59 protein-coding genes are annotated in these 55,190 nt (G+C 73.8%); 23 read left to right on the forward strand and 36 right to left on the reverse strand.

Annotated features, from left to right (window positions below; translation table 11 throughout):
• Window positions 1–332 precede the first annotated feature (332 nt).
• Together AB0N84_RS10095 and AB0N84_RS10100 are read right to left on the reverse strand one after the other, a co-directional pair.
• Window positions 333–1,109: an endonuclease/exonuclease/phosphatase family protein gene (locus tag AB0N84_RS10095; protein WP_083264011.1), complete on the reverse strand. Its 777-nt coding sequence runs from the start codon at window positions 1,107–1,109 to the stop codon at window positions 333–335.
• A 151-nt stretch (window positions 1,110–1,260) separates the two neighbouring features.
• Window positions 1,261–2,673: an MFS transporter gene (locus AB0N84_RS10100; protein ID WP_363545774.1), complete on the reverse strand. Its 1,413-nt coding sequence runs from the start codon at window positions 2,671–2,673 to the stop codon at window positions 1,261–1,263.
• 151 nt (window positions 2,674–2,824) lie between these two features.
• On the opposite strand from AB0N84_RS10100, the gene AB0N84_RS10105 reads away from it, so the two are divergent.
• The 5 genes from AB0N84_RS10105 to AB0N84_RS10125 all read left to right on the forward strand — a co-directional run bounded on the left by AB0N84_RS10105 (window position 2,825) and on the right by AB0N84_RS10125 (window position 8,285).
• A complete protein-coding gene (locus AB0N84_RS10105) occupies window positions 2,825–4,069 on the forward strand; it encodes an alanine racemase (RefSeq protein WP_363545776.1) in 1,245 nt (414 codons plus the stop codon).
• Window positions 4,069–4,929: an IclR family transcriptional regulator gene (locus AB0N84_RS10110; protein ID WP_363545779.1), complete on the forward strand. Its 861-nt coding sequence runs from the start codon at window positions 4,069–4,071 to the stop codon at window positions 4,927–4,929. The genes AB0N84_RS10105 and AB0N84_RS10110 overlap by 1 nt, the downstream gene beginning before the upstream one ends.
• Window positions 4,926–5,951, forward strand: a complete 1,026-nt coding sequence (locus AB0N84_RS10115; protein WP_363545782.1) for a sugar kinase — start codon at window positions 4,926–4,928, stop codon at window positions 5,949–5,951. Before AB0N84_RS10110 ends, AB0N84_RS10115 begins: the two co-directional genes overlap by 4 nt.
• A 70-nt stretch (window positions 5,952–6,021) precedes the next feature.
• Window positions 6,022–6,690, forward strand: coding sequence for a bifunctional 4-hydroxy-2-oxoglutarate aldolase/2-dehydro-3-deoxy-phosphogluconate aldolase (locus AB0N84_RS10120; RefSeq protein ID WP_363545785.1), 669 nt, complete (start codon window positions 6,022–6,024; stop codon window positions 6,688–6,690).
• Complete coding sequence (locus AB0N84_RS10125; protein ID WP_363545788.1) at window positions 6,687–8,285, forward strand: amidohydrolase family protein; 1,599 nt, start codon at window positions 6,687–6,689, stop codon at window positions 8,283–8,285. Before AB0N84_RS10120 ends, AB0N84_RS10125 begins: the two co-directional genes overlap by 4 nt.
• A gap of 25 nt (window positions 8,286–8,310) precedes the next feature.
• Here AB0N84_RS10125 and AB0N84_RS10130 read toward each other — a convergent pair whose 3' ends face one another.
• Window positions 8,311–8,697, reverse strand: coding sequence for a RidA family protein (locus AB0N84_RS10130; protein ID WP_069713357.1), 387 nt, complete (start codon window positions 8,695–8,697; stop codon window positions 8,311–8,313).
• A gap of 208 nt (window positions 8,698–8,905) precedes the next feature.
• On the opposite strand from AB0N84_RS10130, the gene AB0N84_RS10135 reads away from it, so the two are divergent.
• On the forward strand, window positions 8,906–10,159 hold the full coding sequence (locus tag AB0N84_RS10135; protein WP_363545792.1) for a hypothetical protein: 1,254 nt from the start codon (window positions 8,906–8,908) through the stop codon (window positions 10,157–10,159).
• A gap of 114 nt (window positions 10,160–10,273) precedes the next feature.
• On the opposite strand, the gene AB0N84_RS10140 is transcribed toward AB0N84_RS10135, so the two are convergent.
• The 3 genes from AB0N84_RS10140 to AB0N84_RS10150 form a co-directional block, all read right to left on the reverse strand.
• Window positions 10,274–10,765: a pyridoxamine 5'-phosphate oxidase family protein gene (locus tag AB0N84_RS10140; RefSeq protein WP_363545794.1), complete on the reverse strand. Its 492-nt coding sequence runs from the start codon at window positions 10,763–10,765 to the stop codon at window positions 10,274–10,276.
• 241 nt (window positions 10,766–11,006) lie between these two features.
• Window positions 11,007–11,633, reverse strand: coding sequence for a hypothetical protein (locus tag AB0N84_RS10145; RefSeq protein WP_069713360.1), 627 nt, complete (start codon window positions 11,631–11,633; stop codon window positions 11,007–11,009).
• A 170-nt stretch (window positions 11,634–11,803) separates the two neighbouring features.
• Window positions 11,804–12,913 (reverse strand): LLM class flavin-dependent oxidoreductase, encoded by a 1,110-nt coding sequence (locus AB0N84_RS10150; protein ID WP_363545798.1) that lies wholly within the window; start codon window positions 12,911–12,913, stop codon window positions 11,804–11,806.
• A 137-nt stretch (window positions 12,914–13,050) separates the two neighbouring features.
• Here AB0N84_RS10150 and AB0N84_RS10155 point away from each other — a divergent pair, with 137 nt between their 5' ends.
• Entirely contained in the window at window positions 13,051–13,977 is a 927-nt protein-coding gene (locus tag AB0N84_RS10155; protein WP_363545801.1) for an SDR family oxidoreductase, read from the forward strand.
• A 48-nt stretch (window positions 13,978–14,025) separates the two neighbouring features.
• On the opposite strand, the gene AB0N84_RS10160 is transcribed toward AB0N84_RS10155, so the two are convergent.
• Together AB0N84_RS10160 and AB0N84_RS10165 are read right to left on the reverse strand one after the other, a co-directional pair.
• Window positions 14,026–14,790 (reverse strand): SGNH/GDSL hydrolase family protein, encoded by a 765-nt coding sequence (locus AB0N84_RS10160; RefSeq protein ID WP_363545803.1) that lies wholly within the window; start codon window positions 14,788–14,790, stop codon window positions 14,026–14,028.
• 110 nt (window positions 14,791–14,900) lie between these two features.
• Entirely contained in the window at window positions 14,901–15,689 is a 789-nt protein-coding gene (locus tag AB0N84_RS10165) for an NRDE family protein (protein ID WP_363545806.1), read from the reverse strand.
• 67 nt (window positions 15,690–15,756) lie between these two features.
• On the opposite strand from AB0N84_RS10165, the gene AB0N84_RS10170 reads away from it, so the two are divergent.
• The 7 genes from AB0N84_RS10170 (at window position 15,757) to AB0N84_RS10200 (ending at window position 21,337) form a co-directional block, all read left to right on the forward strand.
• Window positions 15,757–17,061: a bifunctional phosphopantothenoylcysteine decarboxylase/phosphopantothenate synthase gene (locus AB0N84_RS10170; RefSeq protein ID WP_363546063.1), complete on the forward strand. Its 1,305-nt coding sequence runs from the start codon at window positions 15,757–15,759 to the stop codon at window positions 17,059–17,061.
• 59 nt (window positions 17,062–17,120) lie between these two features.
• Window positions 17,121–17,519, forward strand: a complete 399-nt coding sequence (locus AB0N84_RS10175; protein WP_182045676.1) for a hypothetical protein — start codon at window positions 17,121–17,123, stop codon at window positions 17,517–17,519.
• Window positions 17,516–18,301, forward strand: a complete 786-nt coding sequence (locus tag AB0N84_RS10180; protein ID WP_289457260.1) for a DUF2071 domain-containing protein — start codon at window positions 17,516–17,518, stop codon at window positions 18,299–18,301. The genes AB0N84_RS10175 and AB0N84_RS10180 overlap by 4 nt, the downstream gene beginning before the upstream one ends.
• Window positions 18,298–18,732 carry a DUF1810 domain-containing protein gene (locus AB0N84_RS10185; protein WP_182045674.1) on the forward strand — a complete coding sequence of 145 codons (435 nt, stop codon included), beginning with the start codon at window positions 18,298–18,300 and terminating at the stop codon, window positions 18,730–18,732. The genes AB0N84_RS10180 and AB0N84_RS10185 overlap by 4 nt, the downstream gene beginning before the upstream one ends.
• A gap of 134 nt (window positions 18,733–18,866) precedes the next feature.
• On the forward strand, window positions 18,867–19,517 hold the full coding sequence (locus AB0N84_RS10190) for a GntR family transcriptional regulator (RefSeq protein WP_069713367.1): 651 nt from the start codon (window positions 18,867–18,869) through the stop codon (window positions 19,515–19,517).
• Between the two features lie 166 nt (window positions 19,518–19,683).
• Window positions 19,684–20,145, forward strand: a complete 462-nt coding sequence (locus AB0N84_RS10195) for a MarR family transcriptional regulator (protein ID WP_182045673.1) — start codon at window positions 19,684–19,686, stop codon at window positions 20,143–20,145.
• A gap of 274 nt (window positions 20,146–20,419) precedes the next feature.
• Window positions 20,420–21,337, forward strand: a complete 918-nt coding sequence (locus AB0N84_RS10200) for a phospholipase (protein ID WP_363545812.1) — start codon at window positions 20,420–20,422, stop codon at window positions 21,335–21,337.
• An 89-nt stretch (window positions 21,338–21,426) separates the two neighbouring features.
• Here the strand turns inward: AB0N84_RS10200 and AB0N84_RS10205 are convergent, their stop codons facing one another.
• Genes AB0N84_RS10205 through AB0N84_RS10215 form a run of 3 tightly spaced genes read right to left on the reverse strand, consistent with a single transcriptional unit; the run spans window position 21,427 to window position 22,918 of the window.
• Entirely contained in the window at window positions 21,427–21,735 is a 309-nt protein-coding gene (locus AB0N84_RS10205) for a hypothetical protein (RefSeq protein WP_182045671.1), read from the reverse strand.
• Entirely contained in the window at window positions 21,732–22,367 is a 636-nt protein-coding gene (locus tag AB0N84_RS10210; protein WP_363545815.1) for a hypothetical protein, read from the reverse strand. The genes AB0N84_RS10205 and AB0N84_RS10210 overlap by 4 nt, the downstream gene beginning before the upstream one ends.
• Window positions 22,364–22,918, reverse strand: coding sequence for a sigma-70 family RNA polymerase sigma factor (locus AB0N84_RS10215; protein ID WP_363545817.1), 555 nt, complete (start codon window positions 22,916–22,918; stop codon window positions 22,364–22,366). Before AB0N84_RS10215 ends, AB0N84_RS10210 begins: the two co-directional genes overlap by 4 nt.
• A 121-nt stretch (window positions 22,919–23,039) precedes the next feature.
• On the opposite strand from AB0N84_RS10215, the gene AB0N84_RS10220 reads away from it, so the two are divergent.
• Entirely contained in the window at window positions 23,040–23,714 is a 675-nt protein-coding gene (locus AB0N84_RS10220; RefSeq protein WP_363545820.1) for an MOSC domain-containing protein, read from the forward strand.
• 74 nt (window positions 23,715–23,788) lie between these two features.
• On the opposite strand, the gene AB0N84_RS10225 is transcribed toward AB0N84_RS10220, so the two are convergent.
• On the reverse strand, window positions 23,789–24,169 hold the full coding sequence (locus AB0N84_RS10225) for an MmcQ/YjbR family DNA-binding protein (RefSeq protein WP_363545822.1): 381 nt from the start codon (window positions 24,167–24,169) through the stop codon (window positions 23,789–23,791).
• 129 nt (window positions 24,170–24,298) lie between these two features.
• Here AB0N84_RS10225 and AB0N84_RS10230 point away from each other — a divergent pair, with 129 nt between their 5' ends.
• Window positions 24,299–24,601, forward strand: coding sequence for an excalibur calcium-binding domain-containing protein (locus AB0N84_RS10230; RefSeq protein WP_220456181.1), 303 nt, complete (start codon window positions 24,299–24,301; stop codon window positions 24,599–24,601).
• A 9-nt stretch (window positions 24,602–24,610) separates the two neighbouring features.
• Here AB0N84_RS10230 and epsC read toward each other — a convergent pair whose 3' ends face one another.
• From epsC to AB0N84_RS10245, 3 genes are all read right to left on the reverse strand, one after another.
• Window positions 24,611–25,195, reverse strand: coding sequence for a serine O-acetyltransferase EpsC (gene epsC / locus AB0N84_RS10235; RefSeq protein WP_259346049.1), 585 nt, complete (start codon window positions 25,193–25,195; stop codon window positions 24,611–24,613).
• Complete coding sequence (gene cysK / locus AB0N84_RS10240; protein WP_182045665.1) at window positions 25,192–26,130, reverse strand: cysteine synthase A; 939 nt, start codon at window positions 26,128–26,130, stop codon at window positions 25,192–25,194. Before cysK ends, epsC begins: the two co-directional genes overlap by 4 nt.
• Window positions 26,131–26,270: 140 nt before the next feature.
• Entirely contained in the window at window positions 26,271–27,305 is a 1,035-nt protein-coding gene (locus AB0N84_RS10245; protein WP_289457237.1) for a dipeptidase, read from the reverse strand.
• A 44-nt stretch (window positions 27,306–27,349) separates the two neighbouring features.
• On the opposite strand from AB0N84_RS10245, the gene AB0N84_RS10250 reads away from it, so the two are divergent.
• Window positions 27,350–27,925 (forward strand): GNAT family protein, encoded by a 576-nt coding sequence (locus tag AB0N84_RS10250; protein ID WP_363545827.1) that lies wholly within the window; start codon window positions 27,350–27,352, stop codon window positions 27,923–27,925.
• Window positions 27,922–28,416, forward strand: coding sequence for an SRPBCC family protein (locus tag AB0N84_RS10255; protein ID WP_289457232.1), 495 nt, complete (start codon window positions 27,922–27,924; stop codon window positions 28,414–28,416). The genes AB0N84_RS10250 and AB0N84_RS10255 overlap by 4 nt, the downstream gene beginning before the upstream one ends.
• On the opposite strand, the gene AB0N84_RS10260 is transcribed toward AB0N84_RS10255, so the two are convergent.
• The 6 genes from AB0N84_RS10260 to AB0N84_RS10285 all read right to left on the reverse strand — a co-directional run bounded on the left by AB0N84_RS10260 (window position 28,383) and on the right by AB0N84_RS10285 (window position 35,620).
• Window positions 28,383–29,213: an SIS domain-containing protein gene (locus AB0N84_RS10260; protein ID WP_069713379.1), complete on the reverse strand. Its 831-nt coding sequence runs from the start codon at window positions 29,211–29,213 to the stop codon at window positions 28,383–28,385. The genes AB0N84_RS10255 and AB0N84_RS10260 overlap by 34 nt on opposite strands.
• A complete protein-coding gene (locus AB0N84_RS10265) occupies window positions 29,210–30,508 on the reverse strand; it encodes an allantoate amidohydrolase (RefSeq protein ID WP_363545830.1) in 1,299 nt (432 codons plus the stop codon). The genes AB0N84_RS10260 and AB0N84_RS10265 overlap by 4 nt, the downstream gene beginning before the upstream one ends.
• Window positions 30,505–31,746: an alanine--glyoxylate aminotransferase family protein gene (locus tag AB0N84_RS10270; RefSeq protein ID WP_363545833.1), complete on the reverse strand. Its 1,242-nt coding sequence runs from the start codon at window positions 31,744–31,746 to the stop codon at window positions 30,505–30,507. Before AB0N84_RS10270 ends, AB0N84_RS10265 begins: the two co-directional genes overlap by 4 nt.
• Entirely contained in the window at window positions 31,743–33,146 is a 1,404-nt protein-coding gene (gene allB, locus AB0N84_RS10275) for an allantoinase AllB (RefSeq protein ID WP_363545836.1), read from the reverse strand. The genes AB0N84_RS10270 and allB overlap by 4 nt, the downstream gene beginning before the upstream one ends.
• Window positions 33,143–33,907 (reverse strand): aspartate/glutamate racemase family protein, encoded by a 765-nt coding sequence (locus AB0N84_RS10280; protein WP_363545839.1) that lies wholly within the window; start codon window positions 33,905–33,907, stop codon window positions 33,143–33,145. Before AB0N84_RS10280 ends, allB begins: the two co-directional genes overlap by 4 nt.
• Window positions 33,908–34,057: 150 nt before the next feature.
• Window positions 34,058–35,620: an NCS1 family nucleobase:cation symporter-1 gene (locus tag AB0N84_RS10285; RefSeq protein ID WP_363545842.1), complete on the reverse strand. Its 1,563-nt coding sequence runs from the start codon at window positions 35,618–35,620 to the stop codon at window positions 34,058–34,060.
• A 245-nt stretch (window positions 35,621–35,865) separates the two neighbouring features.
• Between AB0N84_RS10285 and AB0N84_RS10290 the strand changes: the two genes are divergently transcribed.
• Window positions 35,866–36,420: a VOC family protein gene (locus tag AB0N84_RS10290; protein ID WP_069713383.1), complete on the forward strand. Its 555-nt coding sequence runs from the start codon at window positions 35,866–35,868 to the stop codon at window positions 36,418–36,420.
• 101 nt (window positions 36,421–36,521) lie between these two features.
• On the opposite strand, the gene AB0N84_RS10295 is transcribed toward AB0N84_RS10290, so the two are convergent.
• Window positions 36,522–37,787, reverse strand: a complete 1,266-nt coding sequence (locus AB0N84_RS10295) for an MFS transporter (protein WP_363545846.1) — start codon at window positions 37,785–37,787, stop codon at window positions 36,522–36,524.
• 41 nt (window positions 37,788–37,828) lie between these two features.
• On the opposite strand from AB0N84_RS10295, the gene AB0N84_RS10300 reads away from it, so the two are divergent.
• From AB0N84_RS10300 to AB0N84_RS10310, 3 genes are all read left to right on the forward strand, one after another.
• A complete protein-coding gene (locus AB0N84_RS10300; RefSeq protein ID WP_363545849.1) occupies window positions 37,829–38,410 on the forward strand; it encodes a sugar O-acetyltransferase in 582 nt (193 codons plus the stop codon).
• Window positions 38,410–38,961: a TetR family transcriptional regulator gene (locus AB0N84_RS10305; RefSeq protein WP_363545852.1), complete on the forward strand. Its 552-nt coding sequence runs from the start codon at window positions 38,410–38,412 to the stop codon at window positions 38,959–38,961. The genes AB0N84_RS10300 and AB0N84_RS10305 overlap by 1 nt, the downstream gene beginning before the upstream one ends.
• 94 nt (window positions 38,962–39,055) lie before the next feature.
• On the forward strand, window positions 39,056–39,355 hold the full coding sequence (locus AB0N84_RS10310) for a hypothetical protein (protein ID WP_363545855.1): 300 nt from the start codon (window positions 39,056–39,058) through the stop codon (window positions 39,353–39,355).
• A gap of 62 nt (window positions 39,356–39,417) precedes the next feature.
• Here the strand turns inward: AB0N84_RS10310 and AB0N84_RS10315 are convergent, their stop codons facing one another.
• The 11 genes from AB0N84_RS10315 to AB0N84_RS10365 form a co-directional block, all read right to left on the reverse strand.
• Window positions 39,418–40,575: an FAD-dependent monooxygenase gene (locus AB0N84_RS10315; RefSeq protein WP_363545858.1), complete on the reverse strand. Its 1,158-nt coding sequence runs from the start codon at window positions 40,573–40,575 to the stop codon at window positions 39,418–39,420.
• A gap of 177 nt (window positions 40,576–40,752) precedes the next feature.
• Window positions 40,753–41,475 carry a VIT1/CCC1 transporter family protein gene (locus tag AB0N84_RS10320; RefSeq protein ID WP_069713386.1) on the reverse strand — a complete coding sequence of 241 codons (723 nt, stop codon included), beginning with the start codon at window positions 41,473–41,475 and terminating at the stop codon, window positions 40,753–40,755.
• A gap of 87 nt (window positions 41,476–41,562) precedes the next feature.
• The gene (locus AB0N84_RS10325; protein WP_363545861.1) at window positions 41,563–42,054 is read right to left on the reverse strand and encodes an N-acetyltransferase; all 492 of its coding nucleotides are present in this window, start codon (window positions 42,052–42,054) and stop codon (window positions 41,563–41,565) included.
• Window positions 42,055–42,089: 35 nt separating this feature from the next.
• On the reverse strand, window positions 42,090–43,442 hold the full coding sequence (locus tag AB0N84_RS10330; protein WP_182045685.1) for an LLM class flavin-dependent oxidoreductase: 1,353 nt from the start codon (window positions 43,440–43,442) through the stop codon (window positions 42,090–42,092).
• A 205-nt stretch (window positions 43,443–43,647) separates the two neighbouring features.
• Window positions 43,648–44,058, reverse strand: a complete 411-nt coding sequence (locus tag AB0N84_RS10335) for a hypothetical protein (RefSeq protein ID WP_363545864.1) — start codon at window positions 44,056–44,058, stop codon at window positions 43,648–43,650.
• Window positions 44,055–44,501 carry a Fe-S cluster assembly sulfur transfer protein SufU gene (sufU, locus tag AB0N84_RS10340; protein ID WP_289457208.1) on the reverse strand — a complete coding sequence of 149 codons (447 nt, stop codon included), beginning with the start codon at window positions 44,499–44,501 and terminating at the stop codon, window positions 44,055–44,057. The genes AB0N84_RS10335 and sufU overlap by 4 nt, the downstream gene beginning before the upstream one ends.
• Window positions 44,498–45,799 (reverse strand): SufS family cysteine desulfurase, encoded by a 1,302-nt coding sequence (locus AB0N84_RS10345; protein ID WP_363545868.1) that lies wholly within the window; start codon window positions 45,797–45,799, stop codon window positions 44,498–44,500. Before AB0N84_RS10345 ends, sufU begins: the two co-directional genes overlap by 4 nt.
• Window positions 45,800–45,859: 60 nt before the next feature.
• Window positions 45,860–46,072, reverse strand: a complete 213-nt coding sequence (locus AB0N84_RS10350) for an antitoxin (RefSeq protein WP_182045652.1) — start codon at window positions 46,070–46,072, stop codon at window positions 45,860–45,862.
• A 110-nt stretch (window positions 46,073–46,182) separates the two neighbouring features.
• The gene (locus AB0N84_RS10355; protein ID WP_363545872.1) at window positions 46,183–47,478 is read right to left on the reverse strand and encodes a chloride channel protein; all 1,296 of its coding nucleotides are present in this window, start codon (window positions 47,476–47,478) and stop codon (window positions 46,183–46,185) included.
• A 120-nt stretch (window positions 47,479–47,598) separates the two neighbouring features.
• Window positions 47,599–49,728: an alpha-galactosidase gene (locus tag AB0N84_RS10360; RefSeq protein WP_363545875.1), complete on the reverse strand. Its 2,130-nt coding sequence runs from the start codon at window positions 49,726–49,728 to the stop codon at window positions 47,599–47,601.
• Between the two features lie 95 nt (window positions 49,729–49,823).
• Window positions 49,824–50,807, reverse strand: coding sequence for a magnesium and cobalt transport protein CorA (locus AB0N84_RS10365; protein ID WP_069713396.1), 984 nt, complete (start codon window positions 50,805–50,807; stop codon window positions 49,824–49,826).
• A gap of 126 nt (window positions 50,808–50,933) precedes the next feature.
• Here AB0N84_RS10365 and AB0N84_RS10370 point away from each other — a divergent pair, with 126 nt between their 5' ends.
• The gene (locus tag AB0N84_RS10370) at window positions 50,934–51,737 is read left to right on the forward strand and encodes a tryptophan-rich sensory protein (RefSeq protein ID WP_182045649.1); all 804 of its coding nucleotides are present in this window, start codon (window positions 50,934–50,936) and stop codon (window positions 51,735–51,737) included.
• A 19-nt stretch (window positions 51,738–51,756) separates the two neighbouring features.
• Here AB0N84_RS10370 and ald read toward each other — a convergent pair whose 3' ends face one another.
• The 3 genes from ald to AB0N84_RS10385 form a co-directional block, all read right to left on the reverse strand.
• Window positions 51,757–52,857: an alanine dehydrogenase gene (ald, locus tag AB0N84_RS10375; RefSeq protein WP_363545879.1), complete on the reverse strand. Its 1,101-nt coding sequence runs from the start codon at window positions 52,855–52,857 to the stop codon at window positions 51,757–51,759.
• A 154-nt stretch (window positions 52,858–53,011) separates the two neighbouring features.
• Entirely contained in the window at window positions 53,012–54,040 is a 1,029-nt protein-coding gene (locus AB0N84_RS10380; protein ID WP_363545882.1) for a helix-turn-helix transcriptional regulator, read from the reverse strand.
• A 48-nt stretch (window positions 54,041–54,088) separates the two neighbouring features.
• A complete protein-coding gene (locus tag AB0N84_RS10385; protein WP_069713399.1) occupies window positions 54,089–55,051 on the reverse strand; it encodes a sugar-binding domain-containing protein in 963 nt (320 codons plus the stop codon).
• Window positions 55,052–55,190: the final 139 nt, after the last annotated feature.

The following is a 55,190-nucleotide window of genomic DNA, read 5'->3' on the forward strand; positions in this document are numbered from 1 at the left end:
GAGGTCAGCCACGTCGAGCCGCAGGCCCGCCTCGCGCGACGCGATCGGGCGACGGACGGGAGGCGCGGTGCCGGCTGGCACCGCGCCTCCCGTCCGTCGTCGGTGCGGGTGCCGGCGTGCAGGCCGGTCGCCGGTTGCCGGTTGCCGGTTGCCGTCGGTCCGCGACTCGCCGGCCGTCGGTCGTCGAGGTTCCGCGACTCGCCGCTCGTCCATCGCTGAGGTCCCGTGAACGTCGACGAGGTGTCAGGAGATTCCAGAATTGCGGAACCTTGCAGGGACAGTCGAGCGTGTCGACGCCGGTCTGCCCGGCACCCGGCACCCGGCACCGGGACTCAGGCGGCCGGGGCCTCCGGGACGGCGACGGCGCCCGTCGCGCCCTCGTGCTCGTAGTGGGCCCGCACCAGGATCGGGCGGTGGTCGGAGATGCCCGCCGGGAGCGTCTCCACGCCGGCGATGTGCAGCCCGACGCTCGTCGCGAAGTCGAAGTGGCCCGTGAACTTGCGGTAGCGCAGGTACGTCGGCTGGTCGGAGAGCGACAGTGCGAAGCCGTGCTCCTCGATCTTGCGACGCAGGTTCGTCTGGAACCACGGGTAGTTGAAGTCGCCGACCATGATCGCCGGGGCCTCGGCCGACAGCTCGCGGACGAACTGGTGCGCCGCCTCGATCTGCTTGCGTCGGAGCGAGTTCGTCGCGGTCAGCGGTGAGGCGTGGAACGACGCGACGATGACCTCGGTGTCCGCCTGGGTGTCCCGGAGGCGCATCGCGATGAGCCGCTCGTGCGCGGGCGCGAGGACCCGGTCGTGCAGCGACTTCTGCAGCGAGTGGATGCTGAAGTCCTCGACCTCGAACCGGTCGTCGCGCTTGTAGATCGCGAGACCGAGGCGGTTCGCCTTGGTCGAGGCGGCGAGCGAGAGACCGGCGACGCTCGGCGCGAGGTCGTTGCTGTCGCACTCCTGCACGCAGATGACGTCGGCCTGGGAGGCCTCTGCCAGGGCGGCGAGCTCGCTGTTCGCGGTGTGCTCGCGGAGGTTGTAGCTGACGACGCGCAGCTCGGTGGGTTCCACGGCGGTGTCGTCCGCGATCGATCCCTGCTGCTGTGGCCCGGCCATGCTGCCTTCCGTCCTGGGTGTCTCGGTCACCCTGCCGCGGCAACCGTACTCGGCGGTCGCGGGCAGTTCCTGTGACGGTAGCGCACGGCGGGTTTCGTGCGTGTGACCACGGCACGAACGGTCGTCGCGCGGCTCGGCCGCGGGCGACCGGTCAGCCGGCGACGCGCCGCTTCCGGGCCGCCGGACGCACGGTCTCCCCCGCCGTCCGGCTCATCAGGACCCCCTCGACGCAGGCCACCACGAGCAGCACCACGATCACCCAGAACGCCACGTCGTACGGTCCGGAGCCGCCGAGGCCCGAGGCCGCCCGGATGGCCACGGCTGCGACGGCGACCCCGAACCCCGCCGCGACCTGCTGCAGCGTCGACGACAGCGTGTTCGCCGGGGTCATGTCCGCCTGCTCGACGTCGGCGAACGCGATCGTGTTGTACGCCGTGAAACCGACGGACCGTGCGGCGCCGCTCACGACGAGCAGCACGGCGAGGAGCCAGAACGGCGTGTCCTCGGTCAGGAACACCATCGCGACGACGCTGAGCGCCGCGACCGCGCTCGACACGACGATGACCGGCCGGTACCCGAACCACCGGAGGAACGGGGTCGTCATGGGCTTGATGCCGAGGTTGCCGACGAACACCCAGAGCACGGCGGAACCGGCGAGCACGGCGCTCCACCCCCAGGCGTCCTGGAAGAGCAGGGGCAGCACGAAGGGCACCGCGGACACCGCGAGGCGGAACAGGCTGCCGCCGGCGTGCGAGACCCGGAACGTCTCGAGCCGCAGGGACTCGAGCCCCATGATCGGGTGCGGCGCCCGGCGGAAGTGCCGGACGGCGGCCCAGCAGCACACCGCGCCGACGACCCCGGAGACGACGACCGCGACGAGCGGGATCGTGTCGAGGGCGAGCAGCGAGGCCATCACGACCAGGGACCCGAGGCCGAGGCACGCCAGGAGCGACCCGCGCCAGTCGAACGGCACCCGCTCGGGCGCACGCTCCTGCGGCACGAGCACGAGCGCGGCGACGAACGCGACGACGCCGAGTGGGATGTTGACGAGGAAGATCCAGTGCCAGCTGAGGGTGTCGACGAGCACCCCGCCGACGAACGGCGCGATGATCGGCGCGGCGAGCGCGGGCCAGGTGAGGATCGCGATCGCGGTGACGAGCTGCTCGCGCCCGGCGCCGCGGAGGACGACGAGCCGGCCGACCGGCACCATGAGCGCGCCGCCGAGCCCCTGGAGGACGCGCCAGAGCGTCAGCTCGACGAGCCCCGTCGACGCCGCGCAGAGGGCAGACGCCACGGTGAAGAGCGCGATCGCCCCGGCGAACACGGTGCGCGACCCGATGCGGTCGGTCAGCCATCCGCTGACGGGGATGAACACGGCCAGCGTGACGAGGTACGCGGTGATGGCGACGCCGATCGCCGCGGAGTCGACCCCCAGGTCGCGGCCCATCGCCGGGGCCGCGGTCGCGAGGATGGTGCCGTCGAGCAGCTCCATGAAGAAGGTGCCCGCGACGAGCACGGCCACCGCCGTGCTGCCCGGTCGTCGTGTCGTCGTCATCGTCGTCATCAGGTCGAATGCTATGCCCGCTCGGTTTCCGCCCGCACACGTGCCCTGACCCAGCCGCCGTTCTGCAGCGCACAATGACCGGGAGGACGACGTTGCCCGACCGGCCCCGCCACCGGGAGCGTTGCCCCACCGCGACCACGCAGGAGGACCGATGACGACCACCCCCGCGGACGACCGCCCCACCACGGCGACCCGCGTGCCCGGCACCGTCACGACGAAGGGTGCGCCCGACCCCGCCGCCCCCGCCGTCGGCCGTCACGTGCTCGACCACGCGCACCTGCCGGCGATGACCCTGCGCGACTCCGCGCTGGAGCACAACACGACCGTCGTGCAGGCCTACGCCGATCGGCACGGCCTGCTGCTCGCGCCGCACATGAAGACGCACATGGCCCCCGCCCTCGCCGACCGGCAGGTGCGTGCCGGCGCGTGGGGCGTCACCGTCGCGTCGGTGCAGCAGGCGATGGTCGCGTGGGCACACGGCACACACCACGTCCTCGTCGCCAACGAGGTCCTCGACCCGGCCGGCCTCGCGTGGCTCGCCTCCCGCCGCACCGAGGACCCGACCGCCGACGTCCTCTGCAACGTCGACTCGGTCGCCGGCGTCGAGGCCGCCGCCCGCGCCCAGCGCGACGTCGACGGCAACGTGCACGTCCTCGTCGAGGTCGGCTTCCCGGGCGGACGCACCGGCGTCCGCACCGCGGAGCAGGCACGCGCCGTCGCCCGGGCGGCCGTGGACGCCGGGCTGACGCTCCGCGGGGTGACCGGGTACGAGGGCGGGCTGCCCGACGTCGACACCGCGCGGGACTGGGTGACGGAGGTGCTCGCGGTCGCGGTGGAGCTCCGTCCGCTCGTCGCGGCGGACCGGTCGCTGTTCAGCATGGGCGGGAGCGCCTGGTTCGACGGCGTGGTCGACGCCGTCGCGGACCGGCCGGACGACGTCGACGTGCTCCTCCGCTCCGGTGCGTACCTCACCCACGACGACGGGTTCTACGCCGAACGCACCCCGTTCCGCCGTCGACCGGAGGAGGGCTCGCTCCGCCCCGCGATCGAGGTCTGGGGCCGGGTGACGTCGTGCCCCGAACCGGATCGGGCCCTCGTCGCCGTCGGCAAGCGCGACGTCTCCTTCGACGAGGGCCTGCCGGTGGTGCGCGGGATCCGGCCGGGAGGCACGGCACACGACCCGCAGGTCGTCCCGCCTCCGGGGGCGGTCACCGTCACCCGCCTCGACGACCAGCACTGCTACCTCACGCTGGCGGACACCGCGCCCGGGCTGACGCCCGGCGACGTCGTCGTGCTGGGGGTCTCGCACCCCTGCACGGTGTTCGACAAGTGGCGGCAGGTGCAGCTGCTCGCGGACGACGACACCGTCACCGACACGATCGCGACGTGGTTCTGATGGCGACCGACCACCGTGCGGGCACGACCCCTCCCGAGGAACCGCCGGCCCGGAACGCGGCACTGTCGCTGCGTCGCGGTCTCCGGGTGCTCGACCACGTCGCGGAGCGCACCCGGACCGGTGCCGTCTCGGTGTCGCTCGGCGAGCTCGCCGCGACGCTCGGCACGGCGAAGTCGACCGTGCTGCGACTGACCGCGCCGATGGTCGAGACCGACCTGCTCCGCCGCACCCCGGACGCCGGCTTCACGCTCGGTCTCGGTGCGCTCCTGCTCGGGCAGAGCTACCTCGAGGGCATCGACCTCCGCACCGCGGCCGCGCCGTTCCTCCGCCGGACCGCGGAGGCGACCGGGCTGACCTGCCACCTCGTGGTGCCGGACGGCACGGACATCGTCTACGTCGACAAGGTCGAGACCCGCGGCACGGTCCGCATGGGCTCCCGCGTCGGGAACCGACTGCCGATGCGCAACACGGCGTCCGGCAAGGCCATCGTGGCGTTCGGCGACCCGGACCTGCTCGGTGCGGTGCTGGCGGTCCCCGTCGAGGCGACGACCGAGCAGACGATCACCGACGACGACCGCTGGGTGCGGGAGGTCGACGGGACCCGCGCCCGCGGCTACGGCATCGACGACCGCGAGAACGAGCCGGGCATCCGGTGCGTCGCCGCCCCGGTGCTCGACCACGCGAACCAGGTGGTCGGCGCGATGAGCATCTCCGGTCTGGCCTCGCGGTTCCCGGCAGCGGCCGTCCGCGAGGCCGGCGACCGCGTCGTCCGGACCGCGCTCGAGATCTCGGTGGCGCTCGGGTCGTCGTCGGCGCGGCTCGCCCTCACCCGCACGGCAACGGTCGGAGCCGCCCGGTGACCCGCGACACCGCGGCCGGCGTGCTGACGCTCGGCGAGACGATGCTGCTGCTGTCCGGCACCGGCGTCGGCGAGGTCGGCGACCTCGACCACCTGCGCATCGGCACCGGCGGGGCGGAGAGCAACGTCGCGATCGGCATGGCACGTGCCGGGGTCCGGGCCACCTGGGTCGGGCGCGTCGGCGCCGACCCGGCCGGCGACCGGGTCGTGCGCGACGTGCGGGGCGCCGGTGTCGACGTGGTCGCCGTCGTCGACCCCGACCGCTCGACCGGGCTGATGATGAAGGAGCGGCTCGCCGACGGGCGGACGCGCGTGACCTACCACCGGCGCCACTCGGCCGGGTCCGCACTCACTCCCGGCGACGTCCCCGCCGGCATGGTCGAGCGGGCGGCCCTCGTGCACCTCAGCGGCATCACCGTCGCGCTCTCCGACAGCGCGCGGGAGACGGTGCGCTCGGTCCTGGACCGCGCCGAAGCCGCCGGGGTCCCGGTGTCCTTCGACGTGAACCACCGCCCGAAGCTGCTCGACGCGGCCACCGCACGCGAGCACTACCTCGCCGTGGCGCGACGTGCCGCCGTGGTCTTCGCCGGCGACGACGAGGCACACCTCCTCCTCGGCGCCGACCCGCAGGCGACGGACCCCGACCCCGCCACGGACGAGGACCTCGCCCGGCGGCTCGCCGCGCTGGCAGGCGGCCGAGCGGTCGTGAAGCTCGGCTCGCGCGGGGCGGTCGCGGCCGTCGACGGCCGTGTCACCCGACGGGCGGCGACGCCGGTGCGGGTGGTCGACCCGGTCGGGGCCGGCGACGCCTTCGTCGCGGCCTGGCTCGCGGCGATGCTCACCGGCGCGACGCCGGACGACGCGCTCGACCGGGCGGCCGACGCCGGAGCCCTCGCCTGCACGGTCGACGGCGACTGGCGGCCCCCCGACCACCCACCCACGCGGGACGGGCGCGGCGACGACGGGCGCGTCCACGAGTGGCCCGGCGTCGACCCGGGCGTGCACGACCGCGTCGACCGCTAGCCCGACGACGACCACCACAGACGCGATCGACCCGCACCCGCACCCGCACGAATCCCGAGGAGCGCGCACCATGACCGACACCCGTCCCACCACGCCGGCCGGCACGCCCGGGCCGGACCACCGCGCGCGGCACGCCGCCGGGCCCGCCGTCGCGGTCCTCCGAGGCGGCACCGGCGAACACGTCGAGGCGGTCATCGCGACCCTGCTCGAGGCCGGGGTGCGCGCGATCGAGCTCACGACCAACACCCCGGGGTGGCGCGAGGGAACCGCCTGGGCCGCGCAGCAGCACGGCGCCGCGGTCTCCGTCGGCGTCGGCACCGTGCTCGAGCCGGGTCAGGTCGACGAGGCCGCCGACCTCGGTGCGACGTTCGCCGTGAGCCCGCACCTCGACCCGGCGATCGGCGCCCGTGCCCACGAGCGGGGGCTCGGCTGGTACCCGGGCGCGGCGACGCCGACCGAGATCGTGCACGCCTGGCGGCTGGGCGCACGGGCGGTCAAGGTGTTCCCCGCGGCGCAGCTCGGCGGCCCGGCCTTCCTCCGCCAGATCCTCGCGCCGCTCGACTTCGTCGACGTCGTGCCGACCGGCGGGATCGGGGTCGACGACGCCGCCGACTACCTCGACGCCGGCGCGGTCGCCTTCGGCCTCGGCTCCCCGCTCGTCGGCGACGCCCTGACCACGGGCGACCTCGTCGCCCTCCGGTCGCGGGCGGAACGGCTCGTCGCCGGGCTGGCGCGGTGAGCCGCCCCGTCGTCCTCCGCGGCGGATCCGTCGTCGGCGCGGACGGACCGGTGCGCTCCGACGTGCTCGTGGACGGCGGGCGGATCGTCGCCGTCGGCCCCCGGCTCGCGGTCCCCGAGGACGCCGACCGGCTCGACTGCGGCGAGCGCCTCGTCCTGCCCGGCGGGGTCGACGCGCACTCCCACGCCGGGTCGCGGGTGTTCGACGCGGACGTGCAGGAGGCGCTGCTGCGGCAGGGCGTGACGACGATCGTCACCGGCCAGGACGGGGTCGGACCGGCACCGGGCGACGGTACGTGGGCGGACCGGTACTTCGCGGCGATCGACGGCCCGCACCCGCGCTACGCCGGCGGCGGGATCGACGGCCTCCTCGCGACGTACGACGGCACGACCCCGGTGAACGTGGCGACGCTCGTGCCGGCCGGCACCGTGCGGCACGAGGTCGTGGGCGACGAGGACCGCCCGGCAACGGCCGCCGAGACCACGGCGATGCGCGGACTCGTCCGCAGGGGGCTGGACGAGGGTGCGGTCGGGCTCGCCAGCGGGCTCGACTACGTGCCCGGGCTGTACGCCGACACCGAGGAGCTCGCGGCGCTCTGTGCCGAGGTCGCCGCCGTCGACGGGCTGTACGTCACCCACATGCGCGGCGGGTACGAGGCGAACGTGCGGGTCGGCCTCGACGAGGTCGCGGCCATCGCCCGGACGAGCGGTGTCCGCGCGCACGTCTCGCACCTGCACGCACCAGTCGACACGGCCCTCGGCGCGCTCGCGGACCTGGCGGCGGACGGCATCGGCCTGTCCTTCGACGCCTACCCGTACTCGCGCGGCTGCACGATCCTGTCGATGCTGCTGCTCCCGGCGGCGCTCGCCCGCCCCGGCACCGACGACCTCGCCCGCGCGGTCGCCGACGACGCCGGACGCGACCGGGTCCGGACGGCCGCACTCGAGCGGGTGCTCGGACGCGCGGACCTCGGTGCCGGCTGGGCCGAGCAGGTGACGCTGTCGCACGTCCCGTCGCCGGCGCACCACGCCCTGCAGGGTCGGACCCTCGCCGAGGCGGCCGCCGCGACCGGCAGCACCCCGGTCGACCTGGCGATCGACGTGCTGGTCGCCTCCGCGCTCCAGGTGACCGCCGTGATGCGTGTGCCGCACCCGCGCACCCCCGAGGACCTCGCGCCGCTGTTCCGGCACCCGGGGCACACGGCGGGCTCCGACGGCATCCACGTCGGCACCCACCCGCACCCGCGGGCTGCCGGGACCTTCGCGCGGTACCTCGGCGACTTCGTCCGCGCCGGACTGCTGTCGTGGCCGGAGGGACAGCGGCACCTCGCCACGACCGCGGTCGAGCGGTACCGGCTCGGCGACCGCGGCGTGGTGCGACCGGGTGCCGTCGCCGACCTCGCCGTGGTCGACCCGCAGCGGGTGGCGGCACGGTCGACGTACGAGGAACCGACGCGGACGGCGGTCGGCGTCGACGACGTCCTGGTCGCCGGCGTGCCGGTGCTCACCGACGGTGCCATGACCGGCGCGACCCCCGGCACCGGACTGCGGCGCTCCGGGTCGGGAGCGTCCGGCAGCGGCACCGGGGGTCGGTGAGGTTCCGTTCAGGAGGCGCAGCTCGTCAGGAGGCGCTGGGCAGCACCGCGACGACGTCGATCTCCACGAGGATGCCGGCCAGGTGCGACTGGACCGTCGTGCGGACCGGGTACGGCTGCGAGAAGTGCTTGGCGTACTCCTCGTTGAAGGCCGGGAAGTCCCGGTCCGAGTGCTCGAGGTGGACGGTCGACTTGACGACGTCGTCGAGGGTCGCGCCGTGCTCGGCGAGCACGGCCGCGACGTTCGCCAGCACCTGGGCGGTCTGACCGGCGACGTCGTCCGCCATCGCCCCCGTCGCCGGGTCCTGCGGTCCGAAGCCCGCCGTGTACAGGAAGCCGTTCGCGACGATGCCCTGGCTGTACGGGCCGGCGGGCTGCGGGGCGTTCTCGGTGGTGACGGCGGTCTTCGGCACGGGGGCTCCTCGCGGGTCGGTGACCGGTGGTCGGTCGACGGGACCTCCAGGCTAGGGGCGGGTGCGCGGCGGTGCCCGGCCACCCGCCGGAGCCGTTCCGGACTGCACAACGTGGGCGCGCCTCCCGGCCGGTGCGCCGGATTCCCGGGCAGGCTGGATACCGTCGTGGGGTGCCCACCGTCTGCCCTGTGCCCGTCGGAGCGGGCCGGTGAGCCGCACCGACGGTGCCGTCACCGGGTCGCTCGCGAACGGTCGTCGTCGTTTCGTGGACGTGGCGACGAGCCTGCCGGCCTGGGCGGCCGTGCTGCTCGTGTGGGGCGGCGGACGCATCGTCTCGACGCTCTGGCTCGCGCTCGCGTACCCGCTGATGGGCCGGGCGATGCCGGACAACGCCATCTGGGGCAACGCGCACGGGTTCGGCGCCTTCCTGACCGCGTGGGACGGGCAGTACTACGAGCAGATCTCGGTGCACGGGTACCCGACCTCGCTGCCGCTCGACGCCGGTGGCCACGTCGCGCAGAACGCGTGGGCGTTCCTGCCCGCGTTCCCGTTCACGATCCGGGCGCTGACCGCGTCGACGGGCGTGCCGTTCGAGGTCGGCGCACCGCTCGTCGCACTGGCGGCGGGGCTCGTCGCGACGTTCCTGCTGCACCGGCTGGTCAGTGACCGCGCCGGGCACGCGGCGGGCATGTGGGCGGTCTTCTTCTTCACGTGCGGTCCGCTCTCGTTCCTGCTCCAGGTCGGGTACGCGGAGAGCACGTTCCTCGCGCTGACGTTCGGTGCGCTCCTGGCCCTCGAGCGTCGGCGGTACGGCCTGCTGACGCTGCTCGGGGTCCTGGCGGCGTTCACCCGGCCCGGTGCGGTCGCCGTCCCGCTGCTGCTCGGGGTCGTCGCGCTCGTGCGGTGGGTGCGCGCCCGACGTGCGGCCGCGGGCACCGGCGTGCGGTCGCTCGACGCGTTCCCCGTCGCCGAGCGCGTCCGGGTCGTGGCCGCCGGTGTGGTGATGGCCGCCGCGGGTGTCGCGTGGCCGGTGATCGCGTCGCACGTGACCGGGCGGCCGGACGCCTACCTCGAGACCGAGATGTCGTGGTGGGTGAACTTCATCGGGCGGGTGGACTTCACGCCGATGACCCCGTGGTTCCTGCTCGCCGGCAGGTGGCTCGGCGTCGGCGGCATCCTCATCGTGGTGTTCCTGCTCGTGGCGTACCCGGTGTGGCTGCTCCGCCGGTCGACGCTCCGGCTGGGGTCGACGACGGTGCTGTACTCCGCCGCGTACGCGCTCTACATCTTCGCGGTGTCGCTGCCGATGGCCTCGACCCCGCGGCTGCTCATGCCGCTCGCGCCGCTGTTCGGCTCCCCTGAGCTCGTCGCGCGGCCCTGGATGCGCTGGACCTTCGTGAGCTGCGCGGTCCTCGGCCAGCCGGTGCTCGTCGCCGTGCTCTGGCTGCTCGGCCCGCCCTGACCCCGGCTGCGGGGTCTCCGGACACCGCGAGACGCCCCCGACACCTCGAGACGCCCCCGGTTCCGGGGGCGTCTCGTCGATGTGGGGACGCCTCGGGCGGACGGGGGCGTCCGGCTAGAGCTCGACGGTGCCGTGGCGACCGGTGTCGGGCTGGCTCTGCTTGCCGATCGCGGCCTTGAGCGTCTGCACGAGGCTCCCGACCGGGCCGGTGTCCTGGGTCCAGTACTCGACCGAGTCGCCCTCGACGGTGAGGAGTCGGATCGAGGGGTCCTGACGACCCTGGGGGAACCAGGCCTCGGCGAACGGCGACCACAGCTCGTCGATGACGGAGTCGTCCTGCGTCACCGTGGCGGTCCCGGCGATGGACAGGTACCCGCCCTGCGACTCGATGGCGACGTTCACGTGCGGGTTGCGGGCGATGTCCTCAACCTTCTCGCTGCCGTCCTGTACGAGGAAGCGGAGCGTCCCGTTGAACGCCTTGTCCTGCACGGCCAGGGGTCGTGCGTGCAGCTGACCGTCGTCGCTGACGGTCGTGAGCAGGGCGGTGCGGGCGCCGTGGACGATGTCCGAGATGGCTGCGCGCTGGTCTGCCTGCGTGTCGGTCATGATGCTCCTGTTCGTCGTGCGCCCCGTTGTGCTCGACGTCCGGCCGGGCACTGCCCGGGCGCGTTCCGTTCCGGCCAGTGTGCCCCTCGACGCTGGGACGTGCCCGGCGGGACCGGGCGTACCCGGCGGGACCGGGCGTACCCGGTCGATCAGGACGACCAGGGACGCCCGGATCAACCAGGCATCGCGGGTGTGATGGGAAGCATCGGGCGCGGGGCGCGGGGCATGCGCGCCCGACCCCTCAGGAGGCGGGTTCGCGGATCGTGGTCTCGACGTCGACGACCTGCGGCACCCTCGGCATCGACGCGAAGCCGAACGCCACGGGCGGGTCGAGCGGCGCCAGGGTCCCGAGCGGCTCCCCCGCCCAAGTCCCCGTGACCGCCGTCACGTCGTGCGCCCCGGTCACGCCGTAGTACTCGCGGCGCCCGCCTCCGGCCGTGCCGGCGGTCCCGGCACCGGGCGCGACGAGCCGTGCCACGGGGTCGATCGCGCGGAGCCACCGGGGGTCCCGGGCGACCGGCTTCGGGACGATGCGCAGGACCCGACCGAGCGGCGAGATCGCGCCGACGTCGATCGTGGCCCGCAGCGGTCCGGCGTCGAGCTCGATGCCGCGGGCGGTGCGGCGGGCGTCGACGTCGACGACGGACACGGTGTCGAACCGGTAGGTGCCGGACACGTACGCGGCGACGATCTCGTCCGGTGCGAGCAGGACGCTCGACCCGTCGGGCTGCTCCACGAAGACGTCCGTGAACGCACCGAACGGCGAACGCTCCCACATCCCGACGACGAACCGCACGCCCGACGTCGTCCCGACGCCCGTGATCCGACCACGGAACCGACGTTCGACGATGTTGGAGCGGGGCGACATGCCCTGGACCGTACCCGGCGCTCCCGTGAGCCGACGCGGCGGGGGCGAGCCGTGCCTCCCGGCCGCGTCACGACGGGACGACGACGCGCCACGACGGGCGACCGACGTTGCCGGACACACGAAGCGTGCCCGGAGCGCGCCGAACCGGCGCGCCCCCACACGCACCAGCTCTACGGCACCGGCACCGGCTCGGCGAGGAGCTCGCGCACCCGCGGGGCGACCCGCGTGCCGTAGAGCTCGATCGACCGCATCATGTCCTCGTGCGGCAAGCGACCGGTCGCGTACCGCATGTCGAAGCGCGAGACCCCGAGGATCCGCATGTTGCGCGCGATCTTCCGCGCCACCGTCTCCGGCGACCCGACGTACAGCGAACCGCCGGCGGAGAGCCCGGCCTGGTACTGGGCGGTGTCGAGGGGCGGCCATCCGCGCTCGCGTCCGAGCCGGTCGGTGACGGCCTTGTGGTACGGCCAGTAGCGCTCGGCGGCCTCCTCGTCGGTCTCGGCGACGAAGCCGGGCGAGTGCATGGCGATGGGCTGCTGCGGGAGCTCGAGCTGCGTGAGCGCCTGACGGTAGAGCCGCGAGAAGGGGGCGAACTGCGCCGGCTGCCCGCCGATGATGGCGAGGAAGAGCGGCAGTCCGTACGAGGCCGCGCGGATGACCGACTGGGGCGAGCCGCCGACGCCGATCCACGTCGGGATCGGACCGTGCTCGAGCTTCGGGTAGACGTCCTGGTCGGTGAGCGAGGCGCGCTTCGTGCCGGACCACGTGACGGCGTCCCCGCCGCGGAGCGCGTTCCAGAGCTGCAGCTTCTCCTCGAACAGGACCTCGTAGTCGGACAGGTCGTAGCCGAACAGCGGGAAGGACTCGGTGAAGGAGCCCCGGCCGAGGATCACCTCGGCGCGACCGTTCGAGAGCGCGTCGACCGTCGCGAACCGCTCGTAGACGCGGACCGGGTCGTCCGAGGACAGCACGGTGACCGCGGAACCCATCCGGATCGTCGACGTTCGGGCCGCGATGGCGGCGAGCACCACCTCGGGCGCGCTGACGACGAAGTCCTCCCGGTGGTGCTCGCCCACGCCGATGAAGTCGATGCCGACCTGGTCGGCGAGGACGGCCTGGTCGACGACGTCGCGGATGGCCTGCGCGTCGGACCGGAGGGAGCCGTCGGGGCGCTCGGTGACGTCGCCGAAGGTGTCGAGGCCGAGCTGCACCGGGCCGATCCGGTCGGGTGCGGGCGGCGGGACGTCCGAGGGGCGGCCGGTGCCGAATGCGTTGCTCATCGCGTCCTCCAAGTGAATGCGTACGCATGAAACTACCACGGCGCGCGACGGAGCACCAGGTACCCCACGGCACGCCACCAGGCAGCCCGGGCGTTCCACCAGGCACCCCACCAGGCCCACCGCGTACCGTGCCGCGCATGCCGAACATCCCCGACCAGACCGGCCGCCGCATCATCGTGACCGGAGCCAACAGCGGCACCGGCGAGGAGACCGCCAAGCGCCTGGCCGGTGCCGGCGCGAGCGTCGTCCTGGCGGTCCGGACCCCCGCGAAGGGCGATGCCGCGGTGGACCGCATCCGCCGCGAGCACCCGGACGCCGACGTCGAGGTGCGCGAGCTCGACCTCGCCGACCTCGGGTCGGTGCGCCGGTTCGCCGCCGGCGTCGAGGCGGACGACCGGCCGCTCGACGTGCTCGTGAACAACGCCGGCGTGATGGCCCCGCCGCAGCGCTTCGAGACCGCCGACGGCTTCGAGCTGCAGTTCGGCACGAACTTCCTCGGGCACCTCGCCCTGACGAACCTGCTGCTGCCGACGCTGCTGCGCCGGGGGCGGGACGGCACCGGTCCGGCGCCCCGGGTGGCGACGATGTCGAGCCTCGCCGCGATCCCCGGCAGCATCCGGTTCACCGACCCGCAGTGGGAGCGCGGCTACAACGGCTGGCGCGCCTACTCCCAGTCGAAGCTCGCCGACCTGCTCCTCGCGCTGCACCTGCACCGGCTGTCCGTCGAACGGGACTGGCCGCTCGTCAGCACGGCCGCGCACCCCGGGTACACGCGGACGAACCTGCAGTCGGCCGGCCGCTCGCTCGGCCGGTCCCGCCCCGTCCGGTCGAGCGACCGGGCCTTCCCGCTGACGCAGGCGGTCGAGCAGGGCGCGGAGCCGCTGCTCTACGCGGCGGTCGGTCCCGCGGCGGTGGGCGGCGCGTACTACGGGCCGTCCGGGTTCGGCGGCCTGACCGGGCCGACCACCACGGTGTCGGTGCCGCGCTCGGCCCGGAGCGCGGACCTCGCCCGCTCGCTGTGGGCGGTCGCCGAGGACCTCACGGACACGCGCGCGCCCGCCTGACGTCGGGGTCCCGGACGGGAGGCCCGCCTCGCCCCCGTCCCGGGACCGTCAGAACCGCAGGTGGTCGCGGGAGAAGGCGTCGATCACCCCTGCCTCGAGGGCGCGCTGGCCCCGCGCGGTCGGGTGCACGTCGTCGGACTGCATCCAGTCGGCGTGCCCGGAGAGGGGCTGCCCGATGTCGACGTACGTGCCGCCGTCCTTCCGCACCGCGCGGTGCAGCGCCGCCGAGATCGTCGCGAGCTGCGCCGGCGGCGCCTGCTCGTTCCACACCGCGCTGAGCCCGACGACCCGTGCCCGCGGCAGGTCGCGGTGCACGAGCGCCACGAGCTGGTCGGTGGCGCTCGTCACCTCGGCGTCGTCCTCGCCGAGGTCGTTCGAGCTCGCCTGCACGAACACGACCCGCGGACGCAGGTCCACCGCACGGCGGACGAGCCCCGGGTAGGCGCTCGCGCACTCGTCCGCGTCGCCCTCGGCGACCACGCCCGCACCGTCGCACGACAGGTTCGTCAGCTGCCACCGCTCCGTCCGCGCCAGGAGCGCCGGCCACGCCTGCTCCGGCGTGAGGCCGTGACCGCCGCTCACCGAGTCGCCGATGACCACGATCCGCTCACCGGGCGCGTGGTCCCAGGCGCGGTCGGTCGCGGTGGGGCTGGGCGCCGCCACCGAGGAGTCCTCGCTGCAGCCGACGAGCGCGAGCGCGGTCACGGCGGCGAGCGCCGCCGCGACGACGGCGCGGACCGGTCGCGGGCGGTTCGGTGCGCGGGTGGTGCGTGCCGCCAGGGGGTGGGCGGTCGACGGGGTGCTCGGGGTCACGTCCGGGACCGTACGCCGCGCGTGCCCGTCCCGGACGGCCCGCGCGCTGCTGCTCCTCACAGCATCGCCGGACGCGTCGGCGACACGAGCGCCCCCGGACCCGGGAGCGGTCAGGCGCGGTGCAGCTCCACCGATCCGTCGAACCGGCCCGGCCGCTCCAGGCGCGCGTGCTGCAGCACGGTCCGGTCGCGCCCGACGGCCGCCGCGACCACGGACAGCGTGGCGACGTGCCCGTCCGGCTCCACGGCGTCGCGGAGGATGGCGTCGGGATCGTCGGCGGGCAGTGCGGTGGACGCGGCGAGCACCCCGAACCAGCCGCTCCACCCGTCGCCCGGGTCGGTCCCCGCGTCCGCGGCGCGGAGCTCGTCGAACGGCCCGAGCACCGGCGGCCCGGCCGGCGCGGGCACGCCGCGGAAGGCGTCGAGCCACCGTCCGATACGCGGCGCGGCGGGGTCGTCGGGCGCCCCGTGGGTGACCATGTGGACGCCGGGGCCGAGCACCGTCGTCCGGACCTCGGTGCCGTCCCAGGTGTCCACCGCGGCACCCTCGGCGGTGGCACGGACCAGGTTGAACGCCCGCGTGGTCGGCAGCTGCCCGTCGGCACCCGGCACGGTGCCGGTCACCGCGTCGAGCGGGAGCACGCCGCGGGTCGTCCAGGTGCCGTCGTCCGTCGGCACCGGCTCGGCACGGTTGAGCACGACCGCGAGGCCGGCGGCGTCGGACGCGGCGAGCCAGGCGCCGCCCGCCGACCGGTCCCGCACGCCGCGGACGGTCGGGTCGACCTCGGGCCACCAGGCCGCCGGCGGGTCCCAGGGGCGCTCCGGGGACTCGTCGCGGAGCGCGAGCACGGTGACGGGCCACTCGGCCGCTGGGTCGACGCGGACGACGACGGTGCACATGCGTTCGATCCTCGCACGCGCGAGTCCGGGTAGCGTGACCGCCGTGGATGCTGCAGCAGGTCGCCGTCTGTCCGTCGTCGTCGGGATCACCGGTGGCATCGCCGCCTACAAGGCCGTCGGGGTCGTCCGCGACCTCGTCAAGCGCGGCCACGACGTCCACGTCGTCCCGACCGAGGGCGCCCTGCGCTTCGTCGGCCTGCCCACGCTCGAGGCGCTCAGCCGGAATCCGGTGACGACGAGCGTCTGGGACGACGTCGCCGAGGTGCGCCACGTCGCCCTCGGACGCCGGGCGGACCTGGTCGTCGTGGCCCCCGCGACCGCCGACTCCCTGGCGCGCATGGCCGGCGGGCTGGCCGGGGACCTGCTCGGCACGACGCTGCTCGCGACCGAGGCCCCGGTCGTCGTGGCCCCCGCGATGCACCCGCAGATGTGGGAGCACCCCGCGACCCGCGCGAACGTCCGGACCCTGCAGGACCGCGGCGTCCGCTTCGTCGGTCCCGTCGTCGGCGCACTGACCGGGGACGACGCGGGCATCGGCCGCATGGCCGAGCCGGAGGACATCGTGACCGCCGCGCTGGCGGTGCTCGACGGGCCGGTGGAGGCGAGCCGAGCGAAGGCGGGCCGAGCGGAGGCGAGCCGAGCGGACGGGGGCGGGGCGCGCCTCCCGGCCGGTTCCGGGACCACCGCGCGGGGCGACCAGGGCGACCTGGCGGGCGTCCGTGTCGTCGTGAGCGCCGGTGGCACGCGCGAGCCGTTCGACCCGGTCCGCTTCGTCGGGAACCGCTCGAGCGGTCGCCAGGGCGTCGCGATCGCCGCGGACGCCGTCCGCCGCGGCGCCACCGTGACGCTCGTCGCCGCGAACGTCGACGCCGGGCTGACCGCCGGGCTCGGCGCGACCGTCGTGCCGGTCGGGTCCACGGAGGAGCTCGCGGCCGCCGTGCACGGTGCGGCCGCCGACGCCGACGTCGTGGTGATGACCGCCGCGGTCGCCGACTACCGTCCCGCCGAGGTCCGTGCCGAGAAGATGAAGAAGGACGACCAGGGCGACACCATGACGCTCGAGCTCGTCCGGAACCCCGACGTGCTGGCCGACCTCGTCGCCGCCCGGCGCACCGGGCAGGTCATCGTCGGCTTCGCGGCCGAGACCGAGCCCGACCGCGACGCCCGGATCGCGCTCGGCCGCGCCAAGATCGCCCGGAAGCCGGCAGACCTGCTCGTGGTGAACCACGTCGGGTGGGACGCCGGGTTCGAACGCGAGGAGAACGCGATCGAGGTCCTGGTGCCCGGCGGCGACGTCGTGCGGGAGACCTCGGGCAGCAAGGCCGACGTCGCCACCGCGGTGCTCGACCTCGTCGCCACCGCGCTGACCTGACCCGACCCGACCCGAGCGGACCTGACACTCGTCCGGGTCGCGGCGGGCACGATGGGACCATGCGACGACGCGAGCGCACCCGACGCGCCACCCGGACGGCCACCATGCTCGCCGTGCTCCTCGGTGGAGCCGGTGTCACCCACTTCCTGCGGCCGCGCGGCTACGACCGCATCGTCCCCGCGGGCCTGCCGCCCCGCATCACCACGCTCGCGTCCGGCGTGGCCGAGCTCGCCGTCGCGGCGGGCCTGGCGGTCCCCGCCACCCGGCGGGCGTCCGGGTGGGCCGCTGCGGCGCTGTTCCTCGCGGTGTTCCCGGCCAACGTGACGATGGCGCGCGACCTGCTCGACAGTCCGCGGTCCACCCGCGCGGCGCGGCTCGTCGCGGTGCTGCGCCTCCCCCTGCAGGCACCGCTGGTCGGCTGGGCCGTCCGCGTCGGGCGACACGCGGCCCGGCGGTGACCGCCACGTCGCGAGCGGCCGCCCCACTGCGCCACCGCCCCGTCGCCGAGCACGCGTGGGAGGACATCGTCCTCGCTCACTGGCGTCGCGACCCGGCCTCGCTCGAGCACCTCGTCCCGCGGGGCACCCGACCCGACGTCGTGGACGGCAGCGCCTGGGTCGGGTTGACCGCCTACGTCTTCCGGCAGACGGCGGTCCCGCCGTTCCCGCCCTCCCGCCGGCTCGGGTCGATGCGGGAGGTCACGCTCGAGATCCCGACGGTCGACCGACGTGGACGCCGCGGGATCACGTACCGGACCGTCGACACGGGCCACGTCCCGGCGATCGTCGCCGCGAACACGATGCTCGGGGTGCCCTACACGTACGCCCACGTGCGGTCGCGACGTCAGGGCGACACGCTCGACCACCGGTCCGTGCGGCACCCCGCCCGTGCCGCCCACCCCGTCCGGTGGCTGCGTGACGTCCGGCACACCCGTCGGCCCACGGCACCGCGGCCCCGGCACGACGTCGTCCTGCGCGTCACCGCGGGTGGGGTCGTGGACACCCCGCTCGCAGCCGACCTGACCACCCGCGCCGGCATCCACGCCCGGCTCTTCTCGCGGACCGTGTTCTGGCAGCGGCAGCACGCGCCGCTCACGATCCGGTCGGCACGGCTCGAGCGGCTCACGGGCGACCTGCCCGACGCCGTCGGCCTGCCGGGGCTGTTCGACCGCGAGCCCGATTCGCTGCTCGTGGTCGACGGCACCACCGTCCGCTACGCGTGGGGGGACGTGGTCCGGTGAGCGACGACGAGCACGACCTCGACCGCTTCGTCCGTGCGCAGGACGGCGTGCACGACCGGGCGCTGGCGGAGCTGCGCGCCGGTCGCAAGCAGTCGCACTGGATGTGGTTCGTCTTCCCGCAGCTCGCAGGGCTCGGCAGGAGCACGACGGCCCAGTACTACGCGATCGACGGACCGTCCGAGGCGCGGGCGTACCTGGCGCACCCCGTGCTCGGACCGCGGCTCGTCGAGGCGGCGAGGGTGGCGGCCGCTGCTCCGGCGTCCGGAGCGGACGCCCTGTTCGGCGGCATCGACGCCATGAAGGCGCGGTCCTCCATGACGCTCTTCGCCCGGACCGCCGACGACCCGGCTCCGTTCCGTGCCGTGCTCGACCGCTGGTTCCACGGCAGCGAGGACCCGCTGACCGTGCGGCTGCTCGAGGGCGACGCCTGACCGGCGGAGCGCCCGCGCGCACACACCCCGGCGGCAGCACCGTCCACCGTCCCCGCAGCGGTACGGTGATCCCGCGCCCGCACCGCCCGGTCGGGCGCCGCCGACGTCCGTCCACCGACCACGAGGACACCCGCATGCCGGTCCCCAGCAGCGCCCCCACCGAGCACCAGCTGCTCCGCGACACCGTCCGCCACAAGATCCACGCCGCGATCATGGACGGCACGCTGGAACCGGGCGAGCGCCTGAACGACGACGAACTGATCGCCTGGCTCGGCGTCTCCCGCACCCCGATCCGCGAGGCCCTGAGCCAGCTCGCCCGCGCCGGGCTCATCGAGATGGCCCCGAACCGGTACACCCGGGTGACGACGCCGGACCCCGCGCAGGTCGTCGAGGCGATGCAGACGCTCGGCGTGCTCTTCGGGGGCGTGGTCCGGCTCGCGGTGCCGCTCCTGACCGCGGCGACCCGGAAGAAGATCCTCGCGCAGCTCGACCGCACGATCGCCGAGCTCGAGGCCCACGACGTCCCGGCGGTGAACCGCGACGCCCTCGCCGTCTTCGGCCTGTACGTCGACGCCTGCGACAACGCGGACCTCCAGCGCGTCTGCCGGGACACCTCGGACGGCCTCGCCTTCCGCCTCCGCCTCCCGAACCTCGACGAGCTCGTCGACTGGGACCGGATGACGGCGGACTTCCGGCGGCTCCGTGCTGCCACCGAGGCGGGCGACAACGTCGCGGCCGAGCTCGCCACGGAGGCGATCCACCTGCTCCCCGGCGAGAAGCGCTGACACGACCTGTACCGTCGTACAGGAACACCGTCCGGACGCCACCGGGAGCGGTCCTCAGCGGCCGGTCGTCACGCTCGGGCACGGCCCGTCCGGGACCGGTAGCATCGGCCGGACCCGCCTCGGGCCCCGCACGGCCCGACCCAGCCTCGACCACCCGGAGCACCGCATGAGCCACCGCCAGCCGGACCGCGCCGAGATCGCCGCACGCCTGGCCGCCGCGGTCGGCCGCATCAACCGGCGCGCCCGGACCGACTCGGCCTCGCTCGGGTGGGGCCTGGTGTCCGCGCTCGCGACGATCCAGACCGAGGGACCCCTGCGTCCCGGCGATCTGTCGCGGATCGAGGTCGTCACCAAGCCGACGATGACCCGCATCCTGACGGAGCTCGAGCAGCGCGGGTTCATCGCCCGGGAGGCCGACCCCCGCGACGGCCGCGCCTTCATGGTGTCGGCCACGGTGGAGGGCATCGCCGCCGTCGACCGAGCCCGTGCCGACCGCACCGGGATCGTCGCCGAACTCATCGCGGACCTGCCGCGCGAGGACGTCGAGGCGATCGCAGCGGCCCTCGGTGCACTCGAGCGCATCGGGCAGGGCGAGCGCGCCCAGGAGATTCCCACCTCCGCTCGCTGACGAGGCCGTTACCGAACCGTTACCAAGGGGCCGTCGGGCCGTCCTGCCAGCACTCCTGGACCCGATGCCCAGGCTGCCGCGTCATCGTGTCGGCTTCGCCCGAGCAGGCGGCCCCGCGCCGCCCGAGCGGCGGACGGACGGGCCCCACACCACCGTCCGGTCCTCCCCGGCTCGCGACTCCCCCCACGACGCACCGTGCACGCCCACCCCACCCGCGTGCCCGGCACCGCCGTGGACCGGGAGGCGCGCCCCAGCCGGCCGACCACCGGAACCGATGACCCAGAACACCGCAGAACCCCAGCGCACCCCCGAGCCAGGCAGCACCCCCGAACCCAGCGCGACCACCCCGACCACGCGTCGGCAGGCGCTCGACACCCCGGACCGCCGTCGCCGTCGCGCACTGCGCCGCCGCGCCCCCCTGCTCGTCGGGGGCGCCGCCGCCGTGGCACTCGTCGGCGGCATCGCGACCGTCGGCACGCAGCCCGCGATCGGCGAGGCGCTCGGCGTCCCGAGCGCGAGCGGCGCCGCCACCAGCAGCGCCCCGGCCCTGCACGGCGCGTCCCTCGACCGGGCCCAGGCGGCCGCGACCATCGTCACCGCGCGGACCGTGCTGGCCGATGCGAACGAGAAGACCGACACCACGACCCTCGAACGCCGGGTGCGTGCGCTGTCGGACTACCGCGAACTGTCCGGCGGCGCGATCACCGCGCGCATCGCGTCGACCGTCGACGCGACCACCGAGGTCGCCGACGCGAGTGCTTCGCAGGACAAGGCCGACGCGGACGCCGCAGCAGCAGCGGCGGCCCGGGCGAAGGCCGAGGCCGAGGCGGCGGCCGCCGCCGAACGCGCCGCCGAGGCCGCGCGGGCACAGGCCGCGGCCAACACCGTCGCCGGCGCCAAGGCGACCGCGTCGTCGATGGCCGCGTCGCAGTACGGCTGGGGAGCGGCCCAGTTCCAGTGCCTCGACAGTCTCTGGACCAAGGAGTCCGGATGGGACTACCGGGCCGTGAACCCGAACGGCGGCGCCACGGGCATCCCCCAGGCACTGCCCGGGTCGAAGATGGCCACGGTCGCCGCCGACTGGCAGACGAACGCCACGACGCAGGTCACCTGGGGGCTGCGGTACATCAGCGCCGCCTACGGCACCCCGTGTACGGCGTGGGCGCACTCGCAGGCGAACAACTTCTACTGAGCCGACGCGTGCCGGTCCTCACCGGTCGCCGGACGGGAGGCGCGGGGCCGTCCGGCACCGCGCCTCCCGTCCGCCGGGGCGTGGGTGGGTCAGCCCACCCGTGCGATGCGGACGTCGACCCGCGCGAGCGCGACGCCGCGAGCGGCGGCGGCCTCCCAGGCCGCCAGGTGCGCCGCGCGCGCCGTCGCGGGTGCGGGCAGCGACCCGTCCGTCCCGATCACGACGCGCAGCACGTCCTCGTCGAGCACCACCCGGGGTCCGGGGGTGCGCGCGGCGAGCCGCTTCGCGGAGTCGATCGCGCTGCCGAGGGTGGGCCGCGCGCGGTAGAGCTCCGCGACGCCGGGCACCGCGAGCACGGCCGCCTCGATCGCCGCGGTCGTGTCGTCGTCCAGGGTCATGCGCGGTCCTCCTCGTCGTCGTGCGGGTCGACCGACCCGGGCTGCGGGGGCAGCAGGTCGCGGACGCGCACGTCGACGGCCGCGAGGACCAGGTCGGTCTGCTCCGCGAGCACCCCGGCGACCGCGGCCCGTACCTGCTCCGCCGCCGGGTGGATCGGCACCCCCGACCGGACCGCGAGCTCGACCAGCACCCGCACGGGCGCGTCGAGCTCCGTCACGTCGCCCTCGAGCGAGCACCGCGCGATGACGACCCCGGGCACGACGTCGCCCGCCGTCCGGACCATCGAGCGGATCGCCCCCTCGGTCATCACCGGCCGCTCGGTCGGCGCGACCGGGCGGAGCGGGACGTCGCGACCGGCGCGGGCCTCGAGCGAGATGTTCGCGAGCACGCCACCGATCCACGACTCGTCCGCCGGTTCCTCGTGGTCCGCGGCGGCGTCGAGGGAGCCCATCGAGGACTGTCGGAGTCGCACCAGCGCGGCGAGGGCGTTCTGGCAGGCGGCCGAGTCGTCGATGCTCGGGTCCGCCGGCTGCATGCCGGCGTCGAGGTAGTCGGCGAGCTCGTCGATCGTGTGGCCGTCGAGGTCCTCGGGCTCGAGGGTGTCGAGGCGCAGGTCGTCGGGTCGGGTCATCGCCAAGCCTCCATGAGACGGATCATGTTCTTCCTCGCGCGCGAGAGCAGTCCGCGCACCGTCGAGACCGGCAGGTCGAGCTCGTCGGCGATGTCCTCGTAGCGGTACTCGAGCACTTCCTTCATCACCCAGCACCGTCGCTGTGCCTCGGGGAGCTCGGCGAGCGCCGTCTCCACGGCCTCCTCACGGGACCGCGCCTCCGCGACCCGGTCCGGAGCACCGTCGTCGGGTGCCGCGACCTCGATCTCGGTGACGTCGTCGTGCACGCGTCGAGCACGGATCCGGTCGAGGCACTTGCGGCTGAGGATGCGCATGAGCCACGCCTTCACACGGGCGCCGTCGTCGAGGGAGTCGAGCCGGTTCCACGCCGTGATGAACGTCTCCTGCACCACGTCGTCGAGCTCGTCCGTCGAGCCGAGCGTGCGGCGGGCGTACGCGCGGAGCAGCGGCGTGTACCGGCGGATGAGGACCTCGAACGCCCGGACGTCGCCGTCCGACGAGCGACCGGCGAGGACGGCGTCGTCGAGGTCTGCGAGGGGCTGGTGGGGCACGGGTACCTTCTACTGGTCACGCCTCGGGGAAGTCTGGGCGTCGGTGTGACGGTCGGACGGGACGGATCGTCACGCGGCACGCCGGTCGCGATCGGGGACCGACATGGGGCAGGGTGGTGCCGTGTCCCTCGTCACCGCCGTCTGCCGCGTCGAGCAGCTCCTCCGCGACTCCGGCACCATCGGCATCACCGCGATCGACAAGCGACCCGTCGACGGCCCCGTCCGGGTGCGCCCGCTCGGCCTGCACGCCGACGTGCAGGCCGACCGGAAGCACCACGGCGGCGAGGACCAGGCCGTGTACGCCTACGCCGACGAGGACGCCGCGTACTTCGCCGAGGTGCTCGACCGCGACGTCCCGCCCGGGCTCTTCGGCGAGAACCTGCGGACGAGCGGCGTCGACGTCACCGGGGCGGTCACCGGCGAACGGTGGCGGATCGGCGAGACCCTCGAGCTCGAGGTCACGATCCCGCGGGTGCCGTGCGGGACCTTCGCGCGGCGGATGCGCATCGACGGGTGGGTCCGCCGGTTCGCCGAGGAGAACCGTCCGGGCGCCTACCTCCGCGTCCTGCGGTCCGGACCGGTTGCCGCCGGCGACCCGGTCGTGGTGACCCACCGGCCGGCGCACGGCGTGACCATCGGCCAGATCTCCGCGGGCCTCACGCCGGAGCAGGCCCGCGCGGTGCTCGACTCCGGGGACGGGCTGGCGCCGAAGGTCGTCCGCGACGTCTCGAAGGTGCTCGCCCGCGGGCGGCTCTCGGGCCCGACCCGGCGCGCGGGGTCGAGCGGACGGGACTAGGGCCCGACCCGACGCGCGGGGTCGAGCGGACGGGACTAGGGCCCGACCCGACGCGCGGGGTCGAGCGGACGGGACTAGGGCCCGACCCGGCGCGCGGGGTCGAGCGGACGGCGGGCGCGCGGCAGCCCCTGCACGACGAGCTCCCAGGAGTTCGCGACGAGGTCCTCCACCATCGCCTCGTCGAGCCCCTCCCCCGGCGCCAGCGTGATCCAGTGCCGCTTGTCCATGTGCCACCCCGGTGTGACCTCGGCGAGGTCGCGGACCAGTGCGGCAGCGTGCGGGGGCGCGCACTTGAGGTTGACGATCGGCACGCCCCGCAGCGTCGTGGTGAGCAGGAACATGCGGCCGACCACCTTGTGCACGACCGAGTCCTCGCCGAACGGCTGCGTCTCCTCGACCGCGGGGAGTGCCAGGGCCGTCCGGATCGCCACCTCGTGCAGTGCTGCGCCGTCCACGACTCCAGCATGCCGCACCGCCCCGCTCGGGGGTATCCGCTGATGAGCCCTGCTCGGCTACGATCGTGCCGCCGCGCACCCGACGCGGCGGTCGCGCGAGCGGCCACCACGTCCCAGGGGGAAGAACCCGTGCAGACCACCCGCACCCTCGGCGCAACCGTCGCCACCGTCGCACTCGCCGCCGCCGTCGTGCTCGGCGGCACCACGGCCGCGTCCGCCGCGCCGAAGACCTACGCGAACTGCGCCGCCGTGCAGAAGGTGTACTCCGGCGGCATCGCGAAGAAATCGGTGACGTACAACACCGTGAAGACCAAGTCCGGCAAGGTCGAGCACCGCGCGCTGAAGGGCACGGTCAAGAAGGACGACGCGCTCTACAACGCGAACAAGTCGATGGACGCCGACAAGGACGGCATCGCCTGCGAGAAGAGCTGACGCACACGGTCAGAGCGTCGGGACACCCTCGTGTCCCGACCTCGGCCGCGCCGTGCCGGCCACCCCGGTGACGACCGACCCCGCGGGGACGTCCTTCGTCACCACCGTGTTCGCACCGACGACGGTGTCCGCCCCCACGGTGATGGCACCGATGAGCGACGACCCCGCTCCGAGCACCACCCGGTCGCCGACGACCGGGTGCCGCCGCCGCCCCGGTCCGTGCTCACCGCCGCGGCCGCCGAGCGTCACGCCGTGGAACACCAGCACGTCGTCGCCGATGACCGCGGTCTCGCCGATCACGACGCCCATGCCGTGGTCGATGAAGAAGCGACGACCGATCCGTGCGCCCGGGTGGATCTCGATCCCGGTCGTGGCGCGCGCGAGCTGCGCCAGGACCCGGGCGGCGAAGCGCGAGCCGGGCAGACCGCGCGCGAGCCAGAGCCGGTGCGTCAGGCGGTGCGTCCAGATCGCGTGCAGGCCGGAGTAGACCACCGCGTTCTCCAGGTCGCCCCGGGCCGCGGGGTCACCGCGGCGTGCTGCGGCCAGGTCCTCCCGGACGGTCCCCAGCACGCCGCGTCGGACGGCACGGCTCACGCAGTGAGTCCCTCGAAGAGCGGCGTGGACAGGTAGCGCTCACCGGTGTCGCAGACGATCGCGACGACGCGCTTGCCAGCGTTCTCCGGGCGGGCGGCGATCTCGACCGCGGCGTGCACGATGGCACCGGACGAGATGCCGGCGAGGATGCCCTCCTCGGTCCCGAGCGCCCGTGCCACGCGCAAGGCGTCGTCGAGCTCGACGTCGAACACCTCGTCGATGACGGACCGGTCGAGGACCTCGGGCACGAAGTTGGCGCCGATCCCCTGGATCTTGTGCGGACCGGCCTTGCCCTCCGACAGCAGCGGCGAGTCCTTCGGCTCGACGGCGACGATCTGCACGCCCGGGACGCGCTCCTTGAGCACCTGGCCGACACCGGTGATGGTGCCGCCCGTGCCGACACCGGCGACGAACACGTCGACGTGCCCCTCGGTGTCGCGGAGGATCTCCTCGGCGGTGGTCCTGCGGTGGATCGCCGCGTTCGCGGCGGTCTCGAACTGGTGCGCGAGGATCGCCCCGGGGGTCTCCTCGACGATCTGCTCCGCACGCGCGACGGCGCCCTTCATCCCCTCGGGACCGGGCGTCAGGACGATCTCGGCGCCGAAGGCACGGATGAGTGCACGACGCTCGACGCTCATGGTCTCCGGCATGGTGATGACGACGCGGTACCCGCGCGCGGCACCGACCAGTGCGAGCGCGATCCCGGTGTTGCCGGACGAGCCCTCGACGATCGTGCCGCCCGGACGGAGCTCCCCGGACTCCTCGGCCGCGTCGATGATCGCGACCCCGAGCCGGTCCTTCACGCTGGACCCCGGGTTGTAGAACTCGAGCTTCGCCAGGACCTCGGCGCCGTCCGGCTGCGGCAGGCGGTTGAGGCGGACGAGCGGGGTGTTGCCGAACGCCTGCGTGATGTCGTCGTAGATGGTGCCGGTCATCCGTCTTCGTCCTCCGGTCGATGGGCGCCACCGACGGTGGTGACGCTGCAGTCCCCCGTGATCCTACCGACGGCGCCCGGTGCTCCCCCGTCGATGACGCCCACTGACGCGCCGGACGTCGACCACGCATCCGGTCCGGGTCAGCGCCCCGCGTTGCGCGCGAACCGCCCGTCCGTCGCCTCGAGCACCCGCAGCACGTTGCCGCCCGCGAGCGCCCGCAGGTCGGCGTCGCCCCACCCGCGCCGCCGCAGCTCCTCGGCGAGCACCGGGTACCGCGACACGTCCCGCAGGTCCGGCGGCAGCACGGGCGTCCCGTCGTAGTCGCCGCCGAGCCCGAGGTGCCCGACGCCGGCGACGTCCCGCGCGTGCTCGACGTGGTCCGCCACGTCCGCGACGGTCACCGGCGGCGGCGTCCCCTCGGAACCCGCCTCCTCCCAGTCCGCCCACGCGCGCGAGACGAACTTCGGGACGAAGGTGATCATCACCACCCCGCCGTTGTCGGCCAGGCGGGCCAGCACGTCGTCGGGGACGTTGCGGGGGTGGTCGTCGATCGCGACCGTCGACGAGTGGCTGAACACGACGGGCTGCGTGGCGACGTCGAGGGTGTCCCGCATCGTGGTGGGTGCGGTGTGGGAGAGGTCGACGAGCATGCCGATCCGCTCCATCTCGGCGACGACCTCGCGCCCGCGGTCGGTCAGTCCGCCGTGCGCCCGGACTCCGGTCGCGGAGTCGGCCCAGGTGGTGTCGTCGTTGTGCGTCAGCGTCATGTAGCGCACGCCGAGCCGGGCGAGCGTGCGGAGCACGGCCAGGTCGTCGCCGATGGAGTGCCCGCCCTCGGCCCCGAGCAGCGAGGCGATGCGTCCGGCAGCGACGGCGGCCCGGAGCTCGGCGGCGGTCCGGACAAAGGTCAGGTCGTCCGGGTACCGCTCGATGATCCGGTGGGCGGTGTCGACCTGCTGCAGCGTCGTCCGCACCGGGTCGGGGTCGTCCGACGGCACGAACACCGACCAGAACTGTCCGACGACGCCACCGGCGCGCAGCTTCGGCAGGTCGGTGTGCAGGGTCCCGTCCTCGGTGTCGATGCCCTCGACGCCGGAGTCGTGGGACTCGCGACGCTCCCACGGCAGGTCGTTGTGGCCGTCGACGACGGGGAAGGCGAGGGAGTCGAACGTCATGCGTCGACGCTACCGCGCCGCCGCCCGCTCGCTAGGCTCGCGCTGTGCACCCCGTGACGCTCCGCACCGACCGGCTCGTGCTGTCCGTCCCGGTCGACGCCGACGCCGACGACGTCGTCGCGTACGCGAACGACCCGGACGTCGTCGCCTTCACCCCGGTGCCGGTGCCGTACGGCCACGCCGAGGCCCGGCACTGGATCCGGGAGGTCGTCGCCGCGGGCTGGCGGGACGGCACCCGCACCGAGTTCGGCCTCCGCCGCGCGGACGACCTGCGGCTGCTCGGCACGGTCGGGTTGTTCGGGATCGCGGACGGTGCGGCCGAGATCGGCTACGCACTCCACCCCGACGGACGCGGGCACGGGTTCGTCGCCGAGGCGGTCGAGCGGGTGCTGCGGTGGGCCTTCGCGGCGTCACCGACCGGTCTCGCGCTCGAGCGGGTGCAGTGGCGGGCCATCGCGACGAACGCCGCCTCCGCCGCCACCGCCCAGCGGGTCGGCCTGCGCTACGAGGGACGCGCACGCTCGGCGGTGCTGCACCGCGGTGTCCGGCAGGACCAACTGCTCGCGGCGGTGCTGCGGGACGACGACCGGTCCGGGCCGCAGGTCTGGCCGACGGCGTGACCGTCGTCTTCCGCCTGGTCACCGAGATCGCGGCGCCGCCCGAGCGGGTCTTCGCGCTCTCGCTCGACGTCGGCGCGCACGAACGCTCGATGGCGGGTACCGATGAACGCGCCGTGGCCGGCACGACGTCCGGCACCATCGGCCTCGGCGAGAGCGTCACGTGGCGCGCACGGCACTTCGGGGTCGTCTGGCGGATGACGAGCCGGATCACCGCCCTGGAGGCGCCGGGTCGCTTCGTCGACGAACAGGTGCGTGGTCCGTTCGCCCGCTTCCGGCACGAGCACCGGTTCGAGCCGTCGGCCGTCGGCACGCGGATGGTGGACGACGTCACCTTCCGCGCACCGCTCGGTCCGCTGGGGTGGCTCGCCGAGCGGCTCGCGCTGGCGCGGTACATGCCGCGGCTCATCGCCGCGCGGAACGCCACGCTCCGCGCGGAGCTCGAGCGCGGGCACGACGGTCAGCGCGCGGCGAGCTCTCCGAGCGAGTCGTAGGCCGCGGCGACCGCGTCGACGCGGGCACGACCGGCGGGACCGGACGCCTCGTACACGTCGTTCGCGATGGCGGCGACGACGGCGAAGAGCGCCGCCATGGAGTCGAACGCCGACGGCGAGTCGACGGGGCAGAGCACCGCGGTCGCAGCGGGGGCGGCGATGACCGCCGCGGTCGGGTCGCCGAGCACGACGACGTCCGCCCCGGTCGCGACGCAGTGCCGCACGAGCCGCTCGGCACCGGCCGCGTGTCGCCGCACCGTGACGAGCACGACGAGGTCGCGGCGGTCGAGGTCGGCGACCTCCTCCCCCAGGCGCTGCCCGGGTGCCGGACCGATCCGGACGTCCGGACGGACCTGCGCGAGCTGGGAGCGGAGCTGCATGGCGACGGGGTGCGCGCCGCGTTCGCCGAACACGAGCACTCGGCGGGCGCGGACGATCCGGCGGGCGAGCCGGACGCGGTCGGCCCGGGCGAGGGAGGCGAACGCGGCGTCGAGGTTGCGCGCCTCGACGGCCCGCTGGTCGACGTGCGCGGCGTCCTCCGCGGCCCAGGGCAACCCGCTGCCCCGAGCGGACATGAGCTCCTGCCGGACCTCGGCGGCGTCCTGGAACCCGAGGGAGCGGACCAGGCGCGAGACCGTCGCCTTCGACGTGCCGGACTCGGCCGCGAGCTCGGCGGACGTGCCGACGAGCAGCAGCTCGGGGTCGTGCCGGACCATCGCGGCGACCCGGCGCTCCGCGGGCGACAGGCGGTCCCAGACGGCGTCGACGCGGGCGCGGACGTCGGGGACGGCGCTCACGCCGGGACCTCCCGACCGTGGGCGACGACGTCGTCGGCGATCCGCTCGACGGCCACGGCGAGCGCGTCGAGGCCGAGGGCGACGTCGTCCTCGGAGACGAACTCGTCCGGGTGGTGGCTGATGCCGTCGGGGTTGCGCAGGAACAGCATCGCGACGTCGGTCACCAGGCCGAGCGACATGGCGTCGTGCCCGGCGCGGGAGAACAGCTCGGCGGGCGCGGTCTCCCCCGTCGAGGCGATGCCCGCACGGATCGCGTCCATCAGCCGGGGTGCGCAGAACACCGCCGGCGCACGGTGCACCTCGGTCGGCGACACGGCCACGCCGCGTCGGGTGGCGATCTCGTCGAACGCCGCCGTGATCGCCTCCCACACCCGGTCGCGGCCCTCGTCGAACTCCCCACGCAGGTCGACGCTGAAGCGGGCGAGCCCCGGCACGACGTTCACGGCCCCGGGTTCGACGGACATCGTGCCGACGGTGCCGACGTGCTGCTCCGCCCGGCAGATGCGCTCGACGGCCAGGGCGGCCTCGGCCGCGGCGAGCAGGGCGTCGTGCCGACGCTCGTAGGGGGTGCCGCCGGCGTGCCGGGCCTCACCGACGGCCTCGACCGTGAAGCGACGGGCGCTCGCGATGCTGGTCACCACGCCGAGGGCCTGACCGGCCTGCTCCAGGTGGGGACCCTGCTCGATGTGCGCCTCGAGGTACCCGACGAGCCGCTCCGGTGCCAGTGCGGCCTCGCCGACACGCTCCGGGTCGAGTCCGAAGTCGGTGAAGGCCTGCCGCAGGGTGGTCCCGTCGCCGTCCTCGAGGTCCCACCACGCCTCGTCCCAGACCCCGGCGACGGCGGAGGACCCGAGCAGGGCCTTGCCGAACCGGGTGCCCTCCTCGTCCGAGAACGCGGTGACCTGCAGGGCGACGGGCAACGGGCCGGCCGCGGTGAGCCGGGCCGCGGTGCGGATCGCCATCAGGACCCCGACGACCCCGTCGTAGCGACCGGCGTCGACGACGGTGTCGAGGTGCGAGCCGAGCAGCAGCACGGGGGCGTCCGGCGTCGCGCCGTCGACGATGCCGTGCAGGTTGCCCGCCGCGTCCTGCCACGTGCGGAGGCCCGCGTCGTGCATCCACTCCGCGACGACCGCGTTCACCCGCGCGTGCTCCGGTGACAGGTAGACGCGGGTGGTGCGGCCGTCGTCCTCGGACACCGCGGCGAGGGCGTCGCACCACCGGACGATCGTCGCGGCGTCGGCGAGGGCACGCGTGCTGGCGGTCGGGACGGGGGTCGGGGTGACCGCGCTCATGCGGGGGCCCCGACCGGCACGGACGCTCCGGCGTGCACGTCGAGCGCCGCGTCGACGCCCGCTCCCTGCGGGACGGCGTGCCCCGCACGCCGGAGGCTGTGCTCGAGCGCGGCGAGCGTCGTCACCACGGCGTCCTTGCGCGCGTTGTACCCCATCGTGCCGATCCGCCAGACGCGGCCGTGCAGCGGGCCGAACGACGTGCCGATCTCGATGCCGTGGTCCTCGAGCATCGCGCCGCGGACCTGGTCGCCGACGACGTCCTCCGGGATCTCCACGGCGACGACGTTGTGCATCTTGTGCCCGACGTCGCCGAAGACCCGCAGACCCAGGGCCTCCACCCCCGCGAGCATCGCGCGACCGGCCGTCGCGTGACGCTCGACGACGGTCTCCCGCCCCTCCTCGAGCAGGATGCGTGCGCACTCGTTGGCGGCGTAGAGCATCGACGCGGCCTCGGTGTGGTGGTTCAGACGCCGCGGTCCCCAGTAGTCGAGGATCATCGCGAGGTCGAGGTAGTTCGACCGGATCGGGTGGTCGGAGACGACGTCGTCGGCCTCGCGGATACCGGCCTCGATGCTCCGACGGCCGTCGAGCACCGCGACCGCGCGCGGCGAGACGGTGATCGGGGCGCTGCCGGACGGACCCCCGAGGCACTTCTGCAGCCCGGCGCTCGCGACGTCGATCCCCCACGCGTCCACCTCGAGCGGGTTGCCGCCGATGCTCGCGGTGGCGTCGGTGTAGAGCAGCGCCCCGTACCGGTCGCAGACCGCGCCGAGCTCGTCGAGCGGCTGGTTCATCGTGGTGGAGGTGTCGCCCTGCACGACCGCCAGGACCTTCGGCCGGACGCGGCGCACGGCGTCCTCGACCACCGACGTCGGGAAGACCTGTCCCCACTCGGTCTCGATCGTGTGCACCTCGGCGCCGGCGCGCCCGGCGATCTCGGCCAGCAGGTGTCCGAAGCGCCCGAACACGGGCACGAGCACGCGGTCCCCGGGTGCCAGGAGGGAGACCAGGGCCGCCTCGATGCCGGCGCGCGAGGTCCCGTCGACCAGGACCGTGGCGTCGTTGCGGGTGCCCAAGACCTGGCGGTACAGCTCCTGCGTCGCGGTCATCGTGGCGGTCATCCACGGGTCGTACTGCCCGACGAGCGGCGTCGAGAGCGCCCGGAGCACCCGGGGGTCGGCGTCGATCGGGCCCGGACCCATGAGGAGTCGGGCGGGCGGGTTCACTGGCTGCGTCATGGTGCCTCCGTTCCGTTCAGGATGGTACCGGAACGATCGTTTCGTACGTGTTGCGTGTCCTGCGGCCGGACGAGCAGGACGCCCTCGACCGCGGTCACCCCCTCGGCGGCCGTCGCGACGAGCCGCCCGTGCAGCCAGGTCTCCACGACCCGACCGAGGGTGTGCAGGCCCGCGAAGGCGGACACCGGGTTGCGGTGTGCGAGGGCGGCGACCTCGACGACGTCCTCGGCCGCGGGGTCGAGGACCGCGAGGTGGGCGACGGCACCCGGCGCGATGCGACCGCGGTCCGTGAGTTCGACGAGCGCCGCCGGTCCGGTCGTGAACCACGGCAGCACGGTCTCGAGCGGGATCCCCCGCCGCACGGCCTCGGTCCACACCGCGCGGAAGCCGACCTGCAGCCCGGCGATCCCACCCCAGGCGAGCCCCCAGTCGTCGGTCTTCAGGTCCGCCGTCGACGGCGAGTGGTCCGAGACGACGCAGTCGATCGTGCCGTCGAGGAGCCCGGCCCAGAGCGCGTCGCGGTTCGCGTCGTCGCGGATCGGCGGACAGCACTTGAACTCGGTGGCGCCGTCCGGGATCGTGCTGGCCTCGAAGGCGAGGTAGTGCGGGCAGGTCTCGACGGTGATCCGCACACCGTCCGCCTTCGCCGCCCGGATCAGCGGCAGGGCGGTGGCGTCGGACAGGTGCAGCACGTGCACGCGCGCACCGGTCTCGCGGGCACCGTCGACGACCCGCGCGATGGCGGACCGCTCGGCGCTGCCCGGACGGGTCGCCAGGAAGTCGGCGTACCGGCCGCCGAGCGCGTCGTGCGGGACGAGCAGGTCCGGGTCCTCGGCGTGCACGATGAGGAGCGCGTCGAGCTCCGCGACCTCGGCGATCGCGGCACGGAGCTGCTCCGGGTCGAGGTGCGGGAACTCGTCGACGCCGCTCGGGGCGGTGAAGCACTTGAACCCGAACACCCCGGCGTCGTGGAGCGGCCCGCGGGTGCCGGCGTTCGCGGGGACCGCGCCACCCCAGAACCCCACGTCGACCGCCACGCGACCCTCGGCGCTCGCCCGCTTGACCGCCAGGGCGTCGACGTCGGTCGTCGCCGGGATCGAGTTGAGCGGCATGTCGACGATCGTCGTGACACCGCCGAGCGCCGCCGCGCGGGTGGCGGACGCGAATCCCTCCCACTCGGTGCGGCCCGGCTCGTTGACGTGGACGTGCGTGTCGACGAGCCCCGGGAGCAGCACGTGCTCGTCGGGCACGGTCCGGTCCTCCGCGGCGTCGACGGCGTCCCCGAACGGCAGCACCGTGTCGACGACCCCGTTCCGGACCACCACCGCAGCCGGGCGGAACGCGCCGCCGACCCAGGCCCGTCGAGCGCGCAGGACGAGGTCGGCCTCGGCGCCGCTCATGCCGACACCCCGCTCAGCACGGCGGTCGGGGCGGCCATGGTGAAGCCCGACAGCACCCCGGTGACCTCCTTCGGCGGTGGCGGGGCGTACTCGCCGCGCTTGCCGGTCGCGAGGCCGAGCCGGACGAGCGACTCGGCGAGCACCGTCGCCGCAGCCACGCCGTCGACCACCGGGGCACCGACCTCCCGGGACACCTCGGCGCAGAGGTCCGCCATGCCGGCGCACCCGAGCACCACCGCGTCCGCACCACCGGCGAGCACCGCGCGGCACTCCTCGACGACGAGCGCCCGCGCGCCCGAGGCGGGGTCGTCGAGCGCCAGCACCGGGACCTCGCACGCGCGGACCTCGGTGACGAGCGGCGCGAACCCGTAGCGCTCGGCGAGCTCCCACGCCCTGCCGGTCGTCCGGGCGAGGGTGGTGACGACCCCGAACCGCCGACCGAGCATGGCCGCGGCGTGGAAGCCGGCCTCCGCGATGCCGATCACGGGACCCGTGGCGAGCTCCCTGGCGGCGTCGAGGCCCGGGTCGCCGAAGCACGCGACGACGAACGCGTCGACGCCGTCCCGTTCCCCGAGTGCCACCTGCTCGAGGAGCCCGGGGACCGCCAGCGCCTCCTCGTAGTGGCTCTCGATCGAGGCCGGTCCGGTGGTGGGCGTCACCGCCTCGATCACGGTCCCGGGCCCGGCGACGGCAGCCGCAGCGCGCCCGATCGCGGCCGTCATGGCGGCGGTGGTGTTGGGGTTGACGACGCGGATGCGCAAGCGGGTCCTCCGGGTGGTGACGAGGGGAAGCGGGGCGTGGAGCTGTGTGGTGACGGGCGGGGCGGAGGCGGGACGGGCCTCCCGGCCGGGACGGGCCGAGACGGGCCGAGCCGGAACGAACCGAGACGGGACGGGCCGGGCCGGGCCGCGCTAGGCGCGCCCCACGGCGGCGCCGTCGTCGACCGTCGGGTCGTCGGCCGCCAGGACCGGCATCCGCGGCGACCGGCGCTCGAGCGCCCAGAACACGACGAGCCCGAGCCCGCAGCCGATGAACCAGCTGTAGTTCGACAGCCACGGCAGGACCCCGGTCGCGGGCGGCAGGACCGCGCTGGCGACGGACACGGCCCCGGCGACCAGCAGGGTCCACATCGCGTTCGGGTTCCATCCTGCGCGGTACCAGTACCGGGCGGTGGGCTCCTTCGAGTACATGTCGTCGACCGCGACCCGCTGCTTCGCGACGAGGTAGTAGCCGGCGATGAGGATGCCGAACAGTGGACCGATCAGCGCGCCGAGGATGCCGAGCGTGTACAGGATCGCCTGGTCGTTGCCGTACCAGTTCCACGGCGTCAGGAGCACCGAGCCGACCGCGGCGATCATGCCGCCCGTGCGCCAGCTGATCTTCCGCGGGGCGACGTTCGAGAAGTCGAACGCGGGGCTGATGAAGTTCGCGACGATGTTGATGCCGACCGTGGCGATCACGAACGTCAGGCCGCCGAGCAGGATCGCGAACGGTGCGTCGATCGCCTGGACCGTCTCGATCGGGTCGGTGATGAGCTTGCCGAACACCGGGACGGTGGCGCTGGCGCAGAGCACCGTGAGGACCGAGAAGAACAGGAAGTTGACCGGTAGGCCCCAGAGGTTGCCGCGCTTGACGGCGGCGAACGACCTGCCGTACCGCGAGAAGTCGCCGAAGTTGAGCATCGGACCGGAGAAGTAGCTGACGACGATCGCGACGGCGGAGAGCATCACCGGGATCGCGGCGCCGAACGACATCGGCGCCCCCGTGTGCAGCGTGAGCGAGATGTTGCCGATGCCGGCCCGGGCGACCAGGTAGACCGCGAGCGCGATCATCACGACGTAGACGGCGGGGCCGGCGAAGTCGATGAAGCGGCGGATCGCCTCCATGCCCATCGAGAAGAGCGCGGCCTGCGCGACCCAGAGGATGCCGTACGAGATCCAGCCGAGCGCCGACAGCCCGAGGAACGCGTGGTCGAGCAGCGCGGCCGAGCCGGGCAGGAACTTGAGGAACACGATGTTCAGCGACTGCGCGGCGAGGAAGGTCTGCACGCCGTACCAGGCCGTCGCGATGAGCCCGCGGATGACGGCGGGGACGTTCGCCCCGATGACGCCGAACACCGCGCGGTTGATGACCGGGTACGGCACACCGGTGCGCTGCGACGGCTTCGCCACGAGGTTCGCGAACACCTGGACGACCAGGATGCCGACGACCAGGGCGACGAGCACCTGCCAGCTGGCGATCCCGAGTGCGAAGAGCGACCCGGCGGTGACGTAGCCGCCGACCGAGTGCACGTCGGACATCCAGAAGGCGAAGATGTTGTAGCTCGTCCAGCGCTGTTCGCGCAGGGGGGCGAGGTCCTCGTTGGTGAGCGACGGGTCGTACCCGGGCTTGACGACGCCGGCACCGGCGGCGGCCGACGACGTCGTGCGGGGGGCGTGGGGCGCAGCGACGGGTGTCGCGATCTCTGTGACCAAGGCGTCCTCCGTGGGAGTGGGCGGCGGGGGTCCCCGCTCCTGGACGACGCTATGGAGGCTCTTCGCGCTGCCCGTTTCCCTCGTGTAACGGTCGTGTGACACGCTCCCCGGCCCGGAACGATCGTTCCGAGCAACCACGGCCGTCACCTGAGCGGCCGCACAGTCCGGTGCGGGATGCCGCAGGGATTGGCGCACCGGTCGACAGGAGCCGTCCGGGGAGCACCACGCGGCACGATCATCGATCCATGACCAGGGGCATCAGGATCGACCACGTCGGCGTCACCGTGCCCGACATCGACGCGGCGACGGCGTTCTTCGCCGCCGCCTTCGACGCCGTCGTGCTCTACGACGTGCGCCGCACCACCGACGTGCCGAACGACACACCGGAGGCGCACCGCTACCTCGGTATCCCGGACACGATGGCGCAGGGCGCCATCCGCATGCTCGCCCTGCCCGAGGGCCCGGGGCTCGAGCTCTTCGAGTACCGCGGCCCCGACCAGCGCGCCGCTGCGCACCCGTCCGACCTCGGCTGGCAGCACCTCGCGCTGTACGTGGACGACCTCGACGAGGCCCTCCTGCGGCTCGAGGCCGCCGGCGCCGTCCGCAACAGCGACCCTCGACCCCTGCGGGGCGAGGAGGCCGGGGAGGGCAACCGCTTCGTCTACACCCGGACGCCGTGGGGGTCGACGCTCGAGCTCGTCACCTACCCGACACCGCAGCCGTACCTGCTGCACGCACCCCGGGCGAAGTGGGCGCCGTGGCCGGACGTGGACCGGCTCCGGCAGCTGGACCCGGCCTGACGGGCCGACCGGCCGGCCGGGAGGCACGGCTCGCGTCCGCCTCGCCGGTCACCGTGTGTGTCCGGTCTCCGTGCGGACCGCCGGTCACCGTGCGTGTCGGGTCACCGATCCGACCGGTCGACGACGTCGTCGTCGCCGGTGGTCCGACGAGGCCGACGACCGTTGCTGTCGACCCGGACCGGCCCTGGGGTGGTCCGCGTGCCCGTCCCCGGAGCGACCTGTGTCGCGAGCGCGATGCCGACGACGCAGAAGAGCAGCGGGAGGACCAGGGCGTGGGTGAGGCCGGTGAGGTGGGAGAGCCAGCCGATGATGGCGGGACCGGCGAGGAGGCCGACGTAGCCGGCGCCGACGACTCGGGACATGACGACGCCCTGGTTCGGCACGCCGAGGTTGCCGGCGGCGGTGAAGAGCTGCGGGACGATGCCGGACAGGCCGAGGCCGAACACGACCCAGCCGGCGAGTGTGAGCGGGTAGGCGGGTGAGAGCACGATGACGGCCATGCCCGCTGCGGCGACGACCGAGCCGGAGCGGACCACGCGCACCGGGCCGAGCCTGTGCGCGATGGGGTCGGCGGCGAACCGACCGATGGTCATCGCGACGGCGAACGCGCCGTAGGCGATGGACCCGGCCGCTTCGGGGACGTCGAGGTCCTGCACGGCCTGGAGCGCTGACCAGTCGTTGGCGGTGCCTTCGGCGAGCATGAGCAGGAACGCGAGCACGGCGAGGGCGATGATGCGTCTGCGGACCGAACGTGGGTCGGTCGTCGCGGCCGGGGTCTCCGCATCGGACAGCACCGGGGTGGGGTCGTCCTGGAGGAGCTTCGGGACGCCGTACAGCGACAAGGCGATCACGACGACGGCGCCGAACCCGAGCGACCAGTGGATCGAGAGGCCGAGGGCCTGGGCGACCGCACCGGCAACGGCGCCGACGGCACCGCCGACCGAGAAGAACGCGTGGAAGCTCGACATGATCGGCCTGCCCCACCGGCGTTCCACGACGACGGCCTGGTCGTTCATCGCGATGTCCATGACCCCGTTGCCGAGCCCGAGGACGAACAGCGCAGCGCCGACACCCCAGGCGTCCTGCGCGAGCCCCGGCAGGTTGACGCCGACCGCGAGGACGACAGCGCCGATGATGGCGGAGCGGCGGCTGCCGATCCTGTCGACCAGTGGTCCGGTGACCTGCATCCCGATCACGGACCCCAGACCGAGCAGCAGGAGCAGCCCGCCGAGGACGGCGTGGGAGACGCCGGTGGACTCCTGGACGGCGGGGATGTTCACGACCCACATCGCGAGCGCGAGCCCGGTGAGGAAGAACAAGCCCATCACGGCCAGACGGGCGCGACGAAGGGTGGACGGAACAGCCATGCGTACGAGCGTACACACTATGCGGACGGTCGTACACTGGCGTGGTGACGGACTACTTTGCGGATGACCCTCGATCGAACCGCGAGCGGATGCTCGCCGGTGACTGGTACATCGCCGACGACCCCGAGAACGCCCGTCGCGCGCAACGGGCCGTGCAGCTGGCCGACGCGTACCACCGCGCGTCGGTCGGGGACGAAGCGGCCGCCCTGCCGCTGCTGCGTGAACTGATCGGTGACCTCGGCGAGGGGGCGTTCGTCAAGCCGCCCCTGTTCGTGGACTACGGCGAGAACATCACCATCGGCCCGCGCACCTTCGCCAACTACAACCTCACTGCGCTGGACGTCGCGCAGATCACGATCGGTGCCGACTGCCAGATCGGCCCCAACGTGCAGCTGCTCACACCGACGCACCCCGTCGAGGCGCAGGCTCGGCGGGACAAGCTCGAGGGCGGAGAACCGATCACGATCGGTGACAACGTGTGGCTCGGCGGAGGGGTCATCGTCCTGCCCGGCGTGAGCATCGGTGACAACACCGTGGTCGGAGCCGGCACGGTCGTGACGAAGGACCTCCCGGCGGACGTCGTCGCGGTCGGCAACCCGGCGCGCGTGATCCGGGAGCTGTGATGACGCGCCGGTTCGATCCCGAGCGCCGGGACCGCATCATCGACGCAGCGATCGAGTGCATTGCCGAGCTCGGTGTCGCCGGGACCTCACACCGGAAGGTGGCCGAGCGCGCCGACGTCCCGCTCGGGTCCATGACGTACCACTTCTCGAACATGGACGAACTCCTCGTCGAGGCGTTCACCCGGTTCGCCCGCAGCGTCGCAGCAGCGTTCACCGCCCGGATGGCAGCCGCTGGTTCGGCTGACGAAGCCGTCGCCGGCATCGTCGAACTGATCCACGAGGACCTGCAACGGTCGCCCCGCGAGCATGTCCTGACCTACGAGCTGTACACGCTGGCTGCGCGCCGCGGCGAGTTCCGATCCATCACCGAGGACTGGATGCACGCCAGCCGGACCGCACTCGAACAGCACTTCCCGCCCGACACTGCGCGGACGCTCGACGCGTACATCGAGGGCGCAGCGCTGCACATCGCGCTCGACCGCACGCCACCGTCGTCGGAACTGACGGAACAGACGCTCGCGGCACTCGCCCGTCTCCAGACCGCCCGCTGACTCGTCGCCGGACGACCGACTGACCCGTCGGACGAACAGGGGACAGTGGAGTCGCGCCGGGCGCTCTACGCTCGAGCCGACAGAGGGGAACACCATGACGAACCTTGCCGACTGGGAAGCCGAGGGTGCCCGGGCACGACCCAGCACACCGACGGACCACGTCCGAGCACCGCTCGCGCTCCGTGCGGCGACGTGGATCGGCACGATCCTGCTCGTCGTCGCCGGCATCGTGCTGATCAGCACGACGATGGTCACCCAGCAGGCGGAGGAGTCGGCGGCGCACGAGCTGCTGCGCGTCCTGGTCCTGGTCGTGGTCGGCAGCGCGATCGCGGTCGTCGGTGCGGTCACCCTCGTCCTCCGTCTCGTCGCGAGCGCGCTCCGCCCGAGTTCCTGACACGACACGGCCGGTCCCCGGGCTGCGAGGACCACAGGGCAGCCCTCGACACGAGCGGTGCCTCACCGCCGAACGGGCGATGCTGCGCCTTCGTAGCGACGGAGGTCGAGTCCCTTCGCCGGCAGGTCGAGGAGCCGCATGAGGGGCGACGCGATCGACGCGGCGCGGAAGAACAGGTTCCGGAGACGGATCCCCCGCATCGTCCTCGGTGCCAGGAGCGCGCCGGCGTTCACCTTGTGGGACGCGGCCGTGTACGGCCGGTAACGGGCCTCGTACTCCGCCAGGGCCGTCGCGACGTCTCCGTCCGCCAGACGCAGCTCGCCGGCCAGCACGTACGCGGCGACCAGGGCGAGGCCCGTGCCGTACCCGCTCAGGGCGTTCCCCCACGCGGAGTCGCCGAGCAGGACCACGCGCCCTCGGCTCCAGCGGCCCACGGTCACCCGGCTGATGGAGTCGGTGTAGAACGACCGCGCGTCGGCGAACCGGTCGACGATCTCCGGGATGCGCCACCGCCCCTCCCGCAGTGCGCCCGCGATCTGGCGCTTCTGCTCGTCGACGTCGTCACGGGCTCCCGGGAATCGGTCTGCGGCGACGACGATGAAGGTCGGGGCCTTCGACCCGCCGAGCATGACCGTCATCCCGGGCTGGCTGTACACGACGTCGTCGTCGCCCAGGTCCAGGTCCGCCAGCACGTAGTGGTGTCCGCGGTGCTCGACGAACTGCTCCTCCGGGCCCCAGACGAGACGGCGCACCCCGGAGTGCACGCCGTCGGCACCGACGACCAGGTCGAAGCGCTCCACCGATCCGCTCCGGAACGTCACCGTGACGCCCTCGCCGTCGTCGACCATGCGCGAGATGCGATCCCCGAACCGGTAGTCGACGTCGTCCTTCGTCCGCTCGTACAGGACGGTCGCGATCGTGTCCCGGGGGACGTTGAGCTCGCCGGAGCCGAATCCACCGGGCGCGACCCCGATCGTGCGACCGTGCTCGTCGACGATCGCGGCGTCCTCGTCGCGGATGTCGTACTGACGGAGCTCGTCGAGGATCCCCATCTCCCGGAGGACCTGCATGTGGGTCGCGCCCTTGAAGTCGACCGCCTGTCCACCGGGCCGGATGCCGTCGTTCTTCTCGACGACGGTCACGTCGTGGCCGGAGCGGTGCAGCCAGAAGGCGAGGGCGGGACCGGCGATGCTGGCGCCGGAGATCAGGATGCGGGTCATGGGGACTCCTCGTGTCGGTGGGACCACCATCCGCCCGACCACTCACACCCCGCTGACGCGGTACTGACACCGGTGGCGTCCGCGGCGCCAGGCGCCACAGGGAGCCGCGCGCTCCGCCGCGCCGCCTCCGGGAGCACGGTCAGGACTCGTCGTCCGAGATCTACCGCACCCGAGCCCTCACAGCGCGTGCGTCCCGAGCAGCGCCCCGGCCACGTACGTCGCCGCGAGCGCGAGCGCCCCGCCCACCACGACCCGCAACGCCGCACGCCCCCGCCGGGCGCCGCCGAGCACCGCACCGGTGGTCCCGGTGAGCGCGAGCGCGACGAGCGACGCCGTCACCGTGACCGGCACCCGCGCGGCTTCCGGGGCGAACAGCATCGCGAGGAACGGCAGCAGGGCCCCGACCGTGAACGTCGCGGCGGAGACCCAGGCGGCACGCCACGGGCTCACGACCTCGTCCTCGGCGTCCCGCAGGGCGGCCTCGGCCCGGCGGCGGCGGACCTCCGGTCGCGCGAGCTCCCGGGCGACCGCCACCGCCACCGACTCCTCGACCCCGAGCGACCGGTAGTGCGCGGCGAGCGCGGGGGCATCCTCGGCGTCGGCCTCGAGCTTCGCCTGCTCCGCGGCCTGCCCGGTGCGCTGGGCGTCACGCGCGCCGCTCACCGAGATGTACTCGCCGAGCGCCATCGAGATCGCACCGCCGACGAGCGCCGCCGTCCCCGCGGCCACCACCGGCCCCGTGCCCGCTCCCGCGCCGGCGACGCCGACGAGCACGGCCGCCACGGAGACGATGCCGTCGTTCGCGCCGAGCAGTCCGGCGCGGAGCCAGTTGAGTCGCGCGGCGCTGGCGGCGTCGTCGTGCTCCGAGACGGGGAGCGAGAGGTCCGATGCGGTCGACATGGGGGCAATCGAATCACGCTCGTGCGCCGCGCGCCAGCAAGGTGAGGCATGCCTGACCTGGGGTTTCCTGGTGAGGACAGCCTCACCTCACCGGTCCGCGCCGGTCCGCCAGACCCGGGTCGGCCGACCGCTCAGGGCGTGGGGGAAGGAGTCACCGACGGGCCGGAACCCGGCGCTGGCGTAGAGCGCCAGTGCCGGCGCGTTGTCGTCGAGCACGTGCAGCTCGCACTGCGCGTGCCCGGCCTCGGCCGCGGCCGCCACCGCTGCGGCGAGCAGCCGGCGGCCCAGCCCGTGCCCCTGCGCGGTCGGCGCGACCGCGAGCAGGCTGAGGTACGCGGCGTCGCTCGGGGTGCCACCGGTACCGGGGGCCGTGACCAGGGCGAAGCCGACCGGTGCTCCGGCGGGGTCGTCCGCCACCACGAGGGCGACACGGTCGGCGGCGAACTTCGTCCGGGCGCGCTCGCGGACCGCCGGCGAGGCGGGCAGACCGTCACGGTCGGCCACGGCCGCGACCCACAGGTCGACGCAGGCCGCGTCCGCCCCGGTCGCGGTGCGCACGACGAAGGTGGTCCCGATCACCGGACCACCCTACGTCGCACCGTGACCGTCGACGCTCAGACCGCCGCGCGGACCCCCGAGCGGTACTGCGCCGCACGGTGCTCCTCGGGGAGCCGGTCCCCGCGGCCGAACAGCTTCTGGCGCAGGGACCCCGCCACGTACTCCTCCGGGTACGCCCCGCGGGCACGGAGCTCGGGGACGACGAACTCGATGACGTCCTCCCACGTGCCGGGGGTGACCGCGTACGCCAGGTTGAACCCGTCGACGTCGGTCTGCTCCTGGATGTCGATCAGCCGCTGGGCGATGGTCGCCCCCGACCCGACGGCCACCGGCCCGAGTCCACCGATCGCGGTGTGCTCGGCGATGTCCCGGACCGTCCAGTTTGCCCCGTCCTCCCCCGTCGCCGCGGACAGGTTCGCGGCCGTCGACTGGATCGCGTTCGACTCGATGTTCCCGAGCGGCTCGTCGAGGTCGTACTGCGACAGGTCGACGCCCATCCACCCCGAGTTGAGCACGAGCGCGCCCTCGGCCGACGCGTACGACAGGTAGTCGCGGTACTTCGCCTGCGCGGCCTCGTCGGTCTCGTCGGTGATGACGGTCAACAGCGTGTAGACCTTCGCCGCGTACCGGTCGCGGCCGGCGGCCTCGAGGGCGTCGCGGATCTTCCCCACCGTGGCCGCGAGCTGCGGGATCGTCGGCGCACCGACGAAGACGGCCTCGGCGTTCTCCGCAGCGAAACGGATCCCGCGGGGCGATGCGCCCGCCTGGTAGACGACGGGGCTCCGCTGCACGGACGGCTCCGACAGGTGGATGCCGGGCACGTCGAAGTGCGTGCCGTGGTGCTCGATCGGGTGGACCTTCGCCGGGTCGGTGAAGACACCGGTCTCGCGGTCCTCGACGACGGCGTCGTCCTCCCACGACCCCTCCCACAGCTTGTAGAGCACCTCGAGGTACTCGTCGGCCACGTCGTAGCGGTCGTCGTGGCTCAGCTGGTCGGTGTGTCCCATGTTCCGGGCGGCACTCGGCAGGTACCCGGTGACCACGTTCCAGCCGATGCGGCCCTTCGTCAGGTGGTCGAGCGTCGACATGCGCCGCGCGAACGGGTACGGGTGCTCGTACGCGGTCCCCGCAGTGATGCCGAAGCCGAGGTGCTCGGTCACCGCGGCCATCGCCGAGACGAGCAGGATCGGGTCGTTCACCGGCACCTGCGACCCGGTGCGCAGGGCAGCCTCGTTCGTGCCGCCGTACACGTCGTACGTCCCGAGGACGTCGGCGATGAAGATGCCGTCGAAGTGCCCGCGTTCGAGCAGCTGCGCCAGGTCCGTCCAGTACGACAGGTCGTTGTAGTGCCGCGAGCGGTCGCGGGGGTGCCGCCACAGTCCGGAGGACTGGTGCGCGACGCAGTTCATGTCGAACGCGTTGAAGCGGATCTGCCGGGGCTCGTTCGTCGTGTCCGTCACGGCGGTGACGCTACGTGCGTCCGGCGCGTCCGTCACGCCTCGTGACGCTCCGTGACACGGCCGGGAGGCCCGCCCCGACTCCGCCCCGCCACCCACGTCCGCCGCGGATCGCCTCTCCACCGGCCGGCCGGTCGGGGCGACGCGAGCGGCGGGCTCAGCCGCCGGACTCGGCGCAGCTGTCGGTGCCGCTCCAGCAGGCGGGTGTGTCGTTGCTGAGGCTCGGGATGTCGGCCCACCGTCCCTGCGGCACCGCGAGCACCCACGCGGCGACGAGCACGATCGGGACCATCGTGAGCGCGACGAACGCCGGCCAGCGGACGCAGCTGCGCACCGCTGACACGACGGCGACGACGACCAGGACGGGCGTGGCGACCAGCAGCAGCTCGTAGGTCCGGACGTGCGCCGGGGTCTCGTCGGGGCCGTACAGGGTCCACGTGCCCACCACGTTCAGCAGCATGACGACCGGGACGGCGCACGTCAGCAGCGCGGCCGCGACGGCGGTCCGGCCGGAGCGCCGGTGGTCCCGCGCGGCGTCCGCCGCGACCTGGTCCCCCGTGCCCGTCACGCGGCGGTGGCCTCGCGGGCGGCGGCCTCGGCGGCGACCCAGGCGAGCATGCCGCACTTGACCCGCATGACGAACTTCGAGACGCCGTGGAACGCCACGAGGTCCTCGAGGGTGTCCTCGTCGGGCTCCCCCGCGCCACGCGACCGCATCATCGTCCGGAACGCCTCGGTCAGTTCGAGCAGTTCCGGGACGGTGCGCCCGGGTGCCATGTCGGTGAGGACCGATGCCGACGCCATCGAGATCGAGCAGCCGTCGCCCTGCCACGCGACCGCGGCGATGCGGTCGGTGCCCGGCTGGAGCCGGATGCTCACGGTGATCTCGTCGCCGCAGGTCGGGTTCCGCTCGAAGTGCGACGCGTCGGCGTCGACGAGCACGGTGTCACCGTGTCGGGCCTTCGCGTGGTCGAGGATGACCTGCTGGTAGAGCGAGTCGAGCCCGTTCACGAGGCTGCTCCGAAGTAGCCGCGGATCTCCGCGACGGCCGCGAGGAACCGGTCGACGTCCTCCTCGGTCGTGTACACGTACGTGCTCGCGCGGCTGGTCGCCACGAGGCCGAGGCGACGGTGCAGCGGTTGGGCGCAGTGGTGGCCGGAGCGCACGGCGATGCCCTGCGCGTCGAGGTACTGCGAGACGTCGTGGGCGTGCACGCCGTCGACGTCGAACGCCACGAGCCCGGACCGCGGGACCCCGGCGGGCGGACCGACGACGCGGATGCCGGGCACCGCGGCGAGGCCCTCGAGCATGCGCTGGGCGAGCTGCTCCTCGTGGGCACGGACCCGGTCCGTGCCGATGGCCTGCAGGTACCGGACGGCCTCGGCGAGCGCCACGGCCTGGGACACGGGCTGCGTGCCCGCCTCGAAGCGCTCGGGAGCGGGCATGAACTCGGACGACTCCATCGTCACGGTCGTGATCATCGATCCGCCCGTGCGGAACGGGGGCAGCGCGTCGAGGAGCTCGCCCCGACCCCAGAGCACGCCGATGCCGTTCGGCCCGAGCATCTTGTGCCCGGAGAACGCGGCGAAGTCGACGCCGAGCTGCTGCACGTCGAGCGGACGGTGCGGCGCCGACTGGCAGGCGTCGAGCACGACGAGGGCGCCGTGCTCGTGCGCTGCGGCGACGACCTCCGCCACGGGCGCGATCATGCCGGTGACGTTCGACACGTGCGCGAAGGCGACGACCCGGGTCCGGTCGGTGATGCGCGAGGTCGCGTCGTCGGCGGTCCACGTGCCGTCGTCGGCGACCGGCACCCAGCGGAGCGTCGCACCGGTCAGGGCCGCGAGCTCCTGCCACGGGACGAGGTTCGCGTGGTGCTCGGCCTCGGTGACGAGGACCTCGTCGCCCGGGCCGATGCGGAAGCGCTCGGCGGCGGCTCCACCGCGACCCCGGCTGGCGTTGGCGATGCCGTACGCCACGAGGTTGAGGGCGTCGGTGGCGTTCGCCGTCCAGACGACCTGCGACGGCGACGCCGCCCCGACGAAGCCGGCGACCGTGGCACGCGCGTCCTCGTAGGCGTCGGTGCTGAGCGCCGCGAGCGTGTGCGCGCCACGGTGCACGGCTGCGTTGTCCTGCTCGAGGAAGCGTCGTTCGGCGTCGAGCACCTGCCGCGGTCGCTCGGCCGTCGCCCCGGAGTCGAGGTAGGCGAGCGGACGCCCGTTCACCTCCTGCTGGAGGATCGGGAAGTCCCGCTTGATCGCGGCGACCTCGGCGTGGGTCAGCGGCTGGTTCGGAGCGAGGACGGTCACCCCACAATCGTGGTCCGTCGCGCCCGCTCCGTCCAATCGCTGTGAGCGGAAGCGCCGGTGCTACTCGTTGCCGATGCGCTTGTCGGCCTGCTCGCGGGCGCCGTCGATCTTGTCGTCGTACTTGCCGCCGGTGGCCTTCTTCACCGCGTCGGCCACGCCACCGAGGATCTTGTCGCTGACGTCCTCGGCCTTCTCGCTCTTCAGGGCGTCCTGGACCTTGCCGTCCTTCAGGAACTCCTGCGCCTTCTTCGTGATGTCGTCGAACCCTGCCACGGGATGCTCCTCAGCTCGTGCGGGGCCCGCTGCCCCGACCTGCGGTCGATGCTAGGCGCGGTCCACGCCCGTGTCCGGACCGGGCGTCGGGACACGGGAGTCGGGCGCGCCTAGGCCATCTGCGCGCTGCGCCGGCGGGCGAGCAGGTACCCGACGGCCACCGAACCGGTGATCGCGAGGAGCGACGGGATGAGGATGTCCGTGCCCTCCTGGGTGAACTCGACGACGAGCACGAGCGCGGTGAACGGCGCCCGCATCGTCGTCGCGAGGAACGCCGCCGCGCCGACGAACGCGAAGGCCGCCAGGTTCGACCCGTCGGCGGGCCAGAGCAGCACCCACAGCCCGCCGAGCGCGGCGCCGGCGGCGGACCCGATGGCGATGGACGGCGTCAGCGTGCCACCGACGGCACCGGCGCCGATGGTCGCCGAGGTCGTGATGGTGCGGATCACGGCGAGGAGCAGCAGGAACACGATCGGCGACAGCCCGGCGAACTCGGGTTCCTCGGTGGTCGCGTTCATCGCCACGAGCCCGAGTGCCCGGCCGTTCCCGAGGATCTCCGGGAACGGCACCGCGATGAGGCCGACCATCGCGAACACGACGGGCAGCACGACGAGCAGGTGCCACCCCTTCGGCGCCATCCCCTGCAGCCGGTTCGTGAGCTTGACGAAGCCGACGCCCGCGAAGCCGAGGAGCGGTCCGACGACGAGCGCCCAGACGAGCAGCGACGGCGACATGTGCATCGCCGGCACGTGGTACAGCACCTCGTCCGGGATCACGAGCCGTGCCGTGAAGGCCGCGATCGCGCTCGTCGCGAACGCCGGCAGCGCGGTCGCGAAGGTCAGCTCGCCGAGCAGGACCTCCACGGCGAACAGCGCGCCGCCGAGCGGGACGTCGTAGACGGCCGCCAGACCGGCTGCCGCGCCGCAGGCGACGAGGATGCGGGTCTCGCGCGCGGTCAGACCGGCGCGCGCCGTGACGAGCTGCGACAGCCAGGCACCGATCTCGCGGGGCGCGACCTCCTTGCCGATGGAGGCGCCGAGCCCGACCGCCAGGATCTGCACGGCGGCGTTGGCGACCGTGGCGAGCGCGGGCATCCGCTTGCCCCCGACGGCGGCGGTCACCGACACGACGGGCTTCGCCCAGCGCCGGATCGCCCACCACGCGACCCCGGTGAGCACGCCGGCCGCGGTGAGCGCGAGGAAGCGGTTCAGCCCCGAGGGCGCGTCCGCCGCCTCGCGGTGCCCGCCCAACGGGTAACCGAACGCCACGAACTGGATCGCCTGCAGTGCGAGCCACACCGAGATGCCCGCGACACCGCCGGCGATGCCCACGAGGGCGGTGATCACGGCGAGCTTGAGGGCCCAGACCGGCGTGGTCGTGCGTGTCGCGTTCCCGGTCTGCGGCATGTCCGGAAGCCTAGCGGCCCGTCGGGGCCGCCCCCGGCCCGGCAGGTGACCGGTGGCCGGACGGGAGGCCCGTGGCGGTGTCGCAACGCGCCTCCCGTCCGGCAGCGGGTCACGTCACGGTCAGACGGCCGTCACGCGGAACGGCACCACGCGGTCGGCCGGCACGAGGGGCGGCTGCAGGCCGACCTGCTCGAGCACGCGGCCGGTGAAGACGCGGTCACCGGACCACCACGCGGGCGCCCGCACGTCGTCGCCCGCACCGACGATCACCGGGTCGACGCGGTACCGCGTGTCGGGGTCGAGGTCGCGGAAGACCACGCGGCCGACGCCGGACACGTCCGAGCGACCGGTGCTGGCGACGAAGAACGCCGCCTGGCGGCGGTCCTCGGCGACCACGCCGTACACGAGCCGCGTCGGGTCGACCTCGTCCACCCGGACGAGCAGACCGCCGTGCAGGAGCGCACGCCACTCCTTGTGCAGCGTGATCCACGACGCGAGCGTGCGTTCCTCGTCCGCGGTGGCCCGGGCGAGGTCCCACTCGATGCCGAGGTGCCCGATCAGGGCGGTGCCCGCACGGAAGGAGACGTCGTGGGAGCGCCCGGTGGTGTGGTTCACGCCGCTGGCGACGTGCGCCCCGAGGAGCTCCGGGGGCAGGAGCTGCTGCGTCCAGCGGTGCATCTGCTGGCGCTCGGAGGGGTCGATGTCGTCGGACACCCACACGCGGTCGGTGTGCTCGATCACGGCGAGGTCGACCCGGGCACCACCGGACGAGCACGACTCGATCTCGAGCGACGGGAAGCGCTCCTTGAGCGTCGCCATCAGCCGGTACGTCGCGAGGGTCTGCTCGTGCACGGCGGCCCCACCACCCGGGTGCCCTGCCTCGACGAGGTCGCGGTTGTGGTCCCACTTGACGTAGTCGATGCCGTACTCGCCGATGATCGCCGTCATCCGTTCGAGCACGTACGCGGAGGCCTCGGGGATCGCGAGGTTGAGCACCTGCTGGTCGCGGGAGCGCACGGGCAGCCGACCGTCGGCCTGCATGATCCACTCCGGGTGCGCCCGGGCGAGGTCGCTGTCCTCGTTGACCATCTCCGGCTCGAACCACAGGCCGAACTCCATGCCGAGTGCGCGGACCCGGTCGACGATCGGGCCGAGGCCGTCGGGCCAGACGTCCTCGTCGACGTACCAGTCGCCGAGCCCGGCGTGGTCGTCGCGCCGACCGCGGAACCAGCCGTCGTCGAGCACGTACCGCTCGACCCCGAGCCGGGCCGCGCGCTCGGCGAGGTCGGTCAGCCGCGCGAGGTCGTGGTCGAAGTAGACGGCCTCCCACACGTTGATGGTGACCGGACGCGGGGTCGACGGGTGCTGGGACCGACTGCGCAGCCAGCGGTGGAAGCGCCGGGCCTGGTCGTCGAGGCCGTCACCGTACGCGGCGTAGACCCACGGTCCCTCGTACGACTCGCCCGTCGCGAGCCGGACCTCCCCCGGCAGCAGGAGCTCGCCGCCCCCGGCGACCTGGCGACCGGTGGCGAGCCGCTCGGCGAAGTGCCGGTGGTTGCCGCTCCACGCGGTGTGCACGCCCCAGACCTCGCCGCGGGCGAAGCCGAAGCCGGGCTCCCCGACGCTGAGGACGGTCGCGGCGTCGGCACCCGTCCGACCCTTGCGGCTGTCGCGTTCGTGCGTGCCGACGACGAGGGCGCGACGCTGCGGGGTGCGCTCCTTGCCCCAGTGACCGGCGAAGTCGAGGACCTCGCGGGCGCGGGAGGGCACGGGCAGGGCGACGGTCAGGTCGTCCACCGTGTACATGCCGTCGGCGGCGTTCGTGACCGCCGCGCGGGCACGGACCAGCCCCGACCCGAGCAGCTCGACCGTCACCCGGACGGTCAGTCCCGCGACCGTGTCCTCGGCGTCGGCGACCACGCGGTTCCCGTCGACGTCGAGGGCGGTGACGGTGAAGGCGGGCGACCAGTCGCGACCGTCGCGGTGGCCGGAGAGCCCGGGACGACCCGTCCACCCCCGGTGGGGTTCCGGCAGCAGGGCGAGGCGGACGGGGACGTCGGCCTCGTTGTTCGCCACGACGGCGACGTCGGCGTCCGCGAGCGCGACGAGCTCGTCGTCGGAGAGGGACCCGAGTGCGGCGCCCCAGTGCACGACGGCGGGGAGCGCGTTCGCGCGGCAGTCGAGGACGAGGGAGACACCCCCGGCGGTGAGGTGGACGAGGTCGTGCGAGGTCGGCGTGGTGGTCGGCATCGGTGCTCCGGTCGGCGTCGTTGGCGGTGTCGAGCCTTCCGGTCCGTGCACGCTGCCGCAACCCGACGCGCGTGGGAGCGGTCAGCGCACGGGGATCAGAACCAGCGCTTGACCTTGAACACCACGAACAGGACCACCGCGAACAGCACCATCGCGAGGATGGACAGCGGGTAGCCCCAGGTCCACGACAGCTCGGGCATGTGCGTGAAGTTCATGCCGTAGATCGCCGCGATGAGCGTCGGCGCGAACAGGATCGCGGCCCAGCCGGAGATGCGCTTCGTGTCGTCGTTCTGCTTCTGCGCCGCGAGCGTCGAGTCGACCGTCAGGGCGTTCTGCAGGAGCTGCCGGAAGGTGTCGAGCCGCTCGACCGTGCGGATGACGTGGTCGAGCACGTCGCGGAACCGACGTTGGAGCTCCACGGGCAGGTGGTACTTCTCGGCACCCCGGTGCAGGTTCTCGATGATGCCGATGAGGGGCCGCGCCGCGCGCTGGAAGTCGACGACCTCGCCGAACAGCTCGTAGATGCGCCGCGACACCCCGGTGACACCGGCGAACAGCTGGTCCTCGATCTGGTTGATGTCCTCCTCGAGCCCGTCGATGACCGGCGCGTAGCCGTCGACGATCGAGTCCATGAGCGCCCAGAGCTGCGCCTGCGGTCCGGCCGTGACCAGACCGGGCTTGCCGCTCATGCGCTGCAGGGCCCGCGGGACGGCGTCGCGGCCGCGCGGGTCGGCGGCGACGACCGCGAGGAAGAAGTCCTGCCCGACGAAGGCGTGCACCTCGCCGAACTCCACCTCCTCCGCACCGTCGTGGTAGACCGCCGGCTTGAGGACGGTGAAGAGCGTCGAGCCGTACCGCTCGAGCTTCGGGCGCTGGTGTCCCTCGGCGGCGTCCTCGACCGCGAGCTCGTGCAGACCGAGGGCCACCGCGACGTCGCCGAGCTCCTGGGCGTCCGGCTCGTGCAGCACGATGCACGCGCTGGCGCCCTGCTCGCCGACCAGCCGGAAGGTGTCGTCGAGCGAGGGGCACGCCATCGGCGCGATCCGGTCGACGTAGACGGTGTTGAGCGCGACGGTCACGAGGCCACCGTACGCACCCGTGCGACGCTCCGCTGCCGTCCCCCGCGCTCCTGGGCGCCGGCTGCGCGCGCGGCCGGTCGACGTCGTACGGTCGATTTCATCAGCATGCTGACGAACGGAGTGGACATGAGGAAGATCTGGAAGCGCATCGCGATCGCCGTGAGTGCGGTCGTGGCGGTCGTCGGGGCGTTCGTCGGCTCGGGTGCCGCGGGCGGGACCCCGATCCAGGACGCGGCGGGCGGGGCGCTCTCGGCGTCGTCGACGGCCATCGCGCCGGACGGTCCCGCGTTCTCGATCTGGAGCGTCGTCTACGTCGGGCTCATCGCCTACGCGGTGCGGCAGTGCTTCCGGACCGCCGACGACGAGCGGCACGAGCGGCTGTTCGTCCCCGCGGTGCTCTCGCTGCTCCTCAACGCCGCGTGGATCCTGTCGGTGCAGTTCGGGTTCCTGTGGGCGAGCGAGCCGATCATCGTCGCGCTGCTCGCCGTGCTCGCGTGGGCGTTCGTGGTGCTCCGTCGCACCCGTCCGTCGGGCACCGTCGAAGCGGTCGTCACGGACGGCACGTTCGGGCTCTACCTCGGGTGGGTGTGCGTCGCGACGGCGGCGAACACCGCTGCGGTGCTCACGGCCGCGGGCTTCCGGGGCCTCGGGCTCGGGCAGGACGCGTGGGGCGTGCTCGTCGCCGCGGTGGCCGGGCTCGTCGGCGTCGCACTCGCGGTGTGGGGTGGCGGACGCCTGGCCCCGACCGCGGCGCTCGGGTGGGGGCTCGCCTGGGTCGCGGTCGCGCGGCTCGACGGCCCGCTCGTGTCGGTGCCGACCGCCGTGACGTCGGTCGTCGCCGTCGCCGTCGTGGTGGTCACCACGCTCGTGGTCCGCACCCGCACCGGCTGGGCTCGTGCTCGCGCGGGCTCCCCGGCGCGCACGGCGTAGCGGCGTGCGCGCCGGCGCGTCAGCGGCCCGCCGGCGCCAGGCCGTGGGCAGCGGCGACGGCCTCGTTCACCACGCGACCGGCGTGCACGTTCACGCCCTTCGCGAGCGCCGGATCGGCGGCGGTCGCCTGCTCCCAGCCCTGGTCGGCGATCGCGAGCGCGTACGGCAGCGTCGCGTTCGTCAACGAGATCGTGCTCGTGCGCGGCACCGCGCCGGGCATGTTCGCCACGCAGTAGTAGACGGCGTCGTGCACGCGGAACGTCGGGTCGTCGTGCGTGGTCGGCCGCGACCCCTCGAAGCAGCCGCCCTGGTCGATCGCGATGTCGACCAGCACCGCCCCCTGGCGCATGTCGGCGACCATGGCGTCGGTGACGAGCTTCGGCGCCGAGGCCCCCGGGATGAGCACCGACCCGATCACCAGGTCCGCGTCGCGCAGGGCGTCCGCGATCGCGTGCGACGAGGACCGCAGCGTCGTGATGCGTCCGTCGAACCGGGCGTCGAGCGCTCGGAGGCGGGGCAGGCTGATGTCGAACACCGTGACCTCGGCACCGAGGCCGAGCGCCATCGTCGCCGCGTGCTCGCCCGCGACGCCGCCGCCGATCACGACGACCCGGCCGCGCGGGGTGCCGGGCACGCCGCCGAGGAGCAGGCCGCGACCGCCGTTCGTCCGCATGAGCTGGTGGGCCCCGACCTGCACGGACAGGCGCCCGGCGATCTCCGACATCGGCGAGAGCAGCGGCAGCGACCGGTCGGGCAGCTGCACGGTCTCGTACGCGATCGCGGTCGCGCCGGAGGCCACGAGCGCGTCGGTCAGGGGGCGGTCGGCCGCGAGGTGCAGGTAGGTGAAGAGCACCTGGCCGGGACGGATCGCGTCGTACTCGGACGCCACCGGCTCCTTGACCTTGAGCACGAGGTCGGCGCGCTCCCACACCTCGGCGGCGGTGCCGACGACGGTCGCGCCCGCGGCCCGGTACTCGTCGTCGGCGAAGGACGAGCCGTCCCCCGCTCCGGCCTGGACGAGCACCTCGTGCCCGTGCAGCGTGAGCTCACCCACGCCGGCCGGGGTGGCCGCGACGCGGTACTCGTTGTTCTTGACTTCGGTGGGGACGCCGATGAGCATCACGGACTCCTTCGTGGGCGGTGCAGGTCCCTTCCACGATGCGCTCGGATTCGTTTCGACCACGTTGCGGCCGAACATCTGCGCAGACCGGCGGCGTTCGATGCGATGACGTTCGGCACCGGCTCGTCGGTCGCCGGCTCGGCCGAACCGGGTGTCAGCGCGTCCGGAGCGATTCGCTCGGCAGTTCGCCGAACCGCGCGCGGTACGTCGCCGAGAACCGACCGAGGTGCCCGAACCCCCACGACCGAGCGATGTCCGCGACGCTCGTCTCGTCGCGGTCGCCGCGCAGCAGGTCGCCGCGAGCACCGTCGAGCCGGACGCTCCGCAGCAGGTCACCCGGGGTCTGGTCGAGGTGCCGACGGAGCGACTGCTGCAGCCCGCGGGCGCTCAACCCGGCGGCGGCGGCGATCTCCGGGGTGCCGATGGCGTCACGCGCGTGGGCGTGCACGTACTCGAGCGCGCGGCGGAGCCGGTCGTGCTCCGGGCCGTTGCCGTGGACGGACGACTGCCAGCGGTCGCGCCGCGGGAACGCCTCGACCGCGGCGGCGACGAAGGCGTCCGTGATGGTCCGCTGCACGGTCGGTGTCATCCGGTGCTCGACGTCGAGCCACGTCGACGCGTGGGCACGGACGGCGGCCTGCCACGTCCGGATGCCCTCGGCCGTCGGTCGCCGCATCGCCTCGAACGCGAACTCCGGGTCACCGACGGTCGTTTGCACGTGGTCGCGGTCGAGGTGCACGAGGTTCAGGCCGATGTCGCGGTGGTGCAGCTCGTACGCCTCGGCGAAGGGCAGCACCACGGGGACACCCGGCTCGAGGTCGATCGACCGGCCGCCGTGGGTGATCGTGCTCGAGCCCGACCGCAGCCACGCGACGAGGAACTGGTCGTCGACCATGCTCTCCGTCCGGAGGTCGACCAGGAAGCGGGACGACCGCAGCGACATGCGCTCGTCACCGACGCCGGCGAAGTCCCAGTGCGGGCGCTGCCGGGTCCGTCGGACCCGCGGCGTCCGGAAGTCGTAGTCGCCCGTGAAGAAGGCCAGGGCTTCGTCCACGTCGCTGCCGACGAGCCGTCGGAAGTAGCGCGCATCGTCGTGCGACGACCCGTTCGACGGCGCCGACGACGGGGCCGCCGGGCGCGTGGTGTCGGGAGCCGGCTGACCGGTATCGCGAGGAAGCACCATGCACCAGAACGTACGGGCGACCACCGACAAAGTACGTCAGGCCCTGACTCAGGGCTGCAGGATCGCCTGCCCCACGCTCTCGTCGAGGATGAGGTCGGTGATGAGCCCCGCGGCGAGCGCGCCCTTCAGTGAGGCCGCCTTGGACCGCCCGGCCACCACGCACACCCGCCGGGGCGACCGCTTGATCGTGTCGAGGTCCGGCGCCCCCGCGCGGGCGTTCACCCCGATGTCCTTCCACGACCCGTCGGCGCGGTAGAACACCGTCGACACGTCGCCGACGACGCCCGCCTCGGTCAGCTCGTCGCGGTCCGCCGGGTCGAGGTAGCCGCCGGAGTAGACGTGCGAGGGCACCGGGGCCTGCGGCGCGCCGACGCCGAACACCACGAGGTCCATCCGCTCGTGCAGGTCGAGCACCCGGCGGATGGAGCGCTCGCGGAACAGCATCTCCTTCGTCGCCGGGTCGTCGAAGAACGCCGGCACCGGGAACTGCTGCACGAAGGCGCCGTAGGCCTCACCGAACCGACGGAGGATCTCGGACGCGTAGACGATGCCCGTGGTCCGGGTGTTCGCGGCCCCGTTGATCTGCACGACCGTCGACCCGTGCGTGGTCTTCGGCACGAGGTACCGGCTGACGGCGCTCACGGTCGAGCCCCACGAGATGCCGATCACCATGTTCGACTCGACGTACTGCGTGAGGATCCGTGCGGCGCTCAGGGCGACGCGCTCGAGCCGGTCGACGTCGCTCGTGTGGTCCGGCACCGGCACGACGTGCGCGTGCACGCCGAACCGCGCGCGGATGTTCCGGCTCAGCGCGGCGGCCTGGTCCAGCGGCGAGCGGATCTGGATATCCACGAGCCCGGTGTCCCTGGCGTACTTCAGCAGGCGCGACACCGAGGAGCGCGACGTCCCGAGCTCGTCGGCGATGGCGTCCATCGTCAGGTCCTGCAGGTAGTACAGGTGCGCGGCGCGCAGCGCCTGCTGGGTCCGCATCGGCTGCGCCGCGTCGCTCATGGGAACCGAGCATGCACGGACGTGCACGGCCTCTGCAACCCCGGTCGCGCCTCCCGGTCGCGCCTGCCCGCCCCGCTGCTGACGCCGACAGGTGTTCTGCACGTTCGTGCACGTGAGTTGCCCGACCTCTCACGGAGGC

This window comes from Curtobacterium sp. NPDC089185 (genome assembly GCF_040685235.1).
Taxonomy (GTDB): domain Bacteria; phylum Actinomycetota; class Actinomycetes; order Actinomycetales; family Microbacteriaceae; genus Curtobacterium; species Curtobacterium citri.

Bases quoted from the DNA above. Each gene is read 5' to 3' on its own strand.
- AB0N84_RS10270 (WP_363545833.1), bottom strand. From the start codon at position 31,746: ATGACGCAGCCAGTGAACCCGCCCGCCCGACTCCTCATGGGTCCGGGC.
- AB0N84_RS10320 (WP_069713386.1), bottom strand. From the start codon at position 41,475: ATGTCGACCGCATCGGACCTCTCGCTCCCCGTCTCGGAGCACGACGAC.
- AB0N84_RS10265 (WP_363545830.1), bottom strand. From the start codon at position 30,508: ATGAGCGCGGTCACCCCGACCCCCGTCCCGACCGCCAGCACGCGTGCC.
- AB0N84_RS10105 (WP_363545776.1), top strand. From the start codon at position 2,825: ATGACGACCACCCCCGCGGACGACCGCCCCACCACGGCGACCCGCGTG.
- allB (WP_363545836.1), bottom strand. From the start codon at position 33,146: ATGAGCGGCGCCGAGGCCGACCTCGTCCTGCGCGCTCGACGGGCCTGG.
- AB0N84_RS10330 (WP_182045685.1), bottom strand. From the start codon at position 43,442: ATGAACTGCGTCGCGCACCAGTCCTCCGGACTGTGGCGGCACCCCCGC.
- AB0N84_RS10355 (WP_363545872.1), bottom strand. From the start codon at position 47,478: ATGCCGCAGACCGGGAACGCGACACGCACGACCACGCCGGTCTGGGCC.
- AB0N84_RS10295 (WP_363545846.1), bottom strand. From the start codon at position 37,787: ATGGCTGTTCCGTCCACCCTTCGTCGCGCCCGTCTGGCCGTGATGGGC.
- AB0N84_RS10290 (WP_069713383.1), top strand. From the start codon at position 35,866: ATGACCAGGGGCATCAGGATCGACCACGTCGGCGTCACCGTGCCCGAC.
- AB0N84_RS10140 (WP_363545794.1), bottom strand. From the start codon at position 10,765: ATGACCGACACGCAGGCAGACCAGCGCGCAGCCATCTCGGACATCGTC.
- AB0N84_RS10190 (WP_069713367.1), top strand. From the start codon at position 18,867: ATGCCGGTCCCCAGCAGCGCCCCCACCGAGCACCAGCTGCTCCGCGAC.
- AB0N84_RS10150 (WP_363545798.1), bottom strand. From the start codon at position 12,913: ATGAGCAACGCATTCGGCACCGGCCGCCCCTCGGACGTCCCGCCGCCC.
- AB0N84_RS10195 (WP_182045673.1), top strand. From the start codon at position 19,684: ATGAGCCACCGCCAGCCGGACCGCGCCGAGATCGCCGCACGCCTGGCC.
- AB0N84_RS10360 (WP_363545875.1), bottom strand. From the start codon at position 49,728: ATGCCGACCACCACGCCGACCTCGCACGACCTCGTCCACCTCACCGCC.
- AB0N84_RS10200 (WP_363545812.1), top strand. From the start codon at position 20,420: ATGACCCAGAACACCGCAGAACCCCAGCGCACCCCCGAGCCAGGCAGC.
- AB0N84_RS10165 (WP_363545806.1), bottom strand. From the start codon at position 15,689: ATGTGCACCGTCGTCGTCCGCGTCGACCCAGCGGCCGAGTGGCCCGTC.
- ald (WP_363545879.1), bottom strand. From the start codon at position 52,857: ATGCTCATCGGCGTCCCCACCGAAGTCAAGAACAACGAGTACCGCGTC.
- AB0N84_RS10145 (WP_069713360.1), bottom strand. From the start codon at position 11,633: ATGTCGCCCCGCTCCAACATCGTCGAACGTCGGTTCCGTGGTCGGATC.
- AB0N84_RS10315 (WP_363545858.1), bottom strand. From the start codon at position 40,575: ATGACCCGCATCCTGATCTCCGGCGCCAGCATCGCCGGTCCCGCCCTC.
- AB0N84_RS10205 (WP_182045671.1), bottom strand. From the start codon at position 21,735: ATGACCCTGGACGACGACACGACCGCGGCGATCGAGGCGGCCGTGCTC.
- AB0N84_RS10305 (WP_363545852.1), top strand. From the start codon at position 38,410: ATGACGCGCCGGTTCGATCCCGAGCGCCGGGACCGCATCATCGACGCA.
- AB0N84_RS10310 (WP_363545855.1), top strand. From the start codon at position 39,056: ATGACGAACCTTGCCGACTGGGAAGCCGAGGGTGCCCGGGCACGACCC.
- AB0N84_RS10095 (WP_083264011.1), bottom strand. From the start codon at position 1,109: ATGGCCGGGCCACAGCAGCAGGGATCGATCGCGGACGACACCGCCGTG.
- AB0N84_RS10100 (WP_363545774.1), bottom strand. From the start codon at position 2,673: ATGACGACGATGACGACGACACGACGACCGGGCAGCACGGCGGTGGCC.
- AB0N84_RS10175 (WP_182045676.1), top strand. From the start codon at position 17,121: ATGCGACGACGCGAGCGCACCCGACGCGCCACCCGGACGGCCACCATG.
- AB0N84_RS10380 (WP_363545882.1), bottom strand. From the start codon at position 54,040: ATGGTGCTTCCTCGCGATACCGGTCAGCCGGCTCCCGACACCACGCGC.
- AB0N84_RS10155 (WP_363545801.1), top strand. From the start codon at position 13,051: ATGCCGAACATCCCCGACCAGACCGGCCGCCGCATCATCGTGACCGGA.
- AB0N84_RS10370 (WP_182045649.1), top strand. From the start codon at position 50,934: ATGAGGAAGATCTGGAAGCGCATCGCGATCGCCGTGAGTGCGGTCGTG.
- AB0N84_RS10210 (WP_363545815.1), bottom strand. From the start codon at position 22,367: ATGACCCGACCCGACGACCTGCGCCTCGACACCCTCGAGCCCGAGGAC.
- AB0N84_RS10245 (WP_289457237.1), bottom strand. From the start codon at position 27,305: ATGACGTTCGACTCCCTCGCCTTCCCCGTCGTCGACGGCCACAACGAC.
- cysK (WP_182045665.1), bottom strand. From the start codon at position 26,130: ATGACCGGCACCATCTACGACGACATCACGCAGGCGTTCGGCAACACC.
- AB0N84_RS10110 (WP_363545779.1), top strand. From the start codon at position 4,069: ATGGCGACCGACCACCGTGCGGGCACGACCCCTCCCGAGGAACCGCCG.
- AB0N84_RS10385 (WP_069713399.1), bottom strand. From the start codon at position 55,051: ATGAGCGACGCGGCGCAGCCGATGCGGACCCAGCAGGCGCTGCGCGCC.
- AB0N84_RS10120 (WP_363545785.1), top strand. From the start codon at position 6,022: ATGACCGACACCCGTCCCACCACGCCGGCCGGCACGCCCGGGCCGGAC.